The sequence below is a fragment of the Burkholderia anthina genome (genome assembly GCF_001547525.1).
In the GTDB taxonomy this organism is placed as follows: Bacteria; Pseudomonadota; Gammaproteobacteria; order Burkholderiales; family Burkholderiaceae; genus Burkholderia; species Burkholderia semiarida.
On the sequence record NZ_CM003768.1, the window covers coordinates 2,207,991 to 2,264,440 of the forward strand.

Genomic DNA, 56,450 nt, shown 5'->3' on the forward strand with positions numbered 1-56,450 from the left:
CGTTCTCCTGAAGAATCGCGAGAATCCGCCGGTCGATGGCATCCAATTCAGCCTGCGCCATCTTCTGCCCTCCATCGATAATTTCGAGACTGCAAATTGCGCCATCGTAGGCGCGGGCGATTAAGTTCGCAAGTTTCCGCTCGCGGCCGCCCGCTACACTCTGTCGCATGTATCGACTTGCCGCGCATGCTGGTGACGGGCACGGCCGTCGACATCGAACCAGGCCGGACATGCGCACGTCGCGCCGGCCGATCGCCCCGCACAGGAGACACGACATGCAGATCCCCACCTGGGACAACCCCGTCGGCACCGACGGCTTCGAATTCATCGAATACACGGCGCCGGACCCGAAAGCGCTCGGACAACTGTTCGAGCGGATGGGTTTCACCGCGATCGCGCGCCACCGCCACAAGGACGTGACGGTGTACCGCCAGGGCGACATCAACTTCATCATCAACGCGGAACCCGATTCGTTCGCGCAACGCTTCGCGCGGCTGCACGGCCCGTCGATCTGCGCGATCGCATTCCGCGTGCAGGACGCCGCCAAGGCATACCAGCGCGCGCTCGAACTCGGCGCGTGGGGCTTCGACAACAAGACGGGCCCGATGGAGCTGAACATCCCGGCGATCAAGGGGATCGGCGATTCGCTGATCTATTTCGTCGACCGCTGGCGCGGCAAGAACGGCGCGCAACCGGGCGCGATCGGCGACATCAGCATCTACGACGTCGACTTCGAGCCGATTCCCGGCGCGAACCCGAACCCGGTCGGCCACGGCCTCACCTACATCGATCACCTGACGCACAACGTGCATCGCGGCCGCATGCAGGAGTGGGCCGAGTTCTACGAGCGCCTGTTCAACTTCCGCGAAGTCCGCTACTTCGACATCGAAGGCAAGGTGACGGGCGTGAAGTCGAAGGCGATGACGTCGCCGTGCGGCAAGATCCGCATCCCGATCAACGAGGAAGGCTCGGATACGGCCGGCCAGATCCAGGAATACCTCGACGCGTATCACGGCGAAGGCATCCAGCACATCGCGCTCGGCGCGAGCGACATCTACCAGGCGGTCGACGGGTTGCGCAGCAAGGAAGTGAAGCTGCTCGACACGATCGACACGTATTACGAGCTGGTCGACCGCCGCGTGCCGAACCACGGCGAATCGCTGGAAGAACTGAAGAAGCGCAAGATCCTGATCGACGGCGCGCGCGACGACCTGCTGCTGCAGATCTTCACCGAGAACCAGATCGGGCCGATCTTCTTCGAGATCATCCAGCGCAAGGGCAACCAGGGCTTCGGCGAAGGCAACTTCAAGGCGCTGTTCGAATCGATCGAACTCGACCAGATCCGCCGCGGCGTCGTGCAGGACAAGGCCTGACGCATCCGCCGGGCGGCGGCGCCGCGCTACCGGGCCAGCCGCACGATCCGGCGACACAAAGAAAAAGGGCGGGAACCCGAGGATTCCCGCCCTTTTTGCATGCCGGCGCGGCCCGGAGGCCGCGCGATCGCATCAACGCACGCTCGCCTTCGACTCGGCGGCACGCGCGGCCGACGGCTGTGCCACGGCGTCCTGGGCCGGCACGATCTGAAGCATCTGCGCGCCGGCTGCCGCCAGCGCGCTCGCGCCTTGCGCACGCACCGGGCCGGTCATCGCGAAAAACGCGGCGGACACGATCAGGAAACTCTGGATATGACGTGTGTTCATTGCACCTCCTGTAAAACTGCCGGCGCCTCCCCGAGCGCGTCGGAACGCACCCACGCGGCCGGGCACCTCCGGCAGGCCGACAAGATTAACGGCATTTGCCCGCAGATCGATGCGGCTTTACATGCTTTTACATGATGTAACCCATGATCTCGCCCTGTTTCGCGATGTGCGGACGCCCCTGCCCTGCGTCGCGACCGATGGGCGGCGGGTTTGCCCCAGTGCTACCATCCCTTAAAACCGGCGAACATGCCGGCCACTGCCGACGCGTCCAAAAGATGCCGACGCAACCGAAGTTTTGGTGATCCCAGACCGGGTGGAGGAGACAGTTAATGAATGCCCCGCTAGACGCAGACCAACGCGCGTCGCTAGAAGCCGCGCTGAAGTCCGTCACGCTTGACGACAAATACACGCTGGAACGCGGCCGCGCGTACATGAGCGGCATCCAGGCCCTCGTGCGCTTACCGATGCTCCAGCAGGAACGCGACCGCGCCGCCGGTCTCAATACGGCCGGCTTCATCTCCGGCTACCGCGGCTCGCCGCTCGGCGGCCTCGATCTGTCGCTATGGAAAGCCAAGCAGCACCTGGCCGCCCACCAGATCGTCTTCCAGCCCGGCCTCAACGAAGATCTCGCCGCCACGGCCGTGTGGGGTTCGCAGCAGGTGAACCTGTACCCCGGCGCGAAATACGACGGCGTGTTCGGCATGTGGTACGGCAAGGGCCCGGGCGTCGATCGCACCGGCGACGTCTTCAAGCACGCGAACTCGGCCGGCTCATCGCAGCACGGCGGCGTGCTCGTGCTCGCCGGCGACGACCACGCGGCGAAATCGTCGACGCTCGCGCACCAGTCCGAGCACATCTTCAAGGCCTGCGGGCTGCCGGTGCTGTTCCCGTCCAACGTGCAGGAATATCTCGATTTCGGCCTGCACGGCTGGGCGATGAGCCGCTACTCGGGCCTGTGGGTCGCGCTCAAGTGCGTGACGGACGTCGTCGAATCGTCGGCGTCGGTCGACATCGACCCGCATCGCACCGAGATCGTGCTGCCGACCGATTTCATCCTGCCGGAAGGCGGGCTGAACATCCGCTGGCCCGATCCGCCGCTCGTGCAGGAAGCGCGGCTGCTCGACTACAAGTGGTACGCGGCGCTCGCCTACGTGCGTGCGAACAAGCTCGACCGGATCGAGATCGATTCGCCGAGCGCGCGCTTCGGGATCATGACCGGCGGCAAGGCGTACCTCGACGTGCGCCAGGCGCTGATCGACCTCGGCCTCGACGACGAAACCTGCGCGCGGATCGGCATCCGGCTCTACAAGGTCGGCTGCGTGTGGCCGCTCGAAGCGCAGGGCGCGCAGGCGTTCGCGCGCGGCCTCGACGAAATCCTGGTGGTCGAGGAAAAGCGCCAGATCCTCGAATACGCGATCAAGGAAGAGTTGTACAACTGGCCCGATGCGCAACGCCCGCGCGTGTTCGGCAAGTTCGACGAGAAGGACGGCGCCGGCGGCGAATGGTCGGTGCCGATGGGCAACTGGCTGCTGCCCGCGCACTACGAGCTGTCGCCCGCGATCATCGCGAAGGCGATCGCGACGCGGCTCGATAAATTCGAATTGCCGTCCGACGTGCGCGCGCGCATCGCGGCGCGGCTCGCGGTGATCAACGCGAAGGAAATGGCGCTCGCGAAGCCGCACGTGCAGACCGAGCGCAAGCCGTGGTTCTGCTCGGGCTGCCCGCACAACACGTCGACGAACGTGCCGGAAGGCTCGCGCGCGATCGCCGGGATCGGCTGCCACTACATGACCGTGTGGATGGACCGCAGCACGAGCACCTTCAGCCAGATGGGCGGCGAAGGCGTGCCGTGGATCGGCCAAGCGCCGTTCACGGACGAGAAGCACGTGTTCGCGAACCTCGGCGACGGCACCTATTTCCATTCGGGGCTGCTCGCGGTGCGCGCGGCGATCTCGTCGAAGGCGAACATCACCTACAAGATCCTCTACAACGACGCGGTGGCGATGACGGGCGGCCAGCCGGTCGACGGCGTGCTGACGGTGCCGCAGATCACGCACCAGCTCGCGTCCGAAGGCGCGAAGAAGATCGTGATCGTCACCGACGAGCCGGAGAAGTACGACAGCCAGAAGGCGCTGCTCGCGCCGGGCGTGACGATCCATCACCGCGACCAGCTCGACGACGTGCAGCGCGAGCTGCGCGAGATCGAAGGCACGACGATCCTGATCTACGACCAGACCTGCGCGACCGAGAAGCGCCGCCGCCGCAAACGCGGCACGTATCCGGACCCGGCGAAACGCGTCGTGATCAACGAAGCGGTGTGCGAAGGCTGCGGCGACTGCTCGGTGCAGTCGAACTGCCTGTCGGTCGAGCCGCTGGAGACCGAATTCGGTACGAAGCGCCAGATCAACCAGTCGAGCTGCAACAAGGACTTCTCGTGCGTGAAGGGCTTCTGCCCGAGCTTCGTCACGGTCGAGGGCGGCCAGTTGAAGAAGCCGAAGGCCGTGTCGGTCGACGGCAGCGCATTGCCGCCGATTCCGGAACCGACGCTGCCGGCGATCGACCGTGCGTACGGCGTGCTCGTCACCGGCGTGGGCGGCACGGGCGTCGTCACGATCGGCGCGCTGCTCGGGATGGCCGCGCACCTGGAGAACAAGGGCGTGACCGTGCTCGACGTCACGGGCCTCGCGCAGAAAGGCGGCGCCGTGATGAGCCACGTGCAGATCTCGCACGCGCCGACCGACATCCATGCGACGCGGATCGCGATGGGTGAAGCCGATCTCGTGATCGGCTGCGACGCGATCGTCACGGCCGGCGACGAATGCACGTCGCGGATGCGGCACGACGCGACGCGCGTGGTGGTCAACAGCGCGCAGACGCCGACCGCCGAGTTCATCAAGAACCCGAACTGGGCGTTCCCCGGCCTGTCCGCCGAGAACGACATCCGCGCGGCCGCCGGTGAAGCGGTGGACTTCATCGACGCGAACCGCTTCGCGGTCGCGCTGCTCGGCGACGCGATCTACACGAACCCGTTCGTGCTCGGCTACGCATGGCAGAAGGGCTGGCTGCCGCTGACGCTCGCGTCGCTCGAACGCGCGATCGAGCTGAATGCGGTGTCGGTCGAGAAGAACCGCGCGGCCTTCGACTGGGGCCGCCGCGCCGCGTACGACCTGGCCAGCGTGAAGCAGGCCGCGGCCGGCGACGTTCGCCCCGCGCAGGGCGCCACGGTGATCTCGCTGCACACGAGGAAGGCGGTCGACGCGCTGATCGCGAAGCGCGTGGAATTCCTCACCGCGTACCAGAACGCCGCTTACGCGTCGCGTTATGCGGCCTTCGTCGACAAGGTGCGCGCGACCGAACGAGCGCTCGCGGACGGCGACGCGATGCAGGAGCCGCTGACCGAAGCGGTCGCGCGCAACCTGTTCAAGCTGATGGCGTACAAGGACGAATACGAGGTCGCGCGGCTGCAATCCGACCCTGCGTTCCTCGCGCGCCTGACCGCGCAGTTCGAAGGCGACTGGAAGCTGAAATTCCACCTCGCGCCGCCGCTGTTCGCGAAGACGGATGCGCACGGCCATCTCGTGAAGAAGGCGTACGGCCCGTGGATGATGTCGGCATTCCGGCTGCTCGCGAAGGCGAAGTTCCTGCGCGGCACGGCGCTCGACCCGTTCGGCCGCACTGCGGAGCGCCGCACCGAGCGCGCGCTGATCGGCGAGTACGAAGCGCTGATCGGCGAGGTGCTGGCCAAGCTGACCGCGGCCAACCGCCCGCTCGCGCTCGAGCTCGCGGCGCTGCCGGACGGCATTCGCGGCTACGGCCACGTGAAGGAGAACAACCTGCGCGCGGTACGCCAGAAATGGGACGCGCTGCTCGCGAAATGGCGTTCGCCGGCAGGCGGCCAGTCGCACCAGCAGGTCGCTTAACGAACGGCGCGCGCCGCGGGCGGGCGCGTTCCGGACGATCTTCCTGACGTCCTGCCGCCCCCCGCCCTCGCCCGTTACGGTTCACGCGAAAAAAAGCCACGGAACGCAGGTTCCGTGGCTTTTTCATTGCGCCGCGCGTGACGCGCGACGCCCGCGGGCGTGGACTTACTTCGTGTTCACGTTCGCGGCGGCAACGGCCGTCATGTTGATGATCCGGCGTACGGTCGCGGCCGGGGTCAGGATGTGGACGGGCTTGGCCGCGCCGAGCAGGAACGGGCCGACCGTCACGCCTTCGCCGCCGACCATCTTCAGCAGGTTGTACGCGATGTTCGCCGCTTCGACGTTCGGCATGATCAGCAGGTTCGCCTCGCCCGACAGCGTCGTGCCCGGGAACGCCTGCTTGCGGATCAGTTCCGACAATGCCGCGTCGCCGTGCATTTCGCCGTCGACTTCGAGGTTCGGCGCACGTTCGACGATCAGCTTGCGCGCCTCGGCCATCCGGCGCGACGACGCCGACGGCGCGCTGCCGAAGTTCGAGTTCGACAGCAGCGCGGCCTTCGGCGTGATGCCGAAGCGCTCGATCTCGGCCGCGGCCTGGATCGTCATGTCGGCGAGCTGGTCGGCGCTCGGCAGCTCGTTCACGTACGTGTCGCACACGAACAGGTTGCGGCCCGGCAGCATCAGCAGGTTCATCGCGGCGAAGTGCTCGGCACCCTTCGCGCGGCCCAGCACCTGCTCGATGAACTTCAGGTGGCTGTGGAACGTGTCGATCATCCCGCAGATCATCCCGTCCGCGTCGCCCAGATGCACGAGCATCGCGCCGATCAGCGTGTTGAACTTGCGCATCGCGGCCTTCGCGACTTCCGGCGTCACGCCGTCGCGCGCGCCGATCTCCTGATACGCCTGCCAGTAGCGGTGGTAGCGCGCATCGTCTTCCGGATCGACGATTTCGAAATCGGTGCCGGCCTTCAGCTTCGAGCCGATCTTCGCGAGGCGCATGTCGACGACCGACGGACGGCCGATGATGATCGGCTTCGCGATCTTTTCCAGCAGCACGAACTGCGCGGCGCGCAGCACGCGCTCGTCCTCGCCCTCGGCGAACACGATGCGGGCCTCCTTCTGCTTCGCGGTCGCGAACACGGGGCGCATCACCATGCCGGTGCGGTAGACGGTCGCGCCGAGCTGCTCGCGATAGGCGTCCATGTCCTGGATCGGGCGCGTGGCGACGCCCGAATCCATCGCGGCCTGAGCGACGGCCGGCGCGATCTTGATGATCAGGCGCGGATCGAACGGCTTCGGAATCAGGTAGTCCGGCCCGAATTCGAGCGAATGGCCTTCGTACGCCTTCGCGACTTCCTCGCTCTGGTCGGTTTCCTGGGCCAGCTCGGCGATCGCGCGCACGCACGCGAGCTTCATTTCTTCCGTGATCGTCGTCGCGCCGACGTCGAGGGCGCCGCGGAAGATGAACGGGAAGCACAGCACGTTGTTGACCTGGTTCGGGTAGTCCGAGCGGCCGGTCGCGACGATCGCGTCCGGGCGCACGGCTTTCGCGTCTTCCGGGCGGATTTCCGGTTCCGGGTTCGCGAGCGCCAGGATCAGCGGCTTGTCGCCCATCGTCTTGACCATGTCCTGCTTCAGCACGCCCGCGCTCGAGCAGCCGAGGAACACGTCCGCGCCGACGATCGCGTCGGCGAGCGAGCGCGCGTCGGTGTTCGCCGCATAGCGCTGCTTCGACGGATCGAGGTTGCCGCGCCCTTCGTAGATCACGCCCTTCGAATCGGCGACGAGGATGTTCGACTTCGTGAGGCCGAGGTTCACCAGCAGGTCCAGGCACGCGATCGCGGCCGCGCCGGCGCCCGAACACACGAGCTTCACGTCGGCGAGTTTCTTGCCGACGACCTTCAGGCCGTTCAGGATCGCGGCCGACGCGATGATCGCGGTGCCGTGCTGATCGTCGTGGAAGACGGGAATCTTCATGCGCTCGCGCAGCTTCTGCTCGATGTAGAAGCATTCCGGCGCCTTGATGTCCTCGAGGTTGATGCCGCCGAGCGTCGGCTCGAGCATCGCGATCGCCTCGACGAGCTTGTCGGGGTCGGACTCCGACAGTTCGATGTCGAACACGTCGATGCCCGCGAATTTCTTGAAGAGGCAGCCCTTGCCTTCCATCACCGGCTTCGCGGCGAGCGGGCCGATGTTGCCCAGACCGAGCACGGCCGTGCCGTTGGTGATGACGCCGACGAGGTTGCCGCGCGACGTGTACTTCTGCGCGTCGAGCGGATCGGCGTGGATCGCCTCGCACGCGGCGGCGACGCCCGGCGAATACGCGAGCGACAGATCGAGCTGGTTCGACAGCGGCTTGGTCGGGGTGACCGAAATCTTGCCGGGTTTCGGGTTCAGGTGATAAGCGAGAGCGGCCTGCTTCAGTTGTTCGTCCATGATTGACCTGCGAGAGACATGCGAAATATTGACGACTCAGTACACAGCACCTTCGGCCGCGTCTGCTTGAATCGAGGGGATGGTCGACTGCGAGACGGCCCGCGACGCGCCGGATCGGCACGCCATCGAACCTTGGCGGATGGCAAGAGGAAAGTACAAAGTACTGAACGATTTCTTAGGGTCGCCTAGTGTACACCCCCTAAATGACCTCCGTTGGTGCACCGCCGCATCCCCGGCATCCGCATCGGACTGGTCGCGCCCCATTTGTTTCGCCTGTGGTGAGCCGCGCGCCGAACCGCGCGAATTCCGCCGAAAACCGGCCTGGATCGGGTAAAATAGCCGGCTACGCGCGCAGCGATGCGGTCGGCCTGCCGATCGCGCCCCGGCCCTCCGGGCAGGTTCCCCTTGCTGCGCCACCGGGCCCGCGCCCGCTCCTCGCTCATCACCCAAGGAATGCCCATGACAGGCTACGATCGTCAGTCGATCTCGGATACGACCGCCAAAATCCTGCTCGAAGTGCAGGCGGTGCACTTCAATGCCGAAAAACCGTTCATCTTCACGTCCGGCTGGGCAAGCCCCGTCTATATCGACTGCCGCAAGCTGATCTCGTATCCGCGCGTGCGCCGTGCGCTGATGGAAATGGCGGAAACGACGATCACGCGCGACATCGGCTTCGAGCAGATCGACGCGGTGGCGGGCGGCGAGACGGCCGGCATCCCGTTCGCGGCATGGATCGCGGACCGGATGATGGTGCCGATGCAGTACGTGCGCAAAAAGCCGAAGGGTTTCGGCCGCAATGCGCAGATCGAAGGCCATCTCGAGGAAGGCTCGCGCGTGCTGCTGGTGGAAGACCTGACGACCGACAGCCGCAGCAAGATCAACTTCGTCAACGCGCTGCGCACCGCGGGCGCGACGGTGAACCACTGCTTCGTGCTGTTCCACTACGACATCTTCAAGGAAAGCGTGTCGGTCCTGAAGGACATCGACGTCGACCTGCACGCGCTCGCCACGTGGTGGGACGTGCTGCGCGTCGCGAAGGCCTCGGGCTACTTCGAGACGAAGACGCTCGACGAAGTCGAGAAATTCCTGCACGCACCGGCCGAATGGTCGGCCGCGCACGGCGGCGCGACGGCCGCGAAGGAATGACGCCACGCCGGCATGCATGCCGGCGCACTGGCTGAACAAGCCGCCTGCTTCACCGCAGGCGGCTTTTTTTCGTCCGTTGCCATGCACCCTGACCGAGCGCAATCGCGGGCGGCGGTGGGCATCGCTCATCGAACCCTAATGCTAGACTTGATCCATCGCCGCCCTCAGCTGCGCGGGCAACACACAACGCCAACAATGCCGGGCGTCTCGGTCCGGCCCACGTGACGGGAGAAGCGCCATATGCGTGTGGATCGCCGGATCGCTCCGCCTGCGCCATCGGGTCGCCCGTCTCCGTTCCTCCTCCCTGCCCTCCTCTGCGCCGCCGTTTTCGCGGCAGTGCCCGCGCATGCGGAAGGCCCGTTCACCGTGACGAGCGACGACCTGACGCCCGGCGCCCGCGTGCGGGCCGCGAACGTGTTCGACCGCGGCGACTGCAAGGGCGCGAACCGCTCGCCGCAACTCGCATGGCACAACCCGCCGCCCGGCACGCGCGGCTACGCGGTCACGATCTTCGATCCCGACGCGCCCGGGCACGGCTGGTGGCACTGGGCCGTGGCCGGCATTCCGGCGACCGTCACGAGCCTGCCGGCCGACGCGAGCGCATCCGGCTTCCTGCGCCGCATCGGCGCGAGCGAGGCGCGCAACGACTACGGGATCGACGGTTACGGCGGTCCGTGCCCGCCGCCCGGCAAGCCGCATCGCTACGTGATCACCGTCTACGCGCTGAAAGGCACCGACCTGCGCGTGTCGCAGGGCCGCCCCGCGCCGATGTTCGAGCACGAGATCGGCACGCTCGCGATCGGCACCGCGCGACTCACGGTCACGTACGGGCAGTAGCCGCGCCGTGCCTCGCCCGGCGGCGGCGCCGCGATTGCCGGCCGCCGCGAATTTCAGTACGCCGCGCGCGCACGTTGTCTCGTCATTTCGGCTTGCTAGACTCGTCGTCACCGGTCGCGGCATGCCCCGCCGCGCGACCGTCGCGCCGCCTGCCGGCGACGCGTGACGCGGCGAGCCGCGGCGGCCCGCCGTTCCCGTCCCTTTCCGGAGAACGCTTCATGTCGAACATCGTCATCGTCTATCACAGCGGCTACGGTCACACGCAGAAACTGGCCGAGGCCGTGCATGCGGGCGCGCAGGACGCCGGCGCGAACGTGCGCCTGATCGCCGTCGGCGACCTCGACGACGCGGGCTGGGCCGCGCTCGACGCGGCCGACGCGATCGTCTTCGGCGCGCCGACCTACATGGGCGGCCCGTCGGCGCAGTTCAAGCAATTCGCCGATGCCACGTCGAAAGCGTGGTTCACGCAGAAGTGGAAGGACAAGATCGCCGCGGGCTTCACGAACTCGGCGACGATGAACGGCGACAAGTTCTCGACGATTCAATATTTCGTCACGCTGGCGATGCAGCATGGGATGGTGTGGGTCGGCACGAGCCTGATGCCGGCGAACTCGAAGGCGGCCACGCGCAACGACATCAACTATCTCGGCGGCTCCACGGGCCTGCTCGCGCAGTCGCCGGCCGATGCGACGCCCGACGAGGGCCCGCTGCCGGGCGACCTCGAAACCGGCAAGGCATTCGGCCGGCGCGTCGCCGAAGCGACCGCCCGCTGGGACGCCGGCGCCCGCTGAGCACGCCCTCCCCCGGCCGCGCGCGTATCGGCGCGGGCGTCAAAGGGACACGAAGACGGCCGCCGGCCGTCTTTTTTCGTCCCGCGCGGCACAGCGCCGCCGGATGACGTCTTAAAATGGCGGTTTCAGGGCGCCGCGGCTCCCGTTTCATCCAGTGAGAGCGAAATGAGCACCAAAGTTTTTGTCGACGGCCAGGAAGGCACGACCGGCCTCAAGATCTTCGAATACCTGTCGGCACGCAGCGACATCGAGATCCTGCGCATCGAGGAAGCGAAGCGCAAGGACGTCGACGAGCGCCGCCGCCTGATCAACGCGTCGGACGTCACGTTCCTGTGCCTGCCGGACGTCGCGTCGCGCGAATCCGCGTCGCTCGTCGAGAACCCGAACACCACGCTGATCGACGCGAGCACCGCGTTCCGCACGCATGCCGACTGGGCGTACGGCCTGCCGGAACTGACCCGCGCGCAGCGCGAGAAGATTCGCACGTCGAAGCGCATCGCGGTGCCCGGCTGCCATGCATCGGCGTTCGTGCTCGCGATGCGTCCGCTCGTCGACGCGGGCATCGTCGCGCCGACGTTCGCCGCGCACAGCTACTCGATCACCGGCTACAGCGGCGGCGGCAAGTCGATGATCGCCGAATACGAAAACGCCGCGCCGGGCGGCAAGCTCGCGAGCCCGCGCCCGTACGCGCTCGGCCTCGCGCACAAGCACCTGCCGGAAATGGCCGCGCACACGGGCCTCGCGAACGCACCGATCTTCACGCCGATCGTCGGCCCGTTCCTGAAGGGCCTCGCGGTGACGACCTACTTCACGCCCGAGCAGCTCGCGAAGCGCGCGACGCCGCAGGACGTGCAGCGCGTGTTCGCCGAGTACTACGCGGACGAGGCGTTCGTGCGCGTCGCACCGTTCGACGCGGACGCGAACCTCGACGGCGGCTTCTTCGACGTGCAGGCGAACAACGACACGAACCGCGTCGACCTGTTCGTGTTCGGCAACGCGGAGCGCTTCGTCACCGTCGCGCGCCTCGACAACCTCGGCAAGGGCGCGTCGGGCGCCGCGATCCAGTGCATGAACCTGAACATCGGCGCGGCCGAGGACGCAGGCCTCAAACGCTGATTCAGCCTCGCATGCCATGCAAAGCCGGCCACTGGCCGGCTTTTTATTTACCCGTATCAGGCAATATATAAAACTCCGGATCGCGCATTTACAAATATTTACAAGCTTTCCATTGCGCGATTATCAGCGAATTAATCCAACCCCTCCTTATCCAGTCAATCCCGAATAGGGATAAACCGGATACCCGTCAATTCAAACGCTGCCGTTATACGCGGGAAGGCGCCGCGAGAGCCTGCCGGGCGTCGCGCACGCCCCACTCCGGCAGCTTTCGACAGCCTGTCTCGCGTTTAAATTCTTACCAATTGCATTATCAGGAAAGGATTCAATTGGAAGATCCCGTTTCAATCGCCTTTTTTAGACGGGTTCATCAATTGACAGCAAAAACACAGGCAGCGACATTAGCTCGCACAATTAAACGATTGGAGACAGCGGCATGTCGCACACCTTATCGAAGGGGGTGGCAACGGCCTTTGCCATTGCCCCTTTCCTGGTTGCATGTGGCGGGGGGGACTCCGGCGGCGCGCTCGCGCCGATCGATGCGCCCCAATGTTCCGGCTCGAGCTGCGGCCCGCAAGGGCAGCCGCCTTCGCAGCCGATCAACGGCGCATTGTGCCCGGCCAACGCGGACATCGTGAAGAGCACGTATCTCGGCGGCGCCGGTAGCGGCGAGATCGTCAGCGTCAACATCGACGCGGTCGCGATGACCTACACGCTCAAGTGGCTCGAATCTCCGATTCCGCTGAAGACGGGCACCGTCACGCCGAGCCGCGTCGGCACGACCATCACCGGCAAGGTCGTTCATCCGCCGACCGGCACGCTGCCGACCGCCGAGCAGACGCGCTGCGCGTTCGTCCTCACGCCGGGCACGGGCCCCGCGCCGGACGGCTCGACGTATTCGACGGCCGCCGACTTCAACCAGGCGAACCCGCCGATGCTGCTGGTCGGCATGGGCGTGGCGGGCGGCGGCATTCCCGGCGCGACGATCCAGTACGACGGGCTGACGATCATCCCCGGCGTCGTGCAGAACGTCGGCCAGGTGCCGAACCGTCACTTCGACTTCTATCCGTTCCTCGGCTTCGCGAACACGACGACCGACCTCTCGAAGCTGCCGGGCACGTACAACGCGCTGCTCTACCACCTCGTGCCGTCGGGCAACTACGCGACCAAGGGCTCGAACTCGAGCGAGACGTTCGATGCGAACGGCGCGTGCACGTCGAGCGGGGCGGGCGGCTGCCAGACGACCGGCGATCCGTGGAAGGCAAGCGCGAACGGCGGCTACTTCGACAGCGCCAAGGCGCCACAGACACTGCCGCAGACGCAACTGCCGATCGTCGGCGCGACCGGCAAGTCGGCGACCGCGCACATGGTGATCGGCCAGCTCAACGGCGCGACGGTGCCGGTGATCGTGCGCACGGGCAACGTGAACCTCGGCACGCCGCCGCTGCACCTCGATGCGCAGGTCGACGACGAATCGGGCATCGCGGTGCTCGGCGCGGCGACGGCGATCACGTCGGGCGCGATCGACGGCGGCTACGCGGGCGCGGACTCGAACTTCAAGTACACGGCCGCGCTGATCCGCGGCGGCAATGCGTCGTTCATCAACCCGTCCACGCAGGCCGAGGAAGACGGCTTCACGCTCGACTACGGCCAGACGACGCCCGGCCTGCTGAACGCAAAGACCGCCCCGCCGAGCGGCGCGAGCTACCCGTCGGCATCGGGCGTGGTGATCGCGACGGGCGGGCTGTACGCGGCGTTGATCCAGGGCACGGTGAACGGCGGCGTCACGGCAACGTCGGCGAATTCGACGACGTCGTCGACCCCGTACTTCGGCGTGGGCGCGCAGATCAGCAAGTAGCGATCGAGGACGCGGCGGCCGGCCTGCCGCCGCGCGTTGCAGGGAAGGCACGAAGGCGCCCGGCACGGCGCGGGCAGGACGAGCACGACCAACAGAAGCGGCCGACAGGGAGCTGGCCGCCACACAAGACAAATCTGGAGGAGCAACATGAAGCGCAACCTCATTCTGGCGGCCGCTGCCGCCGCCCCCCTTCTTTCCGCTTGCGGCGGCGGCAGCGACAATCCGCCGCCGCTCGTCGAGGAGCGGCTTTGCCCCGCCACGCTCGACTACAACACCGTGTTCACGGGCGGCGCGGGCAGCGGCGAACTCGCGAAAGTCCAGCTCGACACGACCAAGATGACCTGGCAGGTCACCTATGTCGAATCGCCGGTGCCGCAAAAGACCGGCACCGTCGTGCCGACCCGCGCGGGCACGGTCGACAGCGGCACGCTCACGCAGGAAACGCTGCTGCCGACCAACAAGCTGAACCAGTGCGCATTCCGCCTGAACGGCGGGAGCCTCGATGCGTCGCGTCCGGCGCGCATCTTCGTCGGCTTCGGCGTCGCGGGCGGCACGATTCCCGGCAAGGAGATCCAGTTCGACGGCGTGCTCGGCCAGGCCGCGGTGCCCGACACGAAATTCCCGTACTACCCGTTCATCGGCTTCTCGTCGATCGAAACGGACATCACGAAGGTCGCGGGCACGTACAGCCACATCGGCTTCGGCGAAGTGCCGTCGCAGAAATTCGCGCCGGCGTCGATCGACGCGAAGGTGACGATCAACGCGGACGGCACGTGGACCAAGTGCGACACGACCGGCCAGTTCGCCGGCGGCGCGTGCACGCAGCAGGGCACGAATTTCGTGCAGTCGGCCGACGGCAGCGGCGCGTTCCAGTCGAACAACTACGCGAGCCAGATGAAGCCGACGCTGTCGGCCACGCCGCAGGGCAAGGGCTTCATGATCGTCGGCAAGCTGCGCAACCAGCTCGTGCCGATCCTCGTGCGCACGGGGGTCGCGAACCCGAACCCGACGCCGGACAGCAACGGCGTGCCGGGCCTGACCGCCGACGACGAATCGAGCATCTCGATCCTCGCGCCGCAGACGGCCGTCGCGGCCGGTTCGCAGAACGGCGAGTACATCGGCGTCGACAGCCAGTTCGATTACCGGACCACCGCGCTGATCGACAAGCAGGCCACGCTGCTCGATCCGTTCCAGCCGTCGCAGGCGTCGCTCACGCGAGTGCTCGACCTCGACTACACGCAGAAGGTGCCGGGCACGGTCACGACGATCCACACGGGTTCGGGCAGCACGTCGCCGACCGGCAAGTTCATCTTCTCGGGTGGCGTGTTCGGTTTCCTCGACAACGCAGGATCGACGCCGTATTTCACGATCGGCGCATTCGTACAGTAAGCGGAGGGGAAAGCCGTGATGAAGAAAACCCTTCTTTGCGCGGCGGCCGGCGCCGCCGCCGTGGCGCCGCTCGCCGCGCACGCGCAGAGCGCCGGCAGCAACGTCGTCACGCTGGGCTGGTTCCACATCATGCCGCAGCAGAGCAGCACGCCGATGACGACCAACGTCGCGCCGACGCCGATCAACACGCCGCTGCGGCTGCCGCCGTCGTTCACGTCGGCAGGCACCGGGCTGCACACGAGCGGCGCCGACACGGTCGGCCTGACGGTCAGCCACTTCCTGACCGACCACATCGCGGTCACGTCGGTGGCCGGCGTGCCGCCGGTGTTCAAGGTGTCGGGCCAGGGCACGATCAAGCCGCCGGGCCCGGCGGGCGCGCTCGGCACGCAGAACATCGGGCTCGGGTCGGTCAACCCGATCGTGAAGAGCGTGCGGCAGTGGAGCCCGGCGGTGATCCTGCAGTACTACTTCGGGCAGGCGACCGCGAAATTCCGGCCGTTCCTCGGCCTTGGCGTGTCGTACAACTGGTTCAGCGCCCTGCAGCTCAACACGAACTTCATCAAGCAGACGCAGGACAACCTCGGCGCGATCCTCGCGGCGGGCGCGGGCAAGCCGGGGACGACCTCGGTGGAGGCGAAGGCGTCGTCGTCGTGGCAGCCGGTGTTCAACGCGGGCCTGCAGTACAACCTGACGGAACACTTCGGGCTGGTGGCGTCGGTGACCTACATCCCGCTGAAGACGACGTCGACGGTGACGATCAAGGCAGCCGACGGCTCGGTGCTCGCCGAGTCGAAATCGGATCTGAAGGCGGACCCGATCATCAGCTACGTCGGGATGACGTACAAGTTCTGAGCGCGGCGACTGCCGGCGCGAATGGATGGCCGCGACACAATCGCAGGCAAAAAAAAAGCCCGCCTAAGTGGCGGGCTGAATCCATATCAGAGGAGACATGGAGGAGACAGGTGTCACTATAGCGAATCGGTTTCCGCAATGCAACATTTCCGTAGAGAAAATAAGGATTTTCCCTCGAATGCGGCCTCTAGTTCGCCGTGACGGCGCCTGACCCCTTTTCGTTCTCCCGTTCGAGCACCTCGCCCAATGCGTCGCGCAGCAGCGCGACAGGCCGCGTGAGACGGCCCGGCAACGTGCCGTGCACGATCCACACGTTGATCCGCGTTTCCAGCCCCGCCGTTTCCACCACCCTCAGCGCGTCGCGATGCGCGCTGCGCGCCAGCGCGTTCGGCGCGGCGATGCCGATGCCGGCGCCGCGCGCGACGAGCGACAACTGCAGCTCCGAGCCGAATGCCTCGACCGCGACGTCGAACGGCAGCCCGGCCGCGCCGAGCGCGCGGCTCAGCGCCGAGCGCATCCCGCAGCCGTCCTGGCTCAGCACCCACGGAAAACCCGACAGCGTGTCGAGCGACAGCGGGCCGTCCGGCAGCGGGAAATCGCGCGCGGCGACGAGCACCGTCGGCTGCGTGGCGAGCTGCGTCGCCGTCAACGCGTCGGGCAGCGCCGCGCTCGCCGGCACCATCACGGTCGCGACGTCGAGCGCGCCGCGCTCGATGCCCTGCACCAGCGCGGGCGACCAGCCGGCCGTCACGCGCAGCGTGAGGCGCGGGAACGCCTCGCGCAGCCGGTCGATCGGCCGCTCGAGCGCGAGCTCGGACAGGAACGGCGGCACGCCGATGCGCAACTCGCCGGACGGCTCGCCGTCCGGCGCGCCCGCCGCCATCAGCTCGTCGACCGCGCCGAGCACGTTGCGCGCGAGCGCGTAGACGTCGCGCCCGGCGGCGGTCGGCTTCAGCGGCTTGCTCTGCCGTTCGAGCAGCGGCACGCCGAGCAGCGTCTCGAGGTTCTGCACGCGCCGCGTCAGGCCGGGCTGCGTCAGATGGAGTTTCGCGGCCGCGGCCACCATCGACCCGCTGTCGACGACCGCGACGAAGGCCTGGAGATCACGCGTATTCAAAACAAACTCGCATAATCATGTTAGACATATTTCAATTGTCGCATAAACATCGGGCGCCTAGGATGGGAATTCCTTCGTTCCACCACCCAGCCTCCCGATGAACTGCCCTGCCAACCGCTGCCCTGCCCCCGTTTCCCCGTCCGTCGTCGCGCCGCCCGCGCTGAGCACCGGCATGACGCTGTTCTTCGCCGCGACGGTCGGCGTGATCGTGATGAACCTGTTCGCCGCGCAACCGCTGACCGGCCCGATCAGCGCGGACCTGCACCTGCCGCCCGGCCTCGCCGGCCTCGTCGCGATGCTGCCTCAGCTCGGCTACGCGGCCGGGCTCGCGTTGCTCGTGCCGCTGGTCGACCTGCTCGAGAACCGCCGTCTGATCGTCGCGACGCTCGCCGTCTGCGCGGCGGCGCTCGCGCTGCCCGCCTTCACGCGCTCGGGCACCGTGTTCCTGCTCGCGACGCTCGCGGCCGGCGCCGCGTCGAGCGTGATCCAGATGCTGGTGCCGATGGCCGCGTCGATGTCGCCCGAAGCGCAGCGCGGCCGCGCGGTCGGCAACGTGATGAGCGGGCTGATGCTCGGAATCCTGCTGTCGCGGCCGCTCGCGAGCCTGATCGCGGGCTCGGCCGGCTGGCGCGCGTTCTATCTGCTGGCCGCGCTCGCGAACGCGGCGATCGCCGTCGTGCTCGCGCTGCGCCTGCCGGCGCGCACGCCGTCGATCACGGCCAGCTACCGCGCGTTGCTCGCGTCGATGGGACGCCTGCTCGCCGACGAGCCGGTGCTGCGCCGGCATGCGCTGTCGGCCGCGCTCGCGATGGCCGCGTTCAGCGCATTCTGGACCGCCGTCGGGCTGCGGCTCGCGCAACCGCCGTTCGCGCTCGACCTGCACGGCATTGCGCTGTTCGCGTTCGCCGGCGCCAGCGGCGCGATCGTCACGCCGCTCGCCGGCCGCGCGGGCGACCGCGGCCACGGCGCGGCCGCGCAGCGGCTCGCGCACGGCACGATGCTCGCGGCCCTGACCGTGCTCGGGATCGCCGGCGCGGGCTGGTTCGGCTTCGATATGTACGCGCATCGCAGCCTCGCGCTCGCGCTGCTGGCCGGCGGCGCGGCGCTGCTCGACGCAGGCGTGATCGTCGACCAGACGATCGGCCGCCGCGCGATCAACCTGCTGAACCCGGCCGCGCGCGGACGCCTGAACGGGCTGTTCGTCGGGGTGTTCTTCATCGGCGGCGCGCTCGGCGCGGCGCTTGCGGGCAGCGCATGGGCATGGGGTGGCTGGAGCGCGGTGTGCGGCGTCGGGTTCGCGTTCGCCGGCGCGGCGGCCGGGTTCGGGCTGGCGGCCGGGCGCGCGGCGTTCGATCGCCCGCGTGCATAAGCGGGCAGCGGTGAAGCGGCGCTCGAAAGCCGAACGCCCCGCCCTCTCGCGAGGGACGGGGCGTTCGGTACGCCGGCGCCGGCCGGGAATCAGTGACGGACCAGCGCCATCATCGCGCCGAAGCCGACGAACAGCCCGCCCGTCAGCCGGTTGAACACCTTCGCGACGCTCTGGCTCTTCAGCGTGGCGCCGATGCGCGTGCCGAACGCCGCGTAGACGAGATACCAGCTCACCTCGATCACCGCGAACGTGACGACGAGGATGCCGAATTGCGGCAGCGTCGGCTCGGCCGCGTTGATGAACTGCGGCAGCAGCGCGGCCGCGAACAGGATCGCCTTCGGGTTGCTGCCCGCGACCAGGAAGCCGTTGCGGAACAGCGCCGCGCGCGATGCCGATGCCTGTTGCGACACCGCATCGACGTCGGCCGCCGGCGCGTCGTCCACGCGTGCGCGCCACGCCTTCACGCCGAGATAGATCAGGTAGGCCGCACCCGCGAAGCGCAACGCATTGAACATCGCCGGCCATGCTTCGAGCACCGCGCCGAGCCCGGCCGCGGAGACCGCGAGCATCAGCACCAGCGCGCTCAGGCAGCCGGCCATCGTCGCGGACGAACGCCGCAGCCCGTGCCGCGCGCCGTGCGTCATCACGAGCAGCATGTTCGGGCCCGGAATCGCCGACACGACGAACACCGTCGCCACGAAAAGCCACCACGTATGCAAGTTCATGCCTGCCTCTGCCTGAAATGGACGGAAAACGAACTGCCGATTATGCCGTGCATACGACGCTTGTGTCGCGTGTCAGCGGCCGGCGCGGCGCAGCGCGGCTTCGCCGAGCACCGCGAAATCCTGGTCGCCGCCGCCGTGCGCGAGCGCGTCGAGCAGGCTGTCGCGCACGACGCTCGCGACCGGCAGCGGCACCGACGTCGCGTCGCCGGCCTCCAGCGCGAGCCGGACGTCCTTCAGCCCGAGCCGCGCCTTGAAGCGCGCGGGCTCGTAGCGCCGCTCGGCGATCATCGCGCCGTAGCCTTCGTAGACGGGCCCCGGAAACACGCTGCTGGTGATCACGTCGAGGAAATCGCGCATCGCGACGCCGTGCGCGCCCAGCAGCGCGGATGCCTCGCCGAGCGTCTCGATCGCCGACGCGAGCGTGAAGTTCGCGGCGATCTTCGCGACGTTCGCGTGCTGCGGCAGCGAACCGAACCGCCAGGTCTTCTGGCCGATCGCGTCGAACAGCGGCTGCACGCGGTCGATCGCCTCGGCCGGGCCGCCGGCCATGATCGTGAGGCGCGCGGCGGCCGCGACGTCGGGCCGCCCCATCACCGGCGCGGCGACATAGTCGATGCCGCGCGAAGCATGCGCGTGCGCGAGCGACTCGGCGAGCGCGACCGATACGGTCGCCATGTTCACGTGGATCAGCCCGCGCGGCGCCTGGGCCAGCAGCGCGTCGTCGAACACCGCGCGCGCGGCCGCATCGTCGCCGAGCATCGAGAACACGGCGTCGCCGCGGAACGCGTCGGCCGGCGTGTCGACGATCCGCGCGCCGAACGCCGCGAGCGGCTCGGCCCGCTCGCGCGAGCGGTTCCAGACCCGCACCGTGTGGCCCGCCTTCAGCAGGTTCGTCGCGATCGCCTGCCCCATTTCGCCCAGCCCGATAAACCCGAGATCCATCACCCGCTCCTTCGCTCCGTGAAGCCGCGAGTTAAACACAGATGCCGACGGTCTGCAGCGCCTGCCGCCTGCCGCCTGCCGGCCGGCGCGGTGCGATACTGCACGAATGGCGACCGCGACCTTCCGCTTTCACGGCGAACTGAACGCCTTTCTCGCGCGCCCGCGGCGCGATCGGGCGTTCGCCCACGCGTGCGCGCGCGATGCGACGGTGAAGCACGCGATCGAGGCGCTCGGCGTCCCGCATACCGAAATCGGCCGGCTGTGCGTGAACGACGCGCCGGCCGCGCTCGACCGCCCGCTCGACGACGGCGACCGCGTCGACGTCTTTCCCGAGCGCGCGCGCCCGGCGGCCAACGGTGCCACCGGACTGCCGCCGGCGTCATGGCGCTTCGTCGCCGACGCGCATCTCGGCGGCCTCGCGCAACTGCTGCGCCTCGCCGGCTTCGACACCTGCTACGACAACCACTACCGCGACGACGAACTCGCGGCGCTGGCCGAGCGCGAGCACCGGATCGTGCTGACCCGCGACCGCGAGCTGCTCAAGCGGCGCGCGGTCGTGCGCGGCTGCTATCTCCATGCGCGGCAGCCGGCCGACCAGTTGCGCGAACTGTTCGAGCGGCTCGATCTCGCCCCGCACATGCGGCCGTTCCGGCTGTGCCTGCGCTGCAACGCGCCGCTGCATCCGCTCGACGCGGCCGCCGCCGCGCCGCGCGTGCCGGCGGGCGTCCGGCAGCGGCAGCGGCGCTTCGTCGCGTGCGACGTGTGCCGGCGCGTGTTCTGGGAAGGCTCGCACTGGCGGCGCATGCGCACGGTGGTCGACGCGATGCGCGCGCCGCCGCCCGTTCGGCTCGACGAACCGCGCGAATCCGACGAACCCGGCGAATCCGGCGCCTGAAAAACAAAACCCCGCATGCCGGAGCATGCGGGGCTGGCCGACCGATGGCCGGCAACGCCGGCCGTGGCGGCGAACCGCTTAGTTCTGCGTGCCTGCGTCGTTCGTGCCGGCGGCCGATGCGGCTGCAGCCTTCGCCTGGCCCTTCTTCGAACCGTGGTGCTTCAGCTGGTGCTTCGGCTTGCTGTGATCCTTCTTGGCCGGTGCCGATGCGGCAGCCGGCGTGTCGGCTGCCGGCGCGGACGCCTGTGCGAATGCCGAAACCGATGCGAGCGCGAATGCCGCGGCGATGATCGAAGCGAGCGTCTTCTTCATTGTTTTTCCTTTAGCGGAGAAAAAATCAAACGTACCGGTAATTAAAGATGCGAGGCATTCGCACCGGAGCCCCAGGCCGCGAGGCCGGCTTTCGCCGTTCCGTCGCGACGAAACCTGACGCACTGGTTCCATAACGCACCGCGTTCGCGGCAAGTTGACACGTTGCCTGCATCCTCGGGTTTTCCCGGGGGCCGCCGCGTCGCCCGGTACCGGCAAGCCGGGCAAGCCGCCGTCGCAACGCGCCGCAAACCGGCTCGCGCGGCGCCCGGGCGACGCTTATACTGGCGTCCATCCGTCCCTTTCCCCGGAAACCGGATCGCGGCCGGTCGCACGACCGCCGCCGTCTCGAGGCGCTCAAATTGCCCGATCACAATCTGGACAAACTGAAAATCGACCGGCGTCCGCTCGCACCGGCGCCGCGCCGGCGCCGGTGGGCGCGCTATGCGTTCGCCGCCGCGCTCGTCGTCGTCGCGATCGTCGCCGGCCTCGCGCTCACCGGCCGGCCGAGCGTCGACACCACGTCCGTCACGTCCGCCTACCCGTACCAGAATGACACGCAGCTCAATGCGACCGGCTACGTCGTGCCGCAGCGCAAGGCCGCGGTCGCGTCGAAGGGCCAGGGGCGCGTCGAGTGGCTCGGCGTGCTCGAAGGCACGCGCGTGAAGCAGAACGAGATCATCGCGCGCCTCGAAAGCAGCGACGTGCAGGCGTCGCTCGGGCAGGCCCGCGCGCAGGTGCAGGTCTCCCGCGCGAACCTCGGCGTCGCGCAGGCCGAGCTCAAGGATGCGGAGATCGCGTTGCGCCGCACGGCCGCACTCGCGCCGCGCGGGGCCGTGCCGGCCGCGCAGCTCGACACCGACACGGCCCGCGTGAACAAGGCGCGCGCGACGCTCGCCAGCGACCAGGCCGCGATCGCGTCGGCCGAAGCGAACGCGCAGGCCGCGCAGGTGGCGGTCGACCAGACGGTGATCCGCGCGCCGTTCGACGGCATCGTGCTCGCCAAGCACGCGAACGTCGGCGACAACATCACGCCGTTCTCGTCCGCGTCGGACAGCAAGGGCGCGGTCGTGACGATCGCCGACATGGAAACGCTCGAAGTCGAGGCCGACGTCGCCGAATCGAACATCGCGAAGATCCGCGCAGAGCAGCCGTGCGAGATCCAGCTCGACGCGCTGCCCGACATGCGCTTCGCGGGGCGCGTGTCGCGCATCGTGCCGACCGTCGACCGCTCGAAGGCCACCGTGCTCGTGAAGGTGCGCTTCGTCGACCGCGACGAGCGCGTGCTGCCCGACATGAGCGCGAAGATCGCGTTCCTGTCGAAGCCCGCGTCGCCGCAGGACCGGCAGCCGGTGACGGCCGTGCAGGCGAGCGCGGTGGTCGAGCGCGACGGCCGGCCGGTCGTGTTCGTCGTGAAGGACGACGCCGTGCATGCGGTGGCCGTGACGAAGGGCGCGCGGATCGGCGAGCTCGTCGCGGTGCGCGGCGTGAAACCCGGCGACACGGTCGTGCTCGCCCCGGGCGCGAAGCTGAAGGACGGCGCGAACGTGACCGTCGCGAAGAAGTAGCGCGCGTGAACGACGCCCAACCGCCCCTCGTCGAGCTCAGTCACGTCGCGAAGTCGTACCGGCGCGGCAACCAGATCGTGCCCGTGCTGACCGACATCACGCTCGACATCGGCGAAGGCGACTTCGTCGCGCTGATGGGGCCGTCGGGCTCCGGCAAGAGCACGCTGCTGAACCTCGTGGCCGGCATCGACCGGCCCGACAGCGGCGAGCTGCGCGTCGGCGGACTCGACATCTCGCAACTCGCCGAGGCGCAACTGGCCGAATGGCGCGCGGCGAACGTCGGCTTCATCTTCCAGTTCTACAACCTGATGCCCGTGCTCACCGCGTTCGAGAACGTCGAGCTGCCGCTGATGCTCACGCACCTGTCGCGCCGCGAGCGGCGCGAGCGCGTCGAGCTCGTGCTCGACATGGTGAATCTCGGCGATCGCACGAGCCATTACCCGTCCGAGCTGTCGGGCGGCCAGCAGCAGCGCGTCGCGATCGCGCGCGCATTGATCACCGATCCGGTGCTGATCGTCGCCGACGAGCCGACCGGCGACCTCGACCGCGCGTCGGCCACCGACGTGCTCGCGATGCTGCAGCGGATGAACGCCGAGCTCGGCAAGACGATCATCATGGTGACGCACGACGCGCATGCGGCCGGCGCCGCGCGCTCGCTCGTCCGCCTGGAAAAGGGGGAGCTGATCGATGGGCACGCCGGCTGAGCGGCGACGGGAGCGCGCGCCGTGTATGTGCTGAAGCTGATCGCGCGCAATGCGCTGCGGCACCGGCTGCGCACGCTGCTGACCGTGCTCGGGCTCACGATCGCCGTGCTCGCGTTCGGGCTGCTGCACACCGTCGTCGACGCGTGGTACGCGGGCGCGGCGGCCGCGTCCAGCGGACGGCTCGTCACGCGCAACGCGATCTCGCTGGTGTTTCCGCTGCCGGTGAGCTACGAGAACCGGATCCGCGGCGTCGACGGCGTGACGGCCGTGGTCCGCTCGAACTGGTTCGGCGGCATCTATCGCGATCCGAAGAACTTCTTCGCGAGCTTCGCGGTGTCGGAGAACTACCTCGACCTGTATCCGGAATTCATCCTGCCGGCGCAGCAGCGCGCCGACTACGACCGCGACCGCCGCGGTTGCCTGGTCGGCCGGCAGCTCGCGACGCAGTTCGGCTTCAAGGTCGGCGACGTGATCCCGCTGAAGGGCACGATCTATCCGGGCACGTGGGATTTCGTCGTGCGCGGGATTCTCGACGGCCGCGACGATTCGACGATCACGCGCCAACTGGTGTTCCACTGGGATTACCTGAACGAGACGGTGCGCAAGCGCACGCCGAAGCAGGCCGACCAGGTCGGCGTGTTCGTGCTCGGCGTCGCGAACCCCGACGACGGCGCCGCGATCGCGCGCAACGTCGACGCGGTGTTCAAGAACTCGCTCGCCGAGACACTCACCGAGACCGAGCAGGCGTTCCAGCTCGGCTTCGTCGCGATGTCGAACCAGATCATCGCGGCGATCCGCCTGGTGTCGTACGTGGTGATCCTGATCATCATGGCGGTGATGGCCAACGCGATGGCGATGAGCGCGCGCGAGCGCACGGCCGAATACGCGACGCTGAAGGCGCTCGGCTTCGGCCCCGGGTTTCTCGCGCTGATCGTATTCGGCGAATCGGTCGTGATCGCGGTGGTCGGCGGCGCGCTCGGGATCCTCGCGACGCCGCCCGCCGCGAGCCTGTTCAAGCAGGCGGCAGGCGGCATCTTTCCGGTGTTCAAGGTATCGACCGGGACGGTCGTGCTGCAGGCCGCGTGCTCGGTCGCGGTCGGCCTCGCGGCCGCGCTCGTGCCGGCGTGGCAGGCCGCGCGCGTGCGCGTGGTCGAAGGCCTGCGGGCGATCGGATAGCGACGCACATGGCGATCCCGCTCACCTACATCGCGCGCAACCTGTGGACCCGGCGGCTGACCACCGCGCTCACCGCGGGCGGGATGGCGCTCGTGATCTTCGTGTTCGCGACGGTGCAGATGCTCGATGCGGGTCTCACGAAAACGCTCGTGTCGACCGGCGAACCCGACAACGCGGTGGTGATCCGCAAGGGCGCCGAGACCGAGATCCAGAGTTCGATCGACCATCAGCAGGCCAACGCGCTCGAAATGCACCCGGCCGTCGCGCTCGGCCCCGACGGCCGGCCGCTCGTGTCGAAGGAAGCCGTCGTGCTGATCTCGCTCGTGAAGACGTCGAGCGGCAAGCCGTCGAACGTCGTGATCCGCGGCGTGTCGCCGGCCGGCCTCGCGCTGCGTCCGCACGTGAAGCTCGCGGCCGGCCGGACCTTCGCGCCCGGCTCGTCGGAGATCGTCGTCGGCAGCGCGATCGCGAAAGGCTTCAGCGGCACACAGCTCGGCGACCGCCTGCATTTCGCGCAACGCGACTGGACCATCGTCGGCGTGTTCGACGCGGGCGGCAGCGGCTTCGATTCGGAGATCTGGGGCGACGTCGACCAGTTGATGCAGTCGTTCCGGCGCACCAGCTATTCGTCGATGGTGCTGCGCATTCCGAGCGCGGACGGCTTCGCGCGCTTCAAGGCCGACATCGACGTCGACCCGCGCCTGACCGACGAGGCCAAGCGCGAGCAGACCTTCTACGGCGACCAGTCGAAGGCGCTGTCGACGTTCATCAACATCCTCGGCATCACGCTGTCGACGATCTTCTCGATCGCCGCGATGATCGGCGCGATGATCACGATGTATGCGTCGGTCGCGAACCGCGTGGCCGAGATCGGCACGCTGCGCGCGCTCGGCTTCAAGCGCACCAACGTGCTCGCGGCGTTCCTGCTGGAGGCGCTGCTGCTCGGCTTCGTCGGCGGCGTCGCGGGGCTCGCGTGCGCGTCGCTGATGCAGTTCGCGTCGTTCTCGACGACCAACTTCCAGACCTTCTCGGACCTGTCGTTCCGCTTCGTGCTGACGCCCGCGATCGTCGTGAAGACGCTCGGGTTCTCGCTCGTGATGGGGCTCGTCGGCGGGTTCCTGCCGGCGATGCGCGCGGCGCGGCTGAAGATCGTCGACGCGCTGCGCGCGCAGTGACGCGCGCCGCCGCTCACGTTCAACGTTCGCGCGGCACCCACGCGCCGTGGAACCCGGCCGGCACGCGGCGCGGCAGATGCACGGCCGCGACCGGCCCCGCGTCGATCGCGCGCGCATCGAGGATCACGACGTCGCTCGTATCCGTCGCCGCGCGGTAGACCATCACCAGCAGCCAGCCGTCGTCCTCGTCGGCGCCGCCCGGGCGCGGCACGAACACCGGCTCGCCGTTCTGGTCGCCGGCCGGCACCGCATAGTGCATCGTCGTGCCGCGCGCGTGGTCGAAGCGCATCACGCCGCGCATTTCCGCGTTGTTCGGCTGCTCGGCCGCGTATAGATAGCGGTAGCCGCGCCCGGTGCGGGTTTCGTTGATGCGCGGCAGCTCGATGCCGCCGTCGGCGAGCGGCCCTTCGTCGACCAGCCCGTTCGCCGTATCGATCACATAGCGCCACAGCTCGCCGACCGGGTTGTCGGCGAAGCGGCCCGTGCGCGCGTCGAGCCGCAGGAACGACGGATAGCGCACCGCGTCGAGCACGATGCACGATGCGTCGCAGTCGTACGCGTTGACGACGTGCTGGATGAAACACGGCTCGACGTCGAACCAGCGCACGTCGCCGCCGTGGCGCGGCAGCACGCCGATGCGCGCGGGCCGGTCGTCGTGCCAGCGCAGCGGCATCCGGTGGCCCTGCTTCAGCAGCGAGAAGTCGTAGCCGACGTTCAGGTCGAGCAGCAGGCTGCGGGTTTCGGTGATCGCGAGGTCGTGCATCATCGACGGCGCGCCCAGCTCGATCTCGAGATCGACGCGCTTCACGCCCGTCGCGTCGATCACGCCGTAGCGCAGCCAGGGCGCACGCCAGTCCGCGCGGAACAGGATCAGCTCGTCCGTTGCCGGGTCGACCTTCGGATGCGCGGTCATCGCGCCGTCGAAGCCCGCGTGCCGCGCCGGCATGCCGAGCGAATCGAGCGCGGCGGTGATCGCGAGCGGCGCGCCGCCCTCGGCCAGCGCGAGCAATTCGCCCGCATGCTGCAGCACGTTCACGTTCGGATTGGTGTCGGGCAGATGCGGCGCCTGCGCGGGCGCGTGCACGGCGGCCCAGCGCCGCGTGCGCGCCCAGCGGTTCCGGTAGCCGGCCGCGCGGCCGTCGTCGAACGCGATCGCGTGCAGCATCGCGGCCTCCGGCCACCACGACAGCAGGTCGTTGCCTTCGAAGCGGCCGCCCGGCGGGTTCGGGCCGTTGCGCAGCAACGTGCCGTCGAGTTCGCGCGGAAGGGTGCCCGTCACGCGCAGGTCGAAGAAGTCGACTTCGTCGGCAATCGGCGCGATCGCGCCGCGGTTCAGGTCGAATACAGTCATCGCGTCGGCGCTCCGTCAGCAGTCTTCGGCGGCCGGCGGCAGATCGCCGCGCGCCAGCGCGAGCGCATGGTCGCGCACGTCGTCCGGCCAGCCGGCGATCAGTTCGGCCAGCTGCGCCGGGTCGTTCGCATACAGCGCGCGCGCGGCTTCCTCGAAACCGGGCAGGTCGCCCGCCATCGCCGACATGAAGTGGTACGCGCGCGCCTGCGCGTCGCGGCGCCGGTCGGCCGCCGCATGCGTGCGCCGCGCGTCCTCGACGAGCTTGCGCAGCGCCACCGACGCGCCGCCCGGCTGCGCGCCGAGCCATTCCCAGTGACGCGGCAGCAGCGTGACCTCGCGCGACACCACGCCGAGCTTCGGCCGGCCGCGGCCGCGCTGTTCGCCGGCGCCCGCGCCCGCCGGCTCGCCGGCGCCGCCGGACGCTCCAGATGCGCCGCCCGACGGCACCGCATAGCGCGCGCGGACGTCGTCCGCGGTGCCGCGCAGGTCGAGGTCGATCGAGCGGCCCGTCGCGTCGTCGAAGATCAGGATCGTGCCGGACGTCGCGTCGCCGGCCGCCTGCCGGGCAGCGAGCGCGACCGTCGCGAGCGTGCCCGACGCGAGCCGCCGGTGGCCGTCGAAGGCCGTGTACGAAGGAAGGAGCGTGGAAGCGGTCATCGTGGTCGCCCGCAGGCTGAAATCGGAATGACGCTATTTTTATCCGGGTATTAATCGGATGTCAATATTATCCGGGTAAAAACATCGCCCTCATCGAGTTCCCATCCTGCGGGGTCGACCGCGGGGAACCTCTCCCGATCGATTCAAATGCTGAATCGATCAAGTCAGCAATTGGCATGAAAACGCAAGTTTCGACATGACAGAATGGCCCGGACGCCCTCGCATCGGCGTCCGGTGCCCGGCCTCCCGTCGGCGGCATCCACCCACATCACGCGCGCACCGACGCGCCTGCCGCACGACGGCACCTTCCGCCCTTCGGAGGAGACAAGTCATGAATCCGCTTCACGCGCTGCCGACGTCCGCGTCGGCAACGGCCCGGCGCACCCGCGTGCGCTGGCTGGTGCTCGCCGTCCTGTTCGCGGTCACGACGATCAACTACGCGGATCGCGCGGCCATCGCGATCGCGGGCCCGAGCCTCGCCCGCGCGCTGCACCTGAGCCACGTGCAGATGGGCTTCATCTTTTCCGCGTTCGGCTGGTCGTACGTGGTCGCGCAACTGCCGGGCGGCTGGCTGCTCGACCGCTACGGATCGCGCATCGTCTACGCATTCAGCATCTTCTTCTGGTCGCTGTTCACGCTGCTGCAGGGCGGCATCGGCTTCTTCGGCGGCGCGGCCGCGTTCGCGCTGCTGTTCGGGCTGCGGTTCCTGGTCGGCGCGGCCGAGGCGCCGTCGTTCCCCGCCAACAGCCGGATCGTGTCCGCGTGGTTCCCGGCCGCCGAACGTGGCACCGCGTCGGCGATCTTCAACGCCGCGCAGTACGCGGCGACCGTCGTGTTCGCGCCGCTGATGGGCTGGCTCGTGCACGCGTTCGGCTGGCAGGCGGTGTTCGCGGTGATGGGCGTGCTCGGCTTCGCGTTCGTGCTGGTGTGGAACCGCACGATGTACGACCCGAAGGCCCACCCGAGCATCAACCGCGCGGAACTCGACTACCTCGCCGAAGGCGGTGCGCTCGTCAACATCGACCAGGCGACGGGCGGGCGCGACGGCGGCCCGTCGATGCGCCACGTGAAGGCGCTGTTGCGCAACCGGATGCTGGTCGGCGTGTACGTCGCGCAGTACTGCATCAACGCGCTCACCTACTTCTTCATCACGTGGTTTCCCGTCTATCTGGTGCAGGCGCGCGGGATGTCGATCCTCAACGCGGGGCTCGTCGCGTCGATTCCCGCCGTGTGCGGCTTCCTCGGCGGGATTCTCGGCGGCGTCGTGTCCGATGCGCTGCTCAGGCAGGGCCGCTCGCTGTCGGTCGCGCGCAAGGTGCCGATCGTGATCGGCATGCTGCTGTCGATGTCGATGATCGTCTGCAACTACACCGATTCGCACGTGCTCGTCGTGCTGTTCATGGCGCTGTCGTTCTTCGGCAAGGGGCTCGGCGCGCTCGGCTGGGCCGTCAACGCCGACACCGCGCCGCGCCAGATCGCCGGGCTGAGCGGCGCGCTGCTCAACACCTGCGGCAACCTTTCCAGCATCACGACGCCGATCGCGATCGGCTATATCGTCGACCGCAGCGGCTCGTTCAACGGCGCGCTCGTCTATGTCGTCGCGCACGCGCTCGTCGCCGTGATCTGCTACCTGTTCGTCGTCGGCGAGATCCGCCGCGTCGAGCTTCAATGAACGGCGCGGGCCGCGCCGGCGCGTCCGTCGGCCCGCGCGCCACCGGAACCAGGAGCGAACCGATGTCCGAAACCAGCCGTGCCGGCACCCCGCGCGTCACGCGCATGCAGGTGATTCCCGTCGCCGGCCGCGACAGCATGCTGCTCAACCTGTGCGGCGCGCACGCGCCGTACTTCACGCGCAACCTCGTGATCCTCGACGACAGCAGCGGGCATACGGGCGTCGGCGAAGTGCCGGGCGGCGAAGGCATCCGCCACGCGCTCGAGCGCATGACGGATCGCGTGGTCGGGCAGCCGATCGGGCGCTACCAGGCGACGCTCAACGCGGTGCGCGCGGCGCTGTCCGGCGCCGGTCCCGGCGCTGGCCGCACGATCCGCCACGAAGTGACGTCGGCCGGCGAGGCGGCCGTGCTGCGCCAGCCGCACGAGATCAACCTGCGGCTCGACAACGTGATCACCGCGATCGAGGCCGCGCTGCTCGACCTGCTCGGCCAGTATCTCGACGTGCCGGTCGCGGCGCTGCTCGGCGAAGGCCAGCAGCGCGACGCGGTGCCGATGCTCGCGTACCTGTTCTACATCGGCGACCGGCGCCGCACCGATCTGCCGTATCGCGACGAGGCGCACGCTTCGGATGGCTGGTTCCGGCTGCGCAACGAAGCGGCACTCACGCCGGCCGCGATCGCGCGGCAGGCCGAAGCGGCGGTCGAGCGCTACGGTTTCGCCGATTTCAAGCTGAAGGGCGGCGTGATGGCCGGCGCGGACGAGATCGAAGCGATCGCGGCGATCAAGGCGCGCTTTCCCGACGCGCGCACGACGCTCGATCCGAACGGCGCGTGGTCGCTCGACGAAGCCGTCGCGCTGTGCCGCGGGCAAGGCCGCCTGCTCGCGTACGCGGAAGATCCGTGCGGGCCGGAAGGCGGCTATTCGGGCCGCGAGGTGATGGCAGAATTCCGCCGCGCGACGGGGATCCCTACCGCGACCAACATGATCGCGACCGACTGGCGGCAGATGGATCACGCGGTGCGGCTGCAGGCGGTCGACATCCCGCTCGCCGATCCGCATTTCTGGACGATGCAGGGCTCCGTTCGGCTCGCGCAGCTGTGCCGCGACTGGGGGCTCACGTGGGGCTCGCACTCGAACAACCACTTCGACGTGTCGCTCGCGATGTTCACGCATGCGGCGGCGGCCGCGCCTGGCACGATCACCGCGATCGACACGCACTGGATCTGGCAGGAAGGCGACGCGCGGCTCACGCGCGAGCCGCTCGCGATCGTCGGCGGCAAGGTGGCCGTGCCGGAGCGGCCGGGGCTCGGCATCGAGCTGGACATGGCACAGGTCGAGGCCGCGCATGCGCTGTACCGGCAGGTGGGCGGCACCGCGCGCGACGATGCGGTGGCGATGCGCTATCTGGTGCCGGGGTGGACTTACGATCCGAAGCGACCGAGTTTCGGGCGGGCGTGACGGGGCGGTGTGCTGACGGGGGGCGGTTGCCAAATACGGAAAACGGCCGCATCCTGCCGGCTGCCTGGATCGGCCCGTGCGGCGGACGGTCGGGCGCTCCTCGTCCATTCGCAAAAAACGCTTTTCATGACGTCATCCGGTCCGACACCGCGGCAGATCATCGTCTTCGTGCTGTATTCGGCGCTGTGCCTGCCCGCGAGCATGACCGTCGCCGGCTATGTCGCGACCCGGATCACGCGGAACGTGTCGAATTTCGAAGGCGGTGCGGGCTACGCGGCGCTCGTGTGGATCATCATTTTGACCTGCGCGGTCTACGGGCTGTCGATCGCCCTGTGCGTGCTGCTGCGGAGAAGAACCGCGGTGCTCGCGGCCATGACGGTGGGGTTCGCCGCGCTGTCGGTGCCTGCGTTCAGGTTGGCCTGCCAGTTGGCGACCTAGCGCGTCGCGCCCATGGCTCGCGGAAAACAAAAAGGCCCGATCTTGCGATCGGGCCTTTCAAATTCCGTTGGTGGAGCGGAGGAGGATCGAACTCCCGACCTTCGCATTGCGAACGCGACGCTCTCCCAGCTGAGCTACCGCCCCAACAGACGACCATCATACACACGCATTTCCACGCTTGGCAATAGGGGTTACGTCACCCGCGACGCGTTACTTTGACGGCGCGCCGGCCAGCACCCATTCGACCACCGACCGGACGTCGGCGTCGCTCATGCGCGGATGCGCGGGCATCGGAATCGCGCCCCACACGCCCGAGCCGCCGTCCTTCACCTTCTTCGACAGCTTCGCGACGGCCTGCGGATCGGACTTGTAGCGAGCGGCGATGTCCTTGAACGACGGGCCGACGAGCTTGCGGTCGACCGCGTGGCAGCCCATGCACGCGTTGCCGCGCGCCACTTTCAGGCCGTCGCCGACGTCCGCGTGAGCCGCACCCAGCGTGCCGGCCACGAGCGCCATGGCCGCGCCACCGTGCACCATCCAGCGTTTCATCTGCTTCATCTGCATGCCCGTCATTGCGCCTTCGCCTTCGGATTGCCGGGATGCACGCTCGACGAATTCGAGATCGGCGCGGGCGGCTGCAGCGGCGTGGACTGCACCGACGCGTCGGGCACCGCGCCGACCGTCGCGCTGTCCGCCGGTGCGGCAGCCGCCTGCGCGCCGGATGCGCCGCTCGCGGGCGACGCGTCCTGCAGCGCCTGCGCGTCCTGCGGCTTCACGTACTGGAACACCTTCACGACCTTCTCGACGCCCGGCACCTGGCTCGCGGCTTCCGCGCCGCGATTGCCTTCGTCCACCGTCACGAGCCCCATCAGGTAAAGATTGCCGCGTTCAGCGACGACCTTGTAGTAGTTCGCCGAGATGCCTTTCGTCGCGATCAGCTCGGATTTCACGCGCCCTTCGAGGTACGAGTCGTTCGCGCGCGACGACAGCGACGACGCGGGCCCGACCGACAGTTCGTTGACGATGCCGTTCACGTTGTTGATGCCGCGCACGATTTCCTCGGCGCGCTGCTTCGACGCATCGTTCGGCACCTCGCCCGTCAGCAGCACGCGGCGGTTGAACACCGTCACGTTCACGTGCGACTGGTCCGGCAGCCCGTTGTTGATCTGCGAGAGCGACTTGACCTGGATCTCGCGATCCTCCGTCTGCGCGCCAAGCGTACGGCGATCGGTCGCGATCAGCGCGCCGCCGCCGGCCGCTGCGCCCACGACCCCGAGCACACAGCCCTGCAGCGACACGGCGAGGCCCGCCGTCAGCGCGGCGAGCAGCGTGGTTCTGACGAGCGTCTGTTTGACGCGGCTTTGATTCATCGACGGCTCTCCTTCGTTCAATCCTCACCCAGCAGCATCGCGTCGATGCCGTCGCACAGGCAGTGGATGGTCAGCAGATGGACTTCGTGGATGCGCGCCGCGCGAACGGCGGGCACACTGATCGGAATATCGGTGTCGGACAGCGCGGCCGCCACCGTGTGGTCGTTGCCGCCCGTCAACGCGACGACGGTCATCTCGCGCTCGTGCGCCTCGCCGATCGCCGCGAGCACGCGCGGCGATGCGCCGCCCGCATCGAGCACCAGCAGGATGTCGCCCGTCTGGCCCAGCACGCGCACCTGCTGCGCGAACAACTGCTCGGCGGCCGCCACGCCCGCGAGGCCGGCCTGCGACGCGTCGGTGGCCAGCGCGATCGCGGGCAGACCCGGACGCTCGCGCTCGAAACCGCCGACGAGCGACGCGGCGAGGTACTGCGCGGCGGCGGCCGACGGGCCGTCGCCGCACGCGACGATCTTGTTGCCGTTCGCCAGTGCGGCGAACATCGCATCGACCGCGGCTGCGATCGGCAGCGACAGCGCGTCGGCCGCTTCGGCGTGAAGCGCGGCGCTGTCGCGAAATTGTTGCTGAATACGTTCGACTGACATCGATTCCTGGTGAACTGGGCGCGCGGCACAACTCGCGCGACATCGTGGGTGCGGCGAGTTTACCGTACTCCGGCGCCCTCTCCGGCGGTCCGGCAAGAACTCTTTACATCTCGTCACAGCTCGCGGCTACGCATCGTCGGTACGAAATGCATCGCGCAGCCACGCAAGCCGGCCGGCCTCGAACGCGACGACGTCGAAACGGCACGCGGCGCCGGCGCCGTGCCGCGACCAGAACTGCAGCGCGGCCGCGACCAGGCGCCGCCGCTTGCGCCAGCCGACGCTCGCGGCCGCGCCGCCATGCCGGGTGCTGCGCCGCGCGCGCACCTCGACGAACACGAGCATGCCGTCGGGCTCGCGCATCACGAGATCGAGCTCGCCGCCGCGCATCGTCACATTGGCGGCGACGAACGCGAGACCATGACGCTCGAGAAACTGCCGCGCGCGCTGCTCGAACGCCGCGCCGACCGGTTTGGATCGCGCCGCGCCGGAAAAGTTGTCGCCCGAAGGCGGCCGGCCGCGCGCGCCATCCGGCCGGGCCCGCGCCGCGTGGCACAATGCCGTCCTTGTTCCGTTCGTGCCGCGATTGCGTGCATTGCCTGCCATGACTGCCCTCCTCGAACTCGCGCATACGCAGCACTACCCGGACGCCGCGCTCTACGTGGTCGCCACGCCGATCGGCAATACGGCCGACATCACGCTGCGCGCGCTGCACGTGCTCGGCCTCGCCGACCGCATCGCGGCCGAAGACACCCGCAACACGGGCCAGTTGCTCGCCCGCTACGGGATATCGAAACCGCTCGTGGCCGTGCACGAGCACAACGAACGCGAAGCCGCGCAGCGCGTGATCGAACTGCTGCGTGGCGGCGAACGCGTGGCCTATGTGTCGGACGCCGGCACGCCGGGCATCTCCGACCCCGGCGCGCGGCTCGTCGACGCCGTGCGCGCGGCCGGCTTCGCAGTGGTTCCGCTGCCCGGCGCGAGCGCGGCCGTGACCGCGCTGAGCGTGGCCGGCGACTGGGCCGGCGCGTTCACGTTCGCGGGCTTCCTGCCGCCGAAGGCCAAGCAGCGCGCGACCGCGCTGCAGGCGCTGGCGTCGCACCCGTACGCGCTGGTGTTCTACGAAGCGCCGCACCGGATCGCCGAAACCGTCGCCGCGCTCGCCGACGCGTTCGGCCCCGCGCGCCGGCTGCTGATCGCGCGCGAGCTCACCAAGCTACACGAGCAGTTGTTTCAGGGCACCCTGGCCGAAGGACAGAGCTGGCTCGCCGGCGATGCGAACCGGCAGCGCGGCGAGTTCGTGCTGGTCGTCGAAGGCGCGCCGGCGGCAAGCGGCGAAGCGGACGACGCCGCGCACGACGCGCTGCTCAGGCTGCTGCTGGACGAGGTGCCGGTGAAGAGCGCGGCCCGGCTCGCGGCCGCGCTGACGGGCGCATCGCGCAACACGCTGTATGCGCGTGCGCTGGTGCTGAAGGAAGGCAGGGAAGACTGACGCGCGCCGCCGCCGCGCGAAAAGTACAAAGGGCTGCCGGAAGGCAGCCCTTTGTGCATGAGCGGTGGATTCTCCGGACGGGATCGCCGCGTTACTTCGCCGAGATCGACGCGAACATTTCGTCGCGCGCCTCGCGCGCTTCTTGCGGCGACAGCCCCTCGATCTTCACGCGGCCCGTGCCGGCGTGCACGAGGCCGATCACCTTGGCCGCCGCATACGACAGGTCGAGCACGCGGCCGCGCTTGAACGGCCCGCGATCGTTGACCTTCACGACGACCCACTTGCCGGTCGATGCGTTCGTCACCTTGATGTACGACGACAGCGGCAGCGTGCGGTGCGCGGCGGTGAACGCGTTCATGTTGAAGCGTTCGCCGTTCGCGGTGCGGCGGCCGTGGAAATCGCGCCCGTACCACGATGCGCGGCCGCTCTGGCGGAAATCGGATACATCCTTGCCGTCGATCGGCTCGGCGTCGGCCAGCGACGACTTCTTCGCGTCCTTGCTGTCGGCGGCCGGCATCGATGCCAGCGCGGAATCGAAATTGAGCGGCTGCTTGTCGTCGTCCGCCTTCGCGGCAGCGGCCGTCTTGTCGACCGCCCGCTTCGGGTTCACGCTGCCGGTGGTCTGGCTGGGTGGCACCGCACAGCCCGTCAGCGCAAAAAACAATGCAATGGTTCCGAATCGGCTCGGAAAACGTAAATTCATCGACGTGTCGCCTTCTGGTTCGGGCCGCATCGATACAACGCTGCTTCACAACGCGATGCGGCCCGGACGGCAAATGCGTGCACGCCCCGCTCGAATGCGAGCAGGCGGCTAGCATGGGCGCGGCGTTCGTCTGGGCCGCAACCGTCCTGATTAGTTTTCACGTCTGGCGCAACCTGTCCCCAACAGCCTGACCAGACCCCACATGCCGCCATCGAACATGGCTCCACGTTCGCGCGCGTCGATACGACCAACGCACAGGAACGGCGGCACAGGCCTCATCCGGCGGCGCGGCAGCAAGGCCGCAGGCGGGCGCGCAGCGCCCGGCCGGACAAGACGTGAGCACCGAATGTTCGGTGCTGGATACACCGCCGGACTCCCCGGCGGCCGATGCTTGACGGTGAATCGGATGCCTCGTTTAACGGGGCCGAAACACCAGCGAATGGCGTGAAATTCACGCGCAATGGGGCGCATTATACATAAATCAAAACCTTGTCTCGAAAAGGGTCCCCGGCGGACCATTGATTCTCGCTATGGCTGTAACAATCGGCATGCTCCGGGAATGCCCTGATGCGTGCACCTCGGGGTGCGTCGCACGCACGGCAGGCCGCGCGCGCGACCGGTACAATCGCTCCTTTTAGCCGCCGGTGCCTCCATGAAAGTCACGCTCATTCCGGTCACGCCGTTCCAGCAGAATTGCTCGCTGCTCGTCTGCGAGAAGACGGGCCGCGCCGCCGTCGTCGATCCGGGCGGCGATCTCGACCGGATCGAACAGGAAATCGCGCGGCAGAACGTGCAGGTCGACAAGGTGCTGCTCACGCACGGGCACATCGATCACTGCGCGGGCGCCAAGACGCTCGCGACGCGCTACGGCGTGCCGATCGAGGGGCCGCAGGAAGAAGAGCGCTTCTGGATCGAGAAGCTGCCGACGCAGAGCGAGCGCTTCGGCTTTCCGGCCGCCGACAGCTTCGAACCCGACCGGTGGCTGAACGACGGCGACACCGTGCAGTTCGGCGACGAAACGCTCGAGGTCTATCACTGCCCGGGCCACACGCCCGGCCACGTGGTGTTCTTCAGCCGCGCGCATCGCGTCGCGATCGTCGGCGACGTGCTGTTCGCGGGCTCGATCGGCCGGACCGATTTCCCGCGCGGCAATCACGAGGATCTCGTCCGTTCGATCAAGGAAAAGCTGTGGCCGCTCGGCGACGACGTCACGTTCGTGCCCGGCCACGGCCCCGTGTCGACGTTCGGCGACGAGCGCCGCACGAACCCGTTCGTGTCCGACAAGGTGTTCGGATGAACCAGACCGCCATCCCGGAAATTTACGTCAGCACCGACGTCGAGGCCGACGGCCCGATTCCCGGCCCGCACTCGATGCTGAGCTTCGCGTCGGCCGCCTATACCGAGGACAAGCAGCTGATCGCGACGTTCTCGGCGAACCTCGAGACGCTGCCCGGCGCGCACGCGCACCCGGTGCAGGAAGCGTGGTGGAAGACCGAGCCGGAAGCCTGGGCCGCGTGCCGGCGCGATCTGCAGACGCCCGAGGCGGCGCTGGTCGCCTACGTCGAATGGGTCGAGGCGCTGCCCGGCAAGCCGGTGTTCGTCGCGATGCCGGCCGGCTTCGACTTCACGTTCATGTTCTGGTACATGATGCGCTTCGCGGGGCGCTGCCCGTTCTCGTGGTCGGCGCTCGACATCAAGACGCTCGCGTTCGCGATGACGGGCCTGCCGTACCGCAAGGCGATCAAGCCGCGCTTTCCGAAGCACTGGTTCGACGACCATCCGCACACGCACGTCGCGCTCGACGACGCGATCGAGCAAGGCGCGCTGTTCTGCAACATGCTCGCCGACCTGCGCCGGCAGCAGGCGGCGCTGGCGGGCCTCGCGGTGTCGGATACCGATCGGTCGGAAAGCGCGGGGGCGGGACAAAATCCCACGGATCCGCGAGCAAATTAGCGAATCTCGCTCAGCGACGCGTCGCCAGATTGCCTTTCCTTTCCCGGCCCTCTAACATTCAGCGTGTTGTAGCTGCCGCATGGAGGCGCAGGTGACGCTCGATTCCTTTTCGCAAAAAATCCTTCGCCTGTTGCAGCTCGACGCGCGCCGTTCCGTTCAGGAAATCTCCGACCAGGTCGGGCTGTCGAGCACGCCGTGCTGGCGCCGCATCAAGGACATGGAACAGTCGGGCGTGATCCAGCGCTACACGGCGCTGCTCGATCGCGAGAAGCTCGGCCTGCACGTCTGCGCGCTCGCGCACGTGCACCTGACGCGCCACAACGAGGGCGGCGTCGAGCAGTTCGAACGCGAGATCGCGACCTGCCCGGAAGTCACCGAGTGCTACAGCACGACCGGCGAAGCCGATTACATCCTCAAGATCGTCGCGCCGGACATCAAGGCCTACGACGTGTTCCTCCACGAGCGCATCTTCAAGATCCCGGCCGTGTCGCAGGTGCGCACGAGCGTCGTGCTGCGCGAAATCAAGTTCGACACGCAATTGCCGCTGTAACGCGCGGGCCTGCCGCTGCGGCGGGCCGCGTCCGCGGTCGCGGGCTACCTGCCGGTCACGTCGGCGCGGGCAACGTGCGCGTGAAGCTGATCCGGCGCGCGCCGAACTCGCGCTTCAGCGTCTCGACGTCGAGCCGGCCGGCCAGCGCCGCGTCGGTGTCGCGCGGGTCGCTGTCGAGCGTCACGTCGACCTCGAGCCCCGTACTCAGGTAATGCAGGTTGATCGCCGCCGCACGCAGCCCGCGCTGCGCGAGCGCGGCCTCGAGCCGCGCCGCGAGCTCGCCGCGCGGCGGCAGCGCGAGCGCCGGGCGCCGCGCCGCGTCGTTCTCCGGGTCGACATGGATCAGCGCATCGAGCACGCGCGGGTCGGACAGCACGCGCGCACGCGCGGTCTCGGCGATGTAATGCCCTTCGGAGACGGAGATCTTCGGATCGACGAGGATGTGCGCATCGACGAGCGCGGCATCGCCCATCTTGCGCGTGCGCAGGTCGTGCACGTCGCGCACGCCGGGCGTCGCGGCGAGCAGCGCGCGAATCTCGGCCGTGTCGGCCGTATCGAGCGCGCGATCGGAGAGGTCCTGTAACGCGTCATAGCCGAACGTCCAGCCCATGCGCGCGACCATGAAGCCGACGATCGCCGCCGCGATCGGGTCGAGCAGCCGCACGCCGGCCAGGCTGCCGACGATGCCGATCGCGACGACCAGCGACGACGCGGCATCCGAACGCGCATGCCATGCGTTCGCGACCAGCATCGCCGAGCGCACGCGCCGCGCTTCGCGCAGCATGTAGCGAAACAGCGCTTCCTTCGACACGAGCACCGTCAGCGCAACGATCAGCGCGGAAAAATGGACGGCCGGAATATTTTCGAGATTAACGAGGCGGTCGCCGGCGCGCCAGAGCATGCCGATACCGACCGCAATCAGGATCGCGCCGAGAAACAGCGACGCGACCGTCTCGTAGCGGCTATGGCCGTAATTGTGGTCGGCATCGGGCGACGCGCCGCTATGCCGATTCGCAACCAGCACGACAAAATCCGAGATCAAATCGGAAATCGAATGCACGCCGTCGGCAATCAATGCCTGCGAATGCGCAATCACGCCGACGACGATCTGAAATGTCGCAAGTACGACATTCAGCACAATACTGACGAGCGTGCTCTTGCGCGCAACGGCGTGCTTATCTGCGCTCTGCGCGTCGCCGGAAAACGTGGACATGAAATATGAGATATCGGTGTGCGCATCGGTGTGCGATACGCAATTCTATCAAAGACGCGCCGCACGCCCTTCCAATACCCACAAATTTCCCATTTAAATCAATCGCTTATGCGAACGTGTCGCATTTTCATTCACACCGGATTCTTACATTTTCGTGACAGCGCCGACACGGGCCGCCGGCAGCCCGAAAACAAAAAAGCCGCGCTCCTCGACGGATACGCGGCTCTTTCGAAGAGCGGGCAACCTGAACGAACGTTTAAATCGCGAACTGGTCGCGGTTCTTGCCGGCGATCCAGCGCGGCGGCTTGCCACGGCCCGACCACGTCGCGCCCGTTTCCGGATCGCGGTACTTTGCCGCCACGCCAGCGCGCGGACGGCCGACCTTGCCGGCCTTCGCGCGGCTGAGACCGAGTTCGGCGAGCGAAAAGCCGTAGTCGGCAATTTTCTGCTTCACGTCATTCAGCACTTCAGCGTATTCACGCGACTTCGCTTCTTCGATTTGCTTCTCCAGCTTCTCCCGCTGGGCCAGCAGGTCCTTGTAAGAAGACATAGTTTCCCTTTCTATCTGACCAATGGCGCCGGTCTGCAGCCAGCTCACCATTCATGAAATATATGTGCCTCGGATTTTCGAAGGCAGAGATTAGCACAAAAAAGATTTGATAGAAGCGAGATTCATGAAAATCCTGAGACGCATTGTAATTCGCACATGTCATTTTGACCGGCCGCGGCCTTTTCTCAAATTTTCACGCTCCCGTACAGAGATTAGGACATTAGCGATTGGCTATTCGGTCTATCAACATACGCAATTACCCGCATTCGAAAAAATCAAAGCTTTCATCAGACGACAGTTTTGCGAAAACTACATGACGCCGTTCGCTAAACGGACAAATCCTGACCCGCGACGTCACGTCACATCCCGGGCGCAGGCGATCAGCCGATCGCGCAACGCCGCGGTATCGGCCAACGGCGCGTCGAACGGCGTACGCACGCGGCGGCCGTCGCATCGCCAGTCCGCGCCATGGCGATCGACGCCGAGCAGGTCGAGCCCGTCGCGGCGCGCGTCGCTCGTGTCGTAGGCATGCCACAGCGCCTGTTCGTCGTCGAACGCAAGCGGCGGCAGCGTATCGAGACGCGTGCCGTCGACCCAGCCCATTCGCCCGAACCCGACGATATGGCGCAGCCGCTCGATCTCGAGCGCCCAGAACGCGAAATCGCCGAGCGCCAGATAGCGCTCGGCGTCCGGCTCGTAGCGCCGGTAGCGCGCGGTGACGTGCGGATCGTCGCCGAGCGGCACGAACCGGCCCAGCAGCGTCGCGCGCTCGGCGCCCAGGACATCGTCGCCGCCCGCATCGACGACGAGAAAGCCCGCACGCGGATCGGCGGCGAGATTGCGCGTGTGCTCGGCCAGGCCGCTCACCAGGATCACGGGCCGATGGCTTGCATCGGGCGCAAACGGGACGACCGTCGGATACGGGAAGCCGTGCGGTTCGCGCGTATGAGTAGCGAGCGTGCCGAACGCGCAACGGTGCAGCAGATGCAAGGTACGGGCGGGATCGATGTTCAAGGGGACTCCTGCGGTGAAAAAGCGGCGTCGGGCATGGTTTCGATGTTACCCGCGGGCGCCGCGCGCCGCGCATCGGCCGGATGGCCAATGTGCCACCGGGCGCCGCCGCGGGATGGCGCGATCGCCCGCGCATCGGCCGAACGGCCAGCGCCCGGCAGGATCGTAAGCGGTTCGATAGAATCGGACAAATCCGACCGGCGCCGCCCGCGCCCGCGCATTTCCCTGCCGAGCCTTCCCGTGTCCGAATCCTCCTCCCCCGAATCGTCGTCTCCGTTCGCCGCGCCGCCCGACGCGCACCGCGTGCTGCCCTTGCCGGCCCGCCAGCGCGCGCGCACGGCGTCGATGGCGCTGTTCTTCGTCGCCGGCATGATGTACGCGTCGTGGGGCGTGCACGTGCCGACCGTGCGCGACAAGTTCGCGCTGAGCCCCGGGCTGCTGTCGATCGCGCTGTTCGCGGTCGCCGGCGGGTCGATCGCCGCGATGCTGACCATCGCGCGCTGGATCGCGCGCGTCGGTTCGCGCACCGCGTGCCTCGCCGGCGGGCTCGTGATGGCCGCGTGCGCGGCGCTGATCCTCGTCGTGCCCGACTACTGGATGCTGATCGCGGTGCTCGCGCTGTTCGGCTTCTCGATGGCGACGCTCGACGTCGCGATGAATGCCGAGGCCAGCGCGGTCGAAATCGCACTCGGCAAACCGATCATGTCGTCGCTGCACGGGATGTTCAGCATCGGCGGGATGGCCGGCGCGGCGGCCGGCGGCGCGCTGCTGTCGGCCGGCATGGCGCCCGTCGCGCATCTCGCGCTCGCGGCGGCGGTGAGCGCCGCGGTGCTCGTGGCCGCGAGCCCGGCCGTGCTGCCTCACGTGCCGCATCACGAGCACGCGCACGGCGGCGGCAACCGCTGGCGCTCGCCTGCGTTGTGGATGCTCGGCGGCATCGCGCTGATCGCGCTGATCGCCGAAGGCGCGATGTACGACTGGGCGACGGTCTACATGCGCGACGTCGTCGCGGCGAGCCCGGCGCTCGCGAGCGCCGCGTACGCGGCGTTCTCGGGCGGGATGGCCATCGCGCGCTTCGCGGGCGACGCCGTGCGCGCACGCTTCGGCGCGCCGCAGCTCGTGTTCGCGAGCGCGTCGCTCGCCTGCGCGGGGATGATCGGCGCGCTGCTGCTGCCGTATCCGGCCGCGGTGCTCACGGGCTTCACGCTGATGGGCCTCGGGCTGGCCAACATGATGCCCGTGCTGTTCGCGGCCGCCGCGCGCGTGAAGGGCATCCACGCGGCCGAAGGGCTCGCGCACGTGGCCGGGCTCGCGTATTTCGGTCTGCTGTTCGGTCCGGTCGTGATCGGGGCGGTCGCGCAGGCCGCGAACCTGACGGTCGGCCTGTCGGTCGTCGCGCTGTGCGCGGCGCTCGTCGCACTCGTCGCGCCGAGGGTGCTCGCGCACCTGAAGATCTGACGGCCCGCCGGCGCCCGCCGGCCCCAAAAGAAAACGCGCATGCGTTGCCGCATGCGCGTTTTCACCCCTTCTGTCGGCCGCTTGCCGCGTTACATCTTCACTTCGTCGAGCAGCGACTTCTTGCCGCTCTTGTAGTTGTACAGCGAGATCACGCCGTGCTGCAGGTCGCCCTTCGAATCGAACGTCGTCGTGCCGATCACGCCCGTGTACTTCGTCGCCGGCATCGCCGCGAGGATCTTCGCCGGGTCCGTCGAGTTCGCGCGCTTCATCGCGTCGGCGATGATGTACACGGCGTCATACGTGAACGGTGCGTAGATCTGGATCGGCTGGCCGAAACGCTTCTCGTACTTCGCCTTGAACGCCGCGCCGCCCGGCATCTTCTCGAGCGAGGCACCGGCTTCCGAGCACACGATGTTGTCGGTCGCGTCGCCGGCCAGGTCGGCCAGCTTCTCCGTGCACACGCCGTCGCCCGCGAAGATCTTCGCGCGCAGGCCGAGCTGCTTCGCCTGTTTCGCGAACGGGCCGCCGGTGGCGTCCATGCCGCCGTACATGATCGCGTCCGGGTTTTCGCCCTTGATCTTGGTCAGAATCGCGCGGAAGTCGACCGCCTTGTCGTTGGTCGCGTCATGCGACATCACCTTCAGGCCGAGCGCCTTCGCCTTCTTCTCGAACTCGTTCGCGAGGCCCTGGCCGTACGCGGTCGAATCGTCGACCACCGCCACGCTCTTGATGCCCTTCGAGTGCGCGTAGTTCGCCAGTGCCGGGCCCTGCTGCGCATCGGTCGCGACCACGCGGTACGTGGTCTTGAAGCCCTGCTGCGTGTACGCCGGGTTGGTCGCCGACGGCGAGATCTGCACGATGCCCGCGTCGCTGTAGATCTTCGAGGCCGGGATCGACGTGCCGGAGTTCAGGTGGCCGACCACCGCGACGACCTTGTCGTCGACGAGCTTCTGCGCAACCTGCGTCGCCTGCCGCGGGTCGGCGGCGTCGTCCTGCGGGTCGAGTTGCAGCGTGATCTTCTGGCCGCCGATCGTGAGACCCTTCGCGTTGAGTTCCTCGACGGCGAGACGCGCGCCGTTTTCGTTGTCCTTGCCCAGGTGTGCAATGCCGCCCGTCAACGGCGCGACGTGGCCGATCTTGACGACTTGATCGGCGGACGCGTTGCTTGCAGCTGCAGCACACAGCATCGCCGCTGCGGTGATCGGCAACAGCTTTTGCATCTTGATATTCATGTAAGTCTCCAGTTCGGTCCCAATAAACGCCATCGCCCGGTGCCCCGCTGCCATCCCTGTGTTTGCAATCACTGGACGATTCGCCGGTTGCATCCTTCATGCACTTGGCCTCAAGCACGTGAAAACAGCCGCTTTTAGCAGCCGCCCGCCCGTACTTGCGCGCAAGTGTAGGTGATCAAATTAATTTGTGGGACTTTTTTGGGGTAGTGGTAACACTACCGATATCGGCGCTTTGGAGAAATGACTCGAATATCGCTGCAGGCCCCGCCAGATAAGGGTTTCCGCTAATTCACGGCGATCCGTCGAAAGGTCGTTTCGGCCCATTCCCGGAGGCATTTCGATTCGGTATTTTGTGACCTGGATCATTGAATGAAACGCGCGTGACACCACGCGCGTTTCGTCGCCCGATGACATGAATGGTTCAAGCGGCCGAAGCAGTGTTCAGGCAGCCGATGCGCGCCATTCGGCGTCGAGCGCGGCGACCAGTTGCGCCGTCGTCAGCGCATCGCCGCGCCGCCGCGCGAGCGGCGCGCCCTGGCCGGCCCACAGCGACAGATAGTCGCCGTCGTTCGCGCGCGCGGCGGCCTGGCGCAGCGGCTGGGTCAGCGCGTTCTGCACCGGATACGGCGCGGCGTCGGCCTCGTGCTCGCCGAGCCGCGCCATCAGCGTGTTGCGCAGCCCGCGTGCATGACGGCCGGTGATCGCGCGCGTGACCTGCGTCGACGTATCGGCGCTCGCGAGCAGGCGCGCCTTCCAGTCCGCCGCGATCGCGCTTTCCGCGCACGTGAGAAACGCGGTGCCGAGCTGGGCGCCCTGCGCGCCGAGCGCGAGCGCGGCCGCGATGCCGCGGCCGTCCATGATGCCGCCCGCGGCGAGCACCGGCAGGCCCGTCGCGTCGACGAGCTGCGGGACGAGCGCGAGCGTGCCGATCAGCGCGTCGGCGGCCGAACCGATGAAGGTGCCGCGATGGCCGCCCGCCTCGGCGCCCTGCGCGGACAGCGCGTCGGCGCCGGCCGCCCGCCACGCGAGCCCTTCGGCGACGTGCGTCGCGGTGCCGATCACATAGGTACCGGCGGCTTTCAGGCGGGCGACGTCGGCCGCGTCGAGCACGCCGAACGTGAAGCTCGCGACCGGCACGCGCAGCGCGACGAGCGCATCGAGCTGCGCACGGAAATCGGGCGCGTAGCGCGCAGGCGCCGCGCCCGGCGGCAGGCCGAGCGCGGCGTTCAGCGGGTCGATCGCCGCGAGTGCGCGCGAGACGGTCGCCGCGTCCGGCGCGACTTCATCGGGCAGGACGAACAGGTTGATCGCGAACGGGCGATCGGTCGCCGCGCGGATCGCGGCGACTTCCGTCCCGATGCGCTCCGGTGCGAGCGCGCCGGCGCCGAGGCTGCCGAGCGCACCGGCATTCGATGCGGCGGCGACCATCGCGGTCGTGGTCGCGCCGACCATCGGCGCCTGCACGAGCGGCAGACGCAGGCCGAAGCGTTCGGAAAAGGGCGTGGAAAACGAGCGGGCAGACATGGCGAATCCTTCGATGACGGTGCGCGAAAGCGCTTTGTAAAGGCCGGCACATCGACTTTATCGAAGCGGCGCGGCGCCGAAAAATGAATAATCGAGATCGAAACGATCGCTGCGCGAGAAGCGCCCGCGTGCGCTGCAGCAGCGGGCGATTGGTGGCACACTAGGCCGCCTCTTATCACTCCGGGGCGCCTCCCGCACCCCGCACGCCAGGAGTTCAGAACGTGACTGCCCAATGGATCGACATCCCGACCGGTAACGACAGCTTCGGCGGCTATCTCGCACTGCCCAAGCGCGGCAAGGGGCCTGCCGTCATCATCATCCAGGAGATCTTCGGCGTGAACGCGCACATTCGTGCGGTCGCCGACCAGTATGCGGCCGACGGCTTCGTCGCGCTCGCGCCCGACGTGTTCTGGCGCACGCAGCCGCGCGTCGAGCTGACCTACGAGGGCGCGGATCGCGACAAGGGCATCGAGCTGCTCAAGAAAACCGACGTGGGTCTCGCGGTCGCGGACATCGTCGCGGCGGCCGACGCGTTGCGCGCCCGTCCCGAAGTGGCCGGCAAGCTCGCCGCGATCGGCTACTGCTTCGGCGGCCAGCTCGCGTATCGCGCGGCCGCGACCGGCAAGCTCGACGCGGCGGTGTCCTATTACGGCGGCGGCATCCAGAACGCGCTCGACCTCGCCGGCCAGATCACGCAGCCGATCCTGTTCCACTACGCGGAAAACGACCACGGCATTCCGCTCGACGCCGTCGACCAGGTGAAGGCCGCATTCGCCGGCCGCGGCCACGCGTCGTTCCACGTGTACCCGGGCGCCGAGCACGGCTTCAACTGCACGGACCGCGCATCGTACAACCAGCGCGCGGCGGCGCTCGCACACGGTCGCACGCTGACGTTCCTCGCCGAGCATCTTTAAAAAGGCACGGCCGCGGGCCTGCACGCCGGGCCCGCGTTATGCTCGCACCATCGCCATGAGTCACAACGGGGGTGACCGCGATGCACTCGGACTATCTCGCGCATGACGCAATCGGCCTCGCCGCGCTCGTGCGCGACCGCCAGGCCAGCCCGCGCGAACTGCTCGACGCCGCGATCGGCCAGGCCGAAGCGGTCAACGGCGCGATCAACGCGATCGTGCTGCACGACTACGAAGCCGCGCGCGCGCGTGCGGCGGCCACGCCCGCACCCGGCGCCGATACGCCGTTCGCGGGCGTGCCGTATCTCGTCAAGGATCTCGGCGCGGCGGTCGCCGGGCTGCCGCTGTCGATGGGCAGCCGGCACTACCGGTACTTCGTGCCGGCCGACGATTCGCCGGTGATCGCGCGCAGCCGCGCGGCGGGCCTGAACATATTCGGCAAGACCAACACGTCCGAGATCGGCCAGATGCCGTACACGGAACCGGCGCTGTTCGGCGCGTGCCGCAACCCGTGGAACCTCGACCATACGCCCGGCGGCTCGAGCGGCGGCGCGGCGGCGGCCGTCGCGGCCGGCATCGTGCCGCTCGCGCATGCGTCCGACGGCGGCGGCTCGATCCGCATTCCGGCGTCGTGCTGCGGGCTGTTCGGCCTGAAGCCGAGCCGCAATCCGGTGCTCGTCGACCTGCCGTCGAACGGCGAACTCGTCGTCCAGCACGCGGTGTCGCGCAGCGTGCGCGACAGTGCGCTGCTGCTCGACGTGACGACCGGCCAGACGCGGCCGCCCGGTGCGCCCGGCACCTTCCTCGGCGCGCTCGATACGCCGCCCGGCCCGCTGCGGATCGGCCTCGTCGTCGATCCGATGCTCGCGCCGGCGCTCGCGGCCGACACGCGCGCGGCGCTCGACGACGCGGCCGCGCTGCTCGAATCGCTCGGCCACCACGTCGAGCCGACGACGCTGCCGATCGACTACGCGCGCGCGGCCGAAACCTTCCTCACGCTGTGGGCGACGATCGCCGAGGACATGGTGCTCGGCGCGCGCGAACTGACGGGCCGCGCGCCGCGACGCGGCGAATTCGAGGCCGCGACGTGGGCGATGGCCGTGGTCGGCCGCCGCCTCGCGCGCACGCGCCTGGCGGACGTGCTCGAATGGCAGCGCCAGCTCACCGTGCAGGTCGCGGGCCTCGTGTCGCGCTACGACGCGATCCTGTGCGCGTCGCTCGCGGGGCCGCCGGTGAAGATCGGCGAACTGCAGCCGACGCCGTTCGAATCCGCGCAGATGAAGCTCGTCGCCGCATTGCCGGTGAAGCCGCTGCTGAAGGAAATGCTCGCGAAGTCGTCGGAGAAGGCGTTCGCGTGGGCCGGCTGCACCGAGCTGTTCAACCTGACCGGCCAGCCGGCGATGTCGGTGCCGCTGTACTGGAATGCGCGCGGGCTGCCGATCGGCGTGCAGTTCGCCGCGCGCCACGCCGACGACGCGTTGCTGCTCCGGCTCGCGCGGCAGCTCGAACAGGCGCGGCCGTGGTTCGACCGCCGCCCGCCGCTGATGCAGGCGCAGCGCTGACGCGCGCGCGTTTGCGCCGCGCGTCGTACTTCTCGATGAACCATGAAAAAGCCCCGCCGGCGCAAACCGGCGGGGCTTTCACGCATGCAACCGCGTGACGGCGCTTACACCGCGAGCCGTTCGCAGATCGTCCGCGTCGCGACCGCCGCGTTCAGCGTGTAGAAGTGCAGCCCCGGCACGCCCGCGTCGATCAGGCGCTGGCACAGGCCCGTGACGACGTCCGCGCCGAACGCGCGGATCGACTCGCGATCGTCGCCGAAGCTCTCGAGCCGGCGCGCGACCCAGCGCGGCACTTCGGCGCCGCACATCTCGGAGAAGCGCATCAACTGCGAGAAGTTCGTGATCGGCATGATCCCCGGCACGATCGGCACGTCCACGCCCAGCTTGCGCGCGTCGTCGACGAAGCGGAAATACGCATCCGCGTTGAAGAAGTACTGCGTGATCGCGGAATTCGCGCCGGCCTTCACCTTGCGCGCGAAATTCTCGAGATCGGCCTTCGGCGAGCGCGATTGCGGGTGGTACTCCGGGTAGCCTGCGACCTCGATGTGGAACCAGTCGCCGTGCTCGGCGCGGATGAAGCTGACGAGCTCCGACGCATAGCGCAGCTCGCCGACCGCGCCCATCCCCGACGGCAGGTCGCCGCGCAGTGCGACGATGTGCCGGATGCCGTGCGAGCGGTACTGGTCGAGGATCGCGCGCAGGCTGTCGCGCGACGAGCCGATGCACGACAGGTGCGGCGCGGCCTCGAGGCCGTCCTTCTGCATGTCGAGCACGGTATCGAGCGTGCCCTGCTGCGTCGAGCCGCCGGCGCCGAACGTCACGGAGACGAATTTCGGCTTCAGCGGCAGCAGCTGCGCGCGCGTGGCGCGCAGCTTTTCGACGCCGTCCGCCGTCTTCGGCGGGAAGAATTCAAACGAGAGTTCGATCGGTTTCATGATTCGATGGGGTTGGGCCTGCGCCCGCCGGCCCTCAGCCGATGTCGCGCTGGCCGAAGATCAGGGCGGACAGCAGCCACGACACGATGCTGTACAGGATCGAACCGAAGAACGCGGACCAGAACCCCGACACCTCGAAGCCCTTCAGCAGCGACGACGCGAACCAGAAGCACAGCGCGTTCACGACGAGGATGAACACCCCGAGCGTGACGATCGTGACGGGCAGCGTCAGCAGGATCAGCACCGGCCGGATCACCGTGTTGATCAGCCCGAGCACGACCGCGACGATCAACGCGGTGCCGAAGCTCTTGATGTGGATCGACGGCACGAGGTACGTGATGATCAGCAGCGCGAGCGCGTTGATGACCCAGGTGAGGATGACGCTCATGGAGGGCTCCGGTTCGGTTGTCGATCGGTACGATCGGTGAGCGCCGCCGCGCCGCGCGGCCCGCGACGGGCATGCACGGCGCGGCGGCGGCGGCGCATCAGTAGCGGTAGTGGTTCGGCTTGAACGGGCCGTCCTTCTGCACGCCGATGTACGCGGCCTGCTCGTCCGACAGCACCGACAGGTTCGCGCCGATGCGCGCGAGGTGCAGGCGCGCGACCTTTTCGTCGAGATGCTTCGGCAGCACGTACACCTTGTTCTCGTACTGGTCGCCGCGCGTGAAGAGTTCGATCTGCGCGAGCGTCTGGTTCGCGAACGAATTCGACATCACGAACGACGGGTGGCCGGTCGCGCAGCCGAGGTTCACGAGGCGGCCTTCGGCCAGCAGGATGATGCGCTTGCCGTCCGGGAAGATGATGTGGTCGACCTGCGGCTTGATGTTTTCCCACTGGTACTGGCGCGTCGACGCGACGTCGATTTCCGAGTCGAAGTGACCGATGTTGCAGACGATCGCGTTGTGACGCATCGCCTTCATGTGATCGTGATTGATCACGTGGTAGTTGCCGGTGGCCGTCACGAAGATGTCGGCCTTGTCCGCCGCGTATTCCATCGTCACGACGCGGTAGCCTTCCATCGCCGCCTGCAGCGCGCAGATCGGATCGATTTCGGTGACCCACACGGTCGCGCCCAGGCCGCGCAGCGATTGCGCGCAACCCTTGCCCACGTCGCCGTAGCCGGCAACGACCGCGACCTTGCCCGCGATCATCACGTCGGTCGCGCGCTTGATGCCGTCGACGAGCGACTCGCGGCAGCCGTACAGGTTGTCGAACTTCGACTTCGTGACCGAATCGTTCACGTTGAACGCCGGGAACGGCAGGCGGCCGTCCTTTTCCATCTGGTACAGACGGTGCACGCCGGTCGTGGTTTCTTCCGTCACGCCCTTGATGTGCGCGAGGCGCTTCGAGTACCAGTTCGCGTCGACGTCGAGGTGCGCGGCGATCGACTTGTACAGCGCGACTTCTTCCTCGTTGGTCGGCTTCGCGATCACCGAACGGTCCTTCTCGGCCTTCGAGCCGAGGATCAGCAGCAGCGTGGCGTCGCCGCCGTCGTCCAGGATCATGTTCGCGAATTCGCCGTTCGGCCATTCGAAGATGCGGTGCGAGAACTCCCAGTATTCGTCGAGCGACTCGCCCTTGAACGCGAACACCGGCGTGCCGGCTTCGACGATCGCGGCGGCCGCGTGGTCCTGCGTCGAGAAGATGTTGCACGACGCCCAGCGCACGTCCGCGCCGAGCGCCTTCAGCGTCTCGATCAGCACGCCCGTCTGGATCGTCATGTGCAGCGAACCGGCAATGCGCGCGCCCTTCAGCGGCTGCTGCGCCTTGTATTCGTCGCGGATCTGCACGAGGCCCGGCATTTCGGTCTCGGCGATGTTGAGTTCCTTGCGGCCCCAGCCGGCCAGCGCCATGTCGGCGACGACGTAATCGTGGGAAGCCTTGGAATCGATAATGGCGTTCATCACGCCCTCCTTTCTAAAAAGTTTCTAGATTGGTGACGTGAGCGCCGTTCAGGAAGCGGGGCCGGCGCGAAAAAATCGCCGCACGGCTGCTTGGTGAAGCCTTCCGAGCCTGGCGGACGCAGGATGGTCCGTCGCAACGCTCCTCGGAAAACGGAGGGGATTGTAGCAAATCGGCGCGCGAAATGCGCAAGCACCGCATACGGCGCGAGCGCGCGGCGCCGGCGCGCCGCCGCCGTCGGCAGAGGGTCAGGACTCCGCGCCCACCCACGCCTGCTCGCGCAGCCGCGCGCGCAGACGCGCGACGGCCTGGCTGTGCAACTGGCACACGCGCGATTCGCTCACCTCGAGCACCGCGCCGATCTCGCGCAGATTCAGACCCCGTTCGTAGTACAGCGACATCAGCAGCTTCTCGCGCTCCGGCAGCCGCTCGATCGCCTCGACGAGCGCCTCGCGCAGGTGTTCGTCGAGCAGCGCCGACAGCGGATCGGCGTGATCGACGCGATAGCGGTCGAGGAACGGCTCGTCGTCGGCCGCGCGATCGAAATCCTCGTAGTAGATGAGCTGGCTGCCGTGCAGGTCCTGCAGCATCCCCTGGTATTCGTCGAGCGGCATGTTCAGGTGCTGCGCGATCTCGGTCTCGCTCGCCGAGCGGCCGAGGTGCTGCTCGACCTGGTGCACCGCGTGCTCGACCTCGCGCGAGGTCTTGCGCAGGCTGCGCGGCAGCCAGTCGTTGCTGCGCAGCTCGTCGAGCATCGCGCCGCGGATGCGCTGCGTCGCGTAGGTCTCGAACTGCGCGCCCTGGTCTTCCTTGTAGCGGCCCGCCGCGTCCATCAGGCCGATCATGCCGGCCTGGATCAGGTCGTCGAGATCGACGCTCGCCGGCATTTTCGCGACGAGCTGCAATCCGAGGCGACGCACGAGCGGCGCGTATTGCGCGAGCACGTCGGCCTGGGACATCTTTCCTTGAGCGTTGTACATCATGGCTCCCTCCTCCGGGTGGCGCTCACGCGGCGTGTGCCGCGCCCGCCTCGTACGACGGCTTGCCGCCGGCGTGGACCGCGCGGCCCGCACCCGAACGCGGGCGCATCGGCCAGTACAACAGGTCGGCGGCAATCTGCCGGTAGTCGCGCGCGGCGGACGACGACGGAAACGCGTCGACCACCGCATGCATCAATTCGCGGGCGTGCTCGACGAGCGGATCGGTGCTCACGCAGCCCGCGTCGGCGATCGACACGGTCAGGTAGCGGTTCGCGACGCCCGCGAGGTTGTCGAACGCCGCCTTCGCGTCCGCATGGCTGCCGACCTGGTTGGTCAGCACGCGGAACTGCGCGAACGCGTGCGCGAAATGCAGCCGCTTCATGCACGCATACGCCTCGGTGATCGCCTGCGCGGCGACCCGCGTGACGACCAGCACGTCGTGCGCTTCGCGCGCGAGCGCCGAGAACGCCCCGTCGGCGCCGAGCTGCGCGTCGACGAGGACGATGTCGGCCGGGCCGTCGATGAAGTCGCTCAGTTGCGCGTCGCTGTAGCCGGCACGCGCGAGCCGCGCCGCCGCGCACAGGCTGAAACCGGCCGCGACCCGCGTGCGCGCGCCGTCGCGCAGCCACGCGCCGGCGAGCGTCGCGCTGGCCGAGCGCACGTCGGCGCGCTCGTCGACGACGAGCACGTCCTTGCCGAGCGACGCGAGCGCCGCCGCGAGATTCACGACGGTCGACGTGCAGCCGACGCCCGCCGGCCCGCCCGTCACCGCGACGATGCGCGACGCGCGCCCGGCCAGCAGGCGGCGCAGCCCTTCGGCCTGATCGATGATCGGTTTATCCAAATCGCACCTCGTGCAGCTCGGCGGTGGAACGCGCGGTCAGTGCGGAGAGCAGCGTCGGCATGTCGTCGTCCTGCGGCACGAAGGGCGAGCCGTCGCGCGGCACGCAGAACGCGCTCTTCAGCAGGAATCGGGTCGACGCGACGTACAGGTTCTCCGGCACCTTTTGGCCGGTCGACACGTAGTGGACCGGCAGCTTGTAGCGGATCACCGTGTCGAGCACGCCGCCGAGGTGGGTCGCCTCGTCGAGCTTGGTCAGGATGCAGCCGGCCAGGTCGGGGTGCTCGCCCGCGCTGCGGTACGCCTGCACGACTTCGTTGAGCGTGTCGCCGTGGCTCGTCGCGTTCAGCAGCAGCAGGCGCTGCACCGGTGCGTTCGCGCCGTGCAGCATCGCGATCTGGTCGGACACCGCGCGGTCGCGCTGGCTCATGCCGATCGTGTCGATCAGCACGATGTGCTTGTTGCGCAGCTCGGACAGCGCGAGCGCGAGATCGCCCGCGTCCTTCACCGCGTGCACCGGCACGCCGAGGATCTTGCCGAAGATGCGCAGTTGTTCGTGGCCGCCGATCCGGTAGCTGTCGGTGGTCAGCAGCGCGACCTTGCTCGCGCCGAAGCGCATCACGCAGCGCGCGGCCAGCTTCGCGGTGGTGGTCGTCTTGCCGACGCCCGTCGGCCCCATCAGCGCGAACACGCCGCCGCGCTCCATCAGCGCGTCCTCGCTGTCGAGCACCGGCAGGTTCGACGCGAGCACCGACTGCGCCCATTCGGCGGCCTGCTCGAAGGTCTGCGCGCCGTCGCCGGCCGGCAGGTTGTCGACCAGCATCCGCACGAGCTGCGCGGAGAAACCGGCCGCGAACAGGTGCTTCGTCAGCGCGCCGTGAACGGCGCTGCGACGCTGGCGGTCGTGCCACATCAGGCTGTCGAACTGCTCCTCCATCATCCCGCGCAGCTCGCCGAGCTCCTGCATCACGGTGTCGTTGACGATCCGCTCGATGCGCGACTTCACCGCGTCGGCCACCGCGGCGGCCGCGTCGGAGGGCAGGCGCGTGCGTTCCGCCGCCCTCGCCGCGTACGCGGCGCCCGTGTCGGGTGTGCGCTTCGTGGCGGCAGGCGATCCTGCGGCCGGCGACCCGGCGGCAGGCGATCCTGCGTTCGGCATCCGGCGTTCGGCCTCGCGCACGATGTCGCGAGCCCAGTCGGGCGGCGTCGCGCTGGCCGCGGGCTGCGGCGCGCTTGCCGGCGGCTCGACCGGCGCCTGCGCACGGGCGATCAGCGCGTCGCGCTGCTGCGTCAGGCGCTTCGCGTGCTCGACCAGCCACGGTGCGGGTTCGGAAGTGGCGGCCGGCGATCCGGCGGCCGGCGCTCCGGCGGCCGGCGCGGCGATCGACGGCGCGGCGGCCGGCGCGTCCGCATCGCTCGACGAAGCATGCATGTCAGCCTCTTGCGCGTCGGCGCTCGCGCCGAACACGGACGAGAACACGTCAGGCAGTCCTCCTTCGCCCGCCGCATACGGATTGACGGCCGGGCGCGGGGCGATGCCCGGGCGCGACACGATGCCCGGCACGGCGGCGGCCGGCACGGATTCCGGCAGGCGCGGCGAAGCGAAGCGCGGCCGCGCGGCCGGCGGCGCCACCGCGGCGAGATCCGAATCGGCGAGTGCGACGATTTCGACGCTGCCGTCATCGAGCGTGCGGTTCGACAGCACGACCGCGTCGGCGCCGAGCGCCTCGCGCACGAGACGAAGTGCGTCGCGGCTCGTTGCGCCGGTGAATTTGCGAATGTTCAAGCGGAACCCCCGATGACGTTAACGACTTTGATCGTGCGTGTGTCCGGCACTTCGGCGTACGACAGCACTTTCAATTGCGGCAGGCTGCGGCGCAGGAAACGCGCGAGCATCGCGCGCAGCGCGTGCTGCACCAGCAGCACCGGCGGCAGCCCGAGATTCTGTTGACGCAGCAACGCTTGCTGCGTGCCGGTCAGAAGGTTGTGCGCGAGGCCGGGCTCGAGGCCCGGGTTCGCGCCGGTGGCGAGCGCCTGCGACAGCACGCGCTCCAGATTCGCGTCGAGGCCCATCACCTGCATTTCGCCGTTGCCCGGATACCACTGCTGCGTGATCGCGCGGCCGAGCGAGAGGCGCACCGCGGCCGTGATCTCGAACGCGTCGCCGCGGCCCGCATGCTCGGACACGGCCTCGAGGATCGTGCGCATGTCGCGGATCGGCACGCCTTCCTCGAGCAGGTTCTGCAGCACCTTCTGCAGCGTGGTGAGCGAGATCGTCTTCGGCACGAGGTCCTCGACGAGCGACGGCGCGTCCTTGCCGGTGCGCTCGACGAGCGCCTGCACTTCCTGGCGGCCGAGCAACTCGGCCGCATGCTGGACGACCAGATGATTCAGGTGGGTCGCGACGACCGTGCTCGCATCGACCACCGTGTAGCCGTACACCTGCGCCTGCTCGCGCATCGCGACGTCGATCCACACGGCCGGCAGCCCGAACGCCGGATCCTGCGTGACGGCGCCCGGCAGCGCGGCCGTCACCTGGCCCGGGTTGATCGCGAGCCACTGGCCCGGGAACACTTCGCCGAAGCCGATCTCGACGCCCTTCAGCGCGATCCGGTATGCGTTCGGCCGCAGTTCGAGGTTGTCGCGGATATGGATCACCGGCGGCAGGAAGCCGATTTCCTGCGCGAATTTCTTGCGGATGCTCTTGATGCGCTTGAGCAGCTCGCCGTCGCTGTTCTTGTCGACGAGCGGAATCAGCCGGTAGCCGACTTCGAGGCCGAGCGGGTCGATCAGCTGCACGTCGTCCCAGGTCGCTTCGTGGCTGTCGGCCGGCAGCACGGCGGGCGGCGCGATGTCGGTCACGTCGCCGGCCGCCTTGCGGGCCGCCGCGCGCCGGGTCTGCGTGCGCGCGAGCCAGATCGCGCCGGCGCCGAGCGCGAGGAACGCGAAGTGCGGCATCCCGGGGATCAGCCCCATCAGCACGATGATCGCGCCGGTGATGTTCAGCACGCGCGGGTTCGTGAACAGCTGGCCGGTGATCTGCGTGCCGATGTCCTCGTCGGTCGCGACGCGCGACACGATCACGCCGGCCGCGGTCGAGATCACGAGCGACGGGATCTGCGCGACGAGGCCGTCGCCGATCGTCAGCAGCGTGTAGTTGGTGCCGGCCGCGGCGAAGCTCATGTCGTGCTGGACCATCCCGACGATCAGCCCGCCGATCACGTTGATCGCCATGATGATCAGGCCGGCGATCGCGTCGCCGCGCACGAACTTCGACGCGCCGTCCATCGACCCGTAGAACTCGGCTTCCTGCGAGACGGCCAGGCGCCGCTTGCGCGCCTGTTCCTCGTTGATGAGGCCGGCGTTCAGGTCGGCGTCGATCGCCATCTGCTTGCCGGGCATCGCGTCGAGCGTGAAGCGCGCGGACACTTCGGCGATCCGCCCCGCGCCCTTCGTGATCACCATGAAGTTGATGATCATCAGGATCACGAACACGACGATGCCGACCGCGAAGTTGCCGCCGACGAGGAAGTGGCCGAACGCCTCGATCACCTGGCCGGCGGCATCCGGCCCGGTGTGGCCTTCGAGCAGCACGACGCGCGTCGACGCGACGTTCAGCGACAGGCGCAGGAGCGTCGAGAACAGCAGCACGCTCGGGAACGCCGCGAAGTCGAGCGGCTTCATCGTGTACATGCTGACGAGCAGCACCATCACGGACAGCGCGATGTTGAACGTGAACAGCAGATCCAGCAGCACCGGCGGCAGCGGCAGGATCATCATCCCCAGGATCATGCAGATGAGGATCGGGCCCGCGAGCGCGCGCAGGTTGGTGCCCGCGAACGGGTTCGTGCGTTTGGCGAACAGGCCGGTGGTCGGGGTGCTCATGCCGCGTTCCCTTGCTGGCCGAGCGCGTCTTCGGCTTCTTCACGTTCGTCGTCGGCGGCGACCGACGCGCCCTTGTCGAGTTCGGCCGGCACGTCGAGATCGACCGGCACCGCCGGGAACGCGCCGCCTTCCGACCGGAAGCGCTTGAGCTGGTAGACCCACGCGAGCACTTCGGCGAC

52 protein-coding genes, 1 tRNA gene and 1 riboswitch (2 of these 54 cut by a window edge) are annotated in these 56,450 nt (G+C 68.4%); of the genes, 25 read left to right on the forward strand and 28 right to left on the reverse strand.

Annotated features, from left to right (window positions below):
- Positions 1-61, reverse strand: the beginning of a protein-coding gene (locus WS64_RS10135) for an Lrp/AsnC family transcriptional regulator (protein ID WP_040143005.1). Its footprint begins 464 nt before the window's first position; the window shows 61 of its 525 coding nt (coding positions 1-61); it begins with the start codon at positions 59-61; its stop codon lies off the left edge, out of view.
- A gap of 214 nt (positions 62-275) precedes the next feature.
- Here WS64_RS10135 and hppD point away from each other — a divergent pair, with 214 nt between their 5' ends.
- Positions 276-1,373: a 4-hydroxyphenylpyruvate dioxygenase gene (hppD, locus tag WS64_RS10140; RefSeq protein ID WP_059578227.1), complete on the forward strand. Its 1,098-nt coding sequence runs from the start codon at positions 276-278 to the stop codon at positions 1,371-1,373.
- Positions 1,374-1,505: 132 nt separating this feature from the next.
- Here hppD and WS64_RS10145 read toward each other — a convergent pair whose 3' ends face one another.
- A complete protein-coding gene (locus WS64_RS10145; protein ID WP_059578224.1) occupies positions 1,506-1,700 on the reverse strand; it encodes a hypothetical protein in 195 nt (64 codons plus the stop codon).
- Positions 1,701-2,029: 329 nt separating this feature from the next.
- Here WS64_RS10145 and WS64_RS10150 point away from each other — a divergent pair, with 329 nt between their 5' ends.
- Positions 2,030-5,620, forward strand: a complete 3,591-nt coding sequence (locus WS64_RS10150) for an indolepyruvate ferredoxin oxidoreductase family protein (protein WP_060966383.1) — start codon at positions 2,030-2,032, stop codon at positions 5,618-5,620.
- A 165-nt stretch (positions 5,621-5,785) separates the two neighbouring features.
- Here WS64_RS10150 and WS64_RS10155 read toward each other — a convergent pair whose 3' ends face one another.
- The gene (locus WS64_RS10155) at positions 5,786-8,056 is read right to left on the reverse strand and encodes an NADP-dependent malic enzyme (protein WP_059578218.1); all 2,271 of its coding nucleotides are present in this window, start codon (positions 8,054-8,056) and stop codon (positions 5,786-5,788) included.
- A 459-nt stretch (positions 8,057-8,515) separates the two neighbouring features.
- Here WS64_RS10155 and WS64_RS10160 point away from each other — a divergent pair, with 459 nt between their 5' ends.
- From WS64_RS10160 to WS64_RS10190, 7 genes are all read left to right on the forward strand, one after another.
- Positions 8,516-9,202 carry an orotate phosphoribosyltransferase gene (locus WS64_RS10160; protein WP_059578215.1) on the forward strand — a complete coding sequence of 229 codons (687 nt, stop codon included), beginning with the start codon at positions 8,516-8,518 and terminating at the stop codon, positions 9,200-9,202.
- 240 nt (positions 9,203-9,442) lie between these two features.
- The gene (locus WS64_RS10165) at positions 9,443-10,039 is read left to right on the forward strand and encodes a YbhB/YbcL family Raf kinase inhibitor-like protein (protein WP_060966384.1); all 597 of its coding nucleotides are present in this window, start codon (positions 9,443-9,445) and stop codon (positions 10,037-10,039) included.
- Positions 10,040-10,257: 218 nt separating this feature from the next.
- Positions 10,258-10,830, forward strand: coding sequence for a flavodoxin family protein (locus WS64_RS10170; protein WP_011546661.1), 573 nt, complete (start codon positions 10,258-10,260; stop codon positions 10,828-10,830).
- A gap of 165 nt (positions 10,831-10,995) precedes the next feature.
- A complete protein-coding gene (gene argC, locus WS64_RS10175) occupies positions 10,996-11,946 on the forward strand; it encodes an N-acetyl-gamma-glutamyl-phosphate reductase (protein WP_059578210.1) in 951 nt (316 codons plus the stop codon).
- A gap of 433 nt (positions 11,947-12,379) precedes the next feature.
- Positions 12,380-13,801: a DUF2957 domain-containing protein gene (locus WS64_RS10180; RefSeq protein ID WP_059578207.1), complete on the forward strand. Its 1,422-nt coding sequence runs from the start codon at positions 12,380-12,382 to the stop codon at positions 13,799-13,801.
- A 147-nt stretch (positions 13,802-13,948) separates the two neighbouring features.
- Complete coding sequence (locus WS64_RS10185) at positions 13,949-15,190, forward strand: DUF2957 domain-containing protein (protein WP_059578205.1); 1,242 nt, start codon at positions 13,949-13,951, stop codon at positions 15,188-15,190.
- An 18-nt stretch (positions 15,191-15,208) separates the two neighbouring features.
- Complete coding sequence (locus WS64_RS10190) at positions 15,209-16,042, forward strand: OmpW/AlkL family protein (protein WP_060966385.1); 834 nt, start codon at positions 15,209-15,211, stop codon at positions 16,040-16,042.
- A gap of 187 nt (positions 16,043-16,229) precedes the next feature.
- On the opposite strand, the gene WS64_RS10195 is transcribed toward WS64_RS10190, so the two are convergent.
- Positions 16,230-17,159, reverse strand: a complete 930-nt coding sequence (locus tag WS64_RS10195; RefSeq protein ID WP_059643700.1) for a LysR family transcriptional regulator — start codon at positions 17,157-17,159, stop codon at positions 16,230-16,232.
- A gap of 97 nt (positions 17,160-17,256) precedes the next feature.
- Here WS64_RS10195 and WS64_RS10200 point away from each other — a divergent pair, with 97 nt between their 5' ends.
- Positions 17,257-18,528: an MFS transporter gene (locus tag WS64_RS10200; RefSeq protein WP_060966386.1), complete on the forward strand. Its 1,272-nt coding sequence runs from the start codon at positions 17,257-17,259 to the stop codon at positions 18,526-18,528.
- An 89-nt stretch (positions 18,529-18,617) separates the two neighbouring features.
- On the opposite strand, the gene WS64_RS10205 is transcribed toward WS64_RS10200, so the two are convergent.
- Both WS64_RS10205 and WS64_RS10210 read right to left on the reverse strand, forming a co-directional pair.
- Positions 18,618-19,253, reverse strand: a complete 636-nt coding sequence (locus WS64_RS10205) for a LysE family translocator (RefSeq protein ID WP_059643694.1) — start codon at positions 19,251-19,253, stop codon at positions 18,618-18,620.
- A gap of 72 nt (positions 19,254-19,325) precedes the next feature.
- Entirely contained in the window at positions 19,326-20,195 is an 870-nt protein-coding gene (locus tag WS64_RS10210) for an NAD(P)-dependent oxidoreductase (protein ID WP_059578192.1), read from the reverse strand.
- A gap of 106 nt (positions 20,196-20,301) precedes the next feature.
- Here WS64_RS10210 and WS64_RS10215 point away from each other — a divergent pair, with 106 nt between their 5' ends.
- Positions 20,302-21,090 carry a Mut7-C RNAse domain-containing protein gene (locus tag WS64_RS10215; RefSeq protein ID WP_060966387.1) on the forward strand — a complete coding sequence of 263 codons (789 nt, stop codon included), beginning with the start codon at positions 20,302-20,304 and terminating at the stop codon, positions 21,088-21,090.
- A gap of 78 nt (positions 21,091-21,168) precedes the next feature.
- On the opposite strand, the gene WS64_RS10220 is transcribed toward WS64_RS10215, so the two are convergent.
- Positions 21,169-21,402 (reverse strand): hypothetical protein, encoded by a 234-nt coding sequence (locus WS64_RS10220; protein ID WP_023477920.1) that lies wholly within the window; start codon positions 21,400-21,402, stop codon positions 21,169-21,171.
- Positions 21,403-21,761: 359 nt separating this feature from the next.
- Between WS64_RS10220 and WS64_RS10225 the strand changes: the two genes are divergently transcribed.
- From WS64_RS10225 to WS64_RS10240, 4 genes are read left to right on the forward strand one after another with little or no spacing between them, the layout of a single operon-like run.
- On the forward strand, positions 21,762-22,967 hold the full coding sequence (locus tag WS64_RS10225) for an efflux RND transporter periplasmic adaptor subunit (RefSeq protein ID WP_059643687.1): 1,206 nt from the start codon (positions 21,762-21,764) through the stop codon (positions 22,965-22,967).
- Positions 22,968-22,972: 5 nt separating this feature from the next.
- On the forward strand, positions 22,973-23,671 hold the full coding sequence (locus tag WS64_RS10230; protein ID WP_060966388.1) for an ABC transporter ATP-binding protein: 699 nt from the start codon (positions 22,973-22,975) through the stop codon (positions 23,669-23,671).
- A gap of 21 nt (positions 23,672-23,692) precedes the next feature.
- On the forward strand, positions 23,693-24,847 hold the full coding sequence (locus tag WS64_RS10235; protein ID WP_060008773.1) for an ABC transporter permease: 1,155 nt from the start codon (positions 23,693-23,695) through the stop codon (positions 24,845-24,847).
- An 8-nt stretch (positions 24,848-24,855) separates the two neighbouring features.
- Positions 24,856-26,022: an ABC transporter permease gene (locus WS64_RS10240; protein ID WP_059643682.1), complete on the forward strand. Its 1,167-nt coding sequence runs from the start codon at positions 24,856-24,858 to the stop codon at positions 26,020-26,022.
- A 19-nt stretch (positions 26,023-26,041) separates the two neighbouring features.
- On the opposite strand, the gene WS64_RS10245 is transcribed toward WS64_RS10240, so the two are convergent.
- Complete coding sequence (locus WS64_RS10245) at positions 26,042-27,373, reverse strand: carotenoid oxygenase family protein (RefSeq protein ID WP_060966389.1); 1,332 nt, start codon at positions 27,371-27,373, stop codon at positions 26,042-26,044.
- A gap of 15 nt (positions 27,374-27,388) precedes the next feature.
- The gene (locus tag WS64_RS10250; protein ID WP_060966390.1) at positions 27,389-28,030 is read right to left on the reverse strand and encodes a DUF2239 family protein; all 642 of its coding nucleotides are present in this window, start codon (positions 28,028-28,030) and stop codon (positions 27,389-27,391) included.
- 331 nt (positions 28,031-28,361) lie between these two features.
- Here WS64_RS10250 and WS64_RS10255 point away from each other — a divergent pair, with 331 nt between their 5' ends.
- The 3 genes from WS64_RS10255 (at position 28,362) to WS64_RS10265 (ending at position 31,600) form a co-directional block, all read left to right on the forward strand.
- Complete coding sequence (locus WS64_RS10255; protein ID WP_060966391.1) at positions 28,362-29,702, forward strand: MFS transporter; 1,341 nt, start codon at positions 28,362-28,364, stop codon at positions 29,700-29,702.
- A gap of 62 nt (positions 29,703-29,764) precedes the next feature.
- On the forward strand, positions 29,765-31,162 hold the full coding sequence (locus WS64_RS10260; protein WP_060966938.1) for an enolase C-terminal domain-like protein: 1,398 nt from the start codon (positions 29,765-29,767) through the stop codon (positions 31,160-31,162).
- A 126-nt stretch (positions 31,163-31,288) separates the two neighbouring features.
- Complete coding sequence (locus WS64_RS10265; protein WP_060966392.1) at positions 31,289-31,600, forward strand: hypothetical protein; 312 nt, start codon at positions 31,289-31,291, stop codon at positions 31,598-31,600.
- Positions 31,601-31,668: 68 nt separating this feature from the next.
- Here the strand turns inward: WS64_RS10265 and WS64_RS10270 are convergent.
- The 5 genes from WS64_RS10270 to WS64_RS10290 all read right to left on the reverse strand — a co-directional run bounded on the left by WS64_RS10270 (position 31,669) and on the right by WS64_RS10290 (position 34,127).
- Positions 31,669-31,744: transfer RNA gene (locus tag WS64_RS10270), tRNA-Ala, on the reverse strand.
- Between the two features lie 66 nt (positions 31,745-31,810).
- Positions 31,811-32,173 (reverse strand): c-type cytochrome, encoded by a 363-nt coding sequence (locus tag WS64_RS10275; protein ID WP_059578167.1) that lies wholly within the window; start codon positions 32,171-32,173, stop codon positions 31,811-31,813.
- On the reverse strand, positions 32,170-32,970 hold the full coding sequence (locus tag WS64_RS10280) for a BON domain-containing protein (protein WP_059578262.1): 801 nt from the start codon (positions 32,968-32,970) through the stop codon (positions 32,170-32,172). Before WS64_RS10280 ends, WS64_RS10275 begins: the two co-directional genes overlap by 4 nt.
- Before the next feature lie 17 nt (positions 32,971-32,987).
- Entirely contained in the window at positions 32,988-33,572 is a 585-nt protein-coding gene (locus tag WS64_RS10285; RefSeq protein ID WP_060310187.1) for an SIS domain-containing protein, read from the reverse strand.
- A gap of 126 nt (positions 33,573-33,698) precedes the next feature.
- Entirely contained in the window at positions 33,699-34,127 is a 429-nt protein-coding gene (locus WS64_RS10290) for a YraN family protein (RefSeq protein WP_208606854.1), read from the reverse strand.
- A 46-nt stretch (positions 34,128-34,173) separates the two neighbouring features.
- Between WS64_RS10290 and rsmI the strand changes: the two genes are divergently transcribed.
- A complete protein-coding gene (rsmI, locus tag WS64_RS10295; protein ID WP_060966394.1) occupies positions 34,174-35,061 on the forward strand; it encodes a 16S rRNA (cytidine(1402)-2'-O)-methyltransferase in 888 nt (295 codons plus the stop codon).
- Between the two features lie 91 nt (positions 35,062-35,152).
- On the opposite strand, the gene WS64_RS10300 is transcribed toward rsmI, so the two are convergent.
- A complete protein-coding gene (locus WS64_RS10300) occupies positions 35,153-35,764 on the reverse strand; it encodes a septal ring lytic transglycosylase RlpA family protein (RefSeq protein WP_059578260.1) in 612 nt (203 codons plus the stop codon).
- A gap of 652 nt (positions 35,765-36,416) precedes the next feature.
- Between WS64_RS10300 and WS64_RS10305 the strand changes: the two genes are divergently transcribed.
- The 3 genes from WS64_RS10305 (at position 36,417) to WS64_RS10315 (ending at position 38,267) form a co-directional block, all read left to right on the forward strand.
- A complete protein-coding gene (locus tag WS64_RS10305) occupies positions 36,417-37,061 on the forward strand; it encodes an MBL fold metallo-hydrolase (protein ID WP_059638358.1) in 645 nt (214 codons plus the stop codon).
- The gene (locus WS64_RS10310) at positions 37,058-37,717 is read left to right on the forward strand and encodes a 3'-5' exonuclease family protein (RefSeq protein ID WP_006483674.1); all 660 of its coding nucleotides are present in this window, start codon (positions 37,058-37,060) and stop codon (positions 37,715-37,717) included. Before WS64_RS10305 ends, WS64_RS10310 begins: the two co-directional genes overlap by 4 nt.
- A 79-nt stretch (positions 37,718-37,796) precedes the next feature.
- Positions 37,797-38,267 carry an Lrp/AsnC family transcriptional regulator gene (locus tag WS64_RS10315; protein ID WP_006477376.1) on the forward strand — a complete coding sequence of 157 codons (471 nt, stop codon included), beginning with the start codon at positions 37,797-37,799 and terminating at the stop codon, positions 38,265-38,267.
- A gap of 55 nt (positions 38,268-38,322) precedes the next feature.
- On the opposite strand, the gene WS64_RS10320 is transcribed toward WS64_RS10315, so the two are convergent.
- From WS64_RS10320 to WS64_RS10330, 3 genes are all read right to left on the reverse strand, one after another.
- Positions 38,323-39,480 (reverse strand): cation diffusion facilitator family transporter, encoded by a 1,158-nt coding sequence (locus tag WS64_RS10320; RefSeq protein ID WP_060966395.1) that lies wholly within the window; start codon positions 39,478-39,480, stop codon positions 38,323-38,325.
- A gap of 256 nt (positions 39,481-39,736) precedes the next feature.
- Complete coding sequence (locus WS64_RS10325) at positions 39,737-40,030, reverse strand: H-NS histone family protein (protein WP_034209561.1); 294 nt, start codon at positions 40,028-40,030, stop codon at positions 39,737-39,739.
- A 354-nt stretch (positions 40,031-40,384) separates the two neighbouring features.
- On the reverse strand, positions 40,385-41,044 hold the full coding sequence (locus WS64_RS10330; RefSeq protein WP_060966396.1) for a HugZ family pyridoxamine 5'-phosphate oxidase: 660 nt from the start codon (positions 41,042-41,044) through the stop codon (positions 40,385-40,387).
- A gap of 237 nt (positions 41,045-41,281) precedes the next feature.
- On the opposite strand from WS64_RS10330, the gene WS64_RS10335 reads away from it, so the two are divergent.
- Positions 41,282-42,499 carry an MFS transporter gene (locus tag WS64_RS10335; RefSeq protein ID WP_059578148.1) on the forward strand — a complete coding sequence of 406 codons (1,218 nt, stop codon included), beginning with the start codon at positions 41,282-41,284 and terminating at the stop codon, positions 42,497-42,499.
- Positions 42,500-42,588: 89 nt separating this feature from the next.
- Here the strand turns inward: WS64_RS10335 and WS64_RS10340 are convergent, their stop codons facing one another.
- Complete coding sequence (locus WS64_RS10340) at positions 42,589-43,731, reverse strand: branched-chain amino acid ABC transporter substrate-binding protein (RefSeq protein WP_059578145.1); 1,143 nt, start codon at positions 43,729-43,731, stop codon at positions 42,589-42,591.
- Positions 43,732-44,172: 441 nt separating this feature from the next.
- Complete coding sequence (locus WS64_RS10345; RefSeq protein ID WP_060966397.1) at positions 44,173-45,255, reverse strand: NAD(P)H-dependent flavin oxidoreductase; 1,083 nt, start codon at positions 45,253-45,255, stop codon at positions 44,173-44,175.
- A 221-nt stretch (positions 45,256-45,476) separates the two neighbouring features.
- On the opposite strand from WS64_RS10345, the gene WS64_RS10350 reads away from it, so the two are divergent.
- Positions 45,477-46,169, forward strand: coding sequence for a dienelactone hydrolase family protein (locus WS64_RS10350; RefSeq protein WP_059578138.1), 693 nt, complete (start codon positions 45,477-45,479; stop codon positions 46,167-46,169).
- Between the two features lie 80 nt (positions 46,170-46,249).
- Positions 46,250-47,728 (forward strand): amidase, encoded by a 1,479-nt coding sequence (locus WS64_RS10355; RefSeq protein WP_060966939.1) that lies wholly within the window; start codon positions 46,250-46,252, stop codon positions 47,726-47,728.
- Between the two features lie 104 nt (positions 47,729-47,832).
- Here WS64_RS10355 and metF read toward each other — a convergent pair whose 3' ends face one another.
- From metF to flhB, 8 genes are all read right to left on the reverse strand, one after another.
- Entirely contained in the window at positions 47,833-48,663 is an 831-nt protein-coding gene (gene metF, locus WS64_RS10360; protein WP_059578135.1) for a methylenetetrahydrofolate reductase [NAD(P)H], read from the reverse strand.
- Positions 48,664-48,697: 34 nt separating this feature from the next.
- Positions 48,698-49,051 (reverse strand): phage holin family protein, encoded by a 354-nt coding sequence (locus tag WS64_RS10365; protein ID WP_011882923.1) that lies wholly within the window; start codon positions 49,049-49,051, stop codon positions 48,698-48,700.
- A 97-nt stretch (positions 49,052-49,148) separates the two neighbouring features.
- Complete coding sequence (gene ahcY, locus WS64_RS10370) at positions 49,149-50,567, reverse strand: adenosylhomocysteinase (protein ID WP_059503304.1); 1,419 nt, start codon at positions 50,565-50,567, stop codon at positions 49,149-49,151.
- Positions 50,568-50,599: 32 nt separating this feature from the next.
- Positions 50,600-50,718, reverse strand: a riboswitch (S-adenosyl-L-homocysteine riboswitch).
- A 95-nt stretch (positions 50,719-50,813) separates the two neighbouring features.
- Positions 50,814-51,548 carry an RNA polymerase sigma factor FliA gene (locus tag WS64_RS10375; RefSeq protein ID WP_006484033.1) on the reverse strand — a complete coding sequence of 245 codons (735 nt, stop codon included), beginning with the start codon at positions 51,546-51,548 and terminating at the stop codon, positions 50,814-50,816.
- A gap of 22 nt (positions 51,549-51,570) precedes the next feature.
- On the reverse strand, positions 51,571-52,389 hold the full coding sequence (locus tag WS64_RS10380; protein WP_060966398.1) for a nucleotide-binding protein: 819 nt from the start codon (positions 52,387-52,389) through the stop codon (positions 51,571-51,573).
- Positions 52,382-54,172, reverse strand: coding sequence for a flagellar biosynthesis protein FlhF (gene flhF / locus WS64_RS10385; RefSeq protein ID WP_060966399.1), 1,791 nt, complete (start codon positions 54,170-54,172; stop codon positions 52,382-52,384). Before flhF ends, WS64_RS10380 begins: the two co-directional genes overlap by 8 nt.
- Positions 54,169-56,271: a flagellar biosynthesis protein FlhA gene (gene flhA / locus WS64_RS10390; RefSeq protein WP_059578127.1), complete on the reverse strand. Its 2,103-nt coding sequence runs from the start codon at positions 56,269-56,271 to the stop codon at positions 54,169-54,171. The genes flhF and flhA overlap by 4 nt, the downstream gene beginning before the upstream one ends.
- Positions 56,268-56,450 carry the end of a flagellar biosynthesis protein FlhB gene (gene flhB, locus WS64_RS10395; RefSeq protein WP_060966400.1) on the reverse strand. 1,017 nt of this gene lie beyond the right edge of the window, so the window shows 183 of its 1,200 coding nt (coding positions 1,018-1,200); the start codon falls outside the window, past its right edge; the stop codon is at positions 56,268-56,270. The genes flhA and flhB overlap by 4 nt, the downstream gene beginning before the upstream one ends.

What these genes read in the sequence shown, in the direction of transcription:
- hppD (WP_059578227.1), top strand. Translation starts at nt 276, where the DNA reads ATGCAGATCCCCACCTGGGACAACCCCGTCGGCACCGACGGCTTCGAA.
- WS64_RS10145 (WP_059578224.1), bottom strand. Translation starts at nt 1,700, where the DNA reads ATGAACACACGTCATATCCAGAGTTTCCTGATCGTGTCCGCCGCGTTT.
- WS64_RS10150 (WP_060966383.1), top strand. Translation starts at nt 2,030, where the DNA reads ATGAATGCCCCGCTAGACGCAGACCAACGCGCGTCGCTAGAAGCCGCG.
- WS64_RS10155 (WP_059578218.1), bottom strand. Translation starts at nt 8,056, where the DNA reads ATGGACGAACAACTGAAGCAGGCCGCTCTCGCTTATCACCTGAACCCG.
- WS64_RS10160 (WP_059578215.1), top strand. Translation starts at nt 8,516, where the DNA reads ATGACAGGCTACGATCGTCAGTCGATCTCGGATACGACCGCCAAAATC.
- WS64_RS10165 (WP_060966384.1), top strand. Translation starts at nt 9,443, where the DNA reads ATGCGTGTGGATCGCCGGATCGCTCCGCCTGCGCCATCGGGTCGCCCG.
- WS64_RS10170 (WP_011546661.1), top strand. Translation starts at nt 10,258, where the DNA reads ATGTCGAACATCGTCATCGTCTATCACAGCGGCTACGGTCACACGCAG.
- argC (WP_059578210.1), top strand. Translation starts at nt 10,996, where the DNA reads ATGAGCACCAAAGTTTTTGTCGACGGCCAGGAAGGCACGACCGGCCTC.
- WS64_RS10180 (WP_059578207.1), top strand. Translation starts at nt 12,380, where the DNA reads ATGTCGCACACCTTATCGAAGGGGGTGGCAACGGCCTTTGCCATTGCC.
- WS64_RS10185 (WP_059578205.1), top strand. Translation starts at nt 13,949, where the DNA reads ATGAAGCGCAACCTCATTCTGGCGGCCGCTGCCGCCGCCCCCCTTCTT.
- WS64_RS10190 (WP_060966385.1), top strand. Translation starts at nt 15,209, where the DNA reads ATGAAGAAAACCCTTCTTTGCGCGGCGGCCGGCGCCGCCGCCGTGGCG.
- WS64_RS10200 (WP_060966386.1), top strand. Translation starts at nt 17,257, where the DNA reads ATGAACTGCCCTGCCAACCGCTGCCCTGCCCCCGTTTCCCCGTCCGTC.
- WS64_RS10205 (WP_059643694.1), bottom strand. Translation starts at nt 19,253, where the DNA reads ATGAACTTGCATACGTGGTGGCTTTTCGTGGCGACGGTGTTCGTCGTG.
- WS64_RS10210 (WP_059578192.1), bottom strand. Translation starts at nt 20,195, where the DNA reads ATGGATCTCGGGTTTATCGGGCTGGGCGAAATGGGGCAGGCGATCGCG.
- WS64_RS10215 (WP_060966387.1), top strand. Translation starts at nt 20,302, where the DNA reads ATGGCGACCGCGACCTTCCGCTTTCACGGCGAACTGAACGCCTTTCTC.
- WS64_RS10220 (WP_023477920.1), bottom strand. Translation starts at nt 21,402, where the DNA reads ATGAAGAAGACGCTCGCTTCGATCATCGCCGCGGCATTCGCGCTCGCA.
- WS64_RS10240 (WP_059643682.1), top strand. Translation starts at nt 24,856, where the DNA reads ATGGCGATCCCGCTCACCTACATCGCGCGCAACCTGTGGACCCGGCGG.
- WS64_RS10245 (WP_060966389.1), bottom strand. Translation starts at nt 27,373, where the DNA reads ATGACTGTATTCGACCTGAACCGCGGCGCGATCGCGCCGATTGCCGAC.
- WS64_RS10250 (WP_060966390.1), bottom strand. Translation starts at nt 28,030, where the DNA reads ATGACCGCTTCCACGCTCCTTCCTTCGTACACGGCCTTCGACGGCCAC.
- WS64_RS10255 (WP_060966391.1), top strand. Translation starts at nt 28,362, where the DNA reads ATGAATCCGCTTCACGCGCTGCCGACGTCCGCGTCGGCAACGGCCCGG.
- WS64_RS10260 (WP_060966938.1), top strand. Translation starts at nt 29,765, where the DNA reads ATGTCCGAAACCAGCCGTGCCGGCACCCCGCGCGTCACGCGCATGCAG.
- WS64_RS10265 (WP_060966392.1), top strand. Translation starts at nt 31,289, where the DNA reads ATGACGTCATCCGGTCCGACACCGCGGCAGATCATCGTCTTCGTGCTG.
- WS64_RS10275 (WP_059578167.1), bottom strand. Translation starts at nt 32,173, where the DNA reads ATGACGGGCATGCAGATGAAGCAGATGAAACGCTGGATGGTGCACGGT.
- WS64_RS10280 (WP_059578262.1), bottom strand. Translation starts at nt 32,970, where the DNA reads ATGAATCAAAGCCGCGTCAAACAGACGCTCGTCAGAACCACGCTGCTC.
- WS64_RS10285 (WP_060310187.1), bottom strand. Translation starts at nt 33,572, where the DNA reads ATGTCAGTCGAACGTATTCAGCAACAATTTCGCGACAGCGCCGCGCTT.
- rsmI (WP_060966394.1), top strand. Translation starts at nt 34,174, where the DNA reads ATGACTGCCCTCCTCGAACTCGCGCATACGCAGCACTACCCGGACGCC.
- WS64_RS10300 (WP_059578260.1), bottom strand. Translation starts at nt 35,764, where the DNA reads ATGAATTTACGTTTTCCGAGCCGATTCGGAACCATTGCATTGTTTTTT.
- WS64_RS10305 (WP_059638358.1), top strand. Translation starts at nt 36,417, where the DNA reads ATGAAAGTCACGCTCATTCCGGTCACGCCGTTCCAGCAGAATTGCTCG.
- WS64_RS10310 (WP_006483674.1), top strand. Translation starts at nt 37,058, where the DNA reads ATGAACCAGACCGCCATCCCGGAAATTTACGTCAGCACCGACGTCGAG.
- WS64_RS10315 (WP_006477376.1), top strand. Translation starts at nt 37,797, where the DNA reads ATGGAGGCGCAGGTGACGCTCGATTCCTTTTCGCAAAAAATCCTTCGC.
- WS64_RS10320 (WP_060966395.1), bottom strand. Translation starts at nt 39,480, where the DNA reads ATGTCCACGTTTTCCGGCGACGCGCAGAGCGCAGATAAGCACGCCGTT.
- WS64_RS10325 (WP_034209561.1), bottom strand. Translation starts at nt 40,030, where the DNA reads ATGTCTTCTTACAAGGACCTGCTGGCCCAGCGGGAGAAGCTGGAGAAG.
- WS64_RS10340 (WP_059578145.1), bottom strand. Translation starts at nt 43,731, where the DNA reads ATGAATATCAAGATGCAAAAGCTGTTGCCGATCACCGCAGCGGCGATG.
- WS64_RS10345 (WP_060966397.1), bottom strand. Translation starts at nt 45,255, where the DNA reads ATGTCTGCCCGCTCGTTTTCCACGCCCTTTTCCGAACGCTTCGGCCTG.
- WS64_RS10355 (WP_060966939.1), top strand. Translation starts at nt 46,250, where the DNA reads ATGCACTCGGACTATCTCGCGCATGACGCAATCGGCCTCGCCGCGCTC.
- metF (WP_059578135.1), bottom strand. Translation starts at nt 48,663, where the DNA reads ATGAAACCGATCGAACTCTCGTTTGAATTCTTCCCGCCGAAGACGGCG.
- WS64_RS10365 (WP_011882923.1), bottom strand. Translation starts at nt 49,051, where the DNA reads ATGAGCGTCATCCTCACCTGGGTCATCAACGCGCTCGCGCTGCTGATC.
- ahcY (WP_059503304.1), bottom strand. Translation starts at nt 50,567, where the DNA reads ATGAACGCCATTATCGATTCCAAGGCTTCCCACGATTACGTCGTCGCC.
- WS64_RS10375 (WP_006484033.1), bottom strand. Translation starts at nt 51,548, where the DNA reads ATGATGTACAACGCTCAAGGAAAGATGTCCCAGGCCGACGTGCTCGCG.
- flhA (WP_059578127.1), bottom strand. Translation starts at nt 56,271, where the DNA reads ATGAGCACCCCGACCACCGGCCTGTTCGCCAAACGCACGAACCCGTTC.